53 protein-coding genes and 1 riboswitch (1 of these 54 running past the window's edge) are annotated in these 57,128 nt (G+C 61.1%); of the genes, 34 read left to right on the top strand and 19 right to left on the bottom strand.

What is annotated here, in order from left to right; genetic code table 11:
* Window positions 1-894: the beginning of a transketolase gene (tkt, locus tag F568_RS0116005; RefSeq protein WP_019019767.1), read on the bottom strand. 1,101 nt of this gene lie to the left of the window's left edge; only the first 894 of its 1,995 coding nucleotides appear in the window; its start codon is at window positions 892-894; its stop codon lies off the left edge, out of view.
* Window positions 895-1,351: 457 nt separating this feature from the next.
* Here tkt and metK point away from each other — a divergent pair, with 457 nt between their 5' ends.
* From metK to F568_RS0115895, 21 genes are all read left to right on the top strand, one after another.
* The gene (gene metK, locus F568_RS0116000; RefSeq protein WP_019019766.1) at window positions 1,352-2,572 is read left to right on the top strand and encodes a methionine adenosyltransferase; all 1,221 of its coding nucleotides are present in this window, start codon (window positions 1,352-1,354) and stop codon (window positions 2,570-2,572) included.
* Window positions 2,573-2,712: 140 nt separating this feature from the next.
* On the top strand, window positions 2,713-2,871 hold the full coding sequence (locus F568_RS25000) for a hypothetical protein (protein WP_019019765.1): 159 nt from the start codon (window positions 2,713-2,715) through the stop codon (window positions 2,869-2,871).
* A 154-nt stretch (window positions 2,872-3,025) separates the two neighbouring features.
* Window positions 3,026-3,583 carry a hypothetical protein gene (locus tag F568_RS0115990; protein WP_019019764.1) on the top strand — a complete coding sequence of 186 codons (558 nt, stop codon included), beginning with the start codon at window positions 3,026-3,028 and terminating at the stop codon, window positions 3,581-3,583.
* Between the two features lie 144 nt (window positions 3,584-3,727).
* A riboswitch (S-adenosyl-L-homocysteine riboswitch) is annotated at window positions 3,728-3,811 on the top strand.
* A gap of 17 nt (window positions 3,812-3,828) precedes the next feature.
* A complete protein-coding gene (gene ahcY, locus F568_RS0115985; RefSeq protein ID WP_019019763.1) occupies window positions 3,829-5,241 on the top strand; it encodes an adenosylhomocysteinase in 1,413 nt (470 codons plus the stop codon).
* A gap of 298 nt (window positions 5,242-5,539) precedes the next feature.
* Window positions 5,540-6,001, top strand: a complete 462-nt coding sequence (locus F568_RS0115980; RefSeq protein ID WP_019019762.1) for a hypothetical protein — start codon at window positions 5,540-5,542, stop codon at window positions 5,999-6,001.
* Between the two features lie 275 nt (window positions 6,002-6,276).
* Window positions 6,277-7,839 (top strand): phospholipase D family protein, encoded by a 1,563-nt coding sequence (locus F568_RS0115970; RefSeq protein WP_019019760.1) that lies wholly within the window; start codon window positions 6,277-6,279, stop codon window positions 7,837-7,839.
* Window positions 7,840-7,906: 67 nt separating this feature from the next.
* The gene (locus tag F568_RS0115965; RefSeq protein WP_019019759.1) at window positions 7,907-9,811 is read left to right on the top strand and encodes a copper resistance system multicopper oxidase; all 1,905 of its coding nucleotides are present in this window, start codon (window positions 7,907-7,909) and stop codon (window positions 9,809-9,811) included.
* A gap of 11 nt (window positions 9,812-9,822) precedes the next feature.
* The gene (locus tag F568_RS0115960; protein WP_019019758.1) at window positions 9,823-10,584 is read left to right on the top strand and encodes a copper resistance protein B; all 762 of its coding nucleotides are present in this window, start codon (window positions 9,823-9,825) and stop codon (window positions 10,582-10,584) included.
* 50 nt (window positions 10,585-10,634) lie between these two features.
* Window positions 10,635-11,387, top strand: a complete 753-nt coding sequence (locus F568_RS0115955; protein ID WP_019019757.1) for a c-type cytochrome — start codon at window positions 10,635-10,637, stop codon at window positions 11,385-11,387.
* A gap of 18 nt (window positions 11,388-11,405) precedes the next feature.
* Window positions 11,406-12,074: a response regulator transcription factor gene (locus tag F568_RS0115950; RefSeq protein WP_019019756.1), complete on the top strand. Its 669-nt coding sequence runs from the start codon at window positions 11,406-11,408 to the stop codon at window positions 12,072-12,074.
* The gene (locus tag F568_RS0115945; protein WP_229804317.1) at window positions 12,061-13,374 is read left to right on the top strand and encodes a sensor histidine kinase; all 1,314 of its coding nucleotides are present in this window, start codon (window positions 12,061-12,063) and stop codon (window positions 13,372-13,374) included. Before F568_RS0115950 ends, F568_RS0115945 begins: the two co-directional genes overlap by 14 nt.
* Before the next feature lie 449 nt (window positions 13,375-13,823).
* On the top strand, window positions 13,824-15,074 hold the full coding sequence (locus tag F568_RS0115940) for a PRC-barrel domain-containing protein (protein WP_019019754.1): 1,251 nt from the start codon (window positions 13,824-13,826) through the stop codon (window positions 15,072-15,074).
* Window positions 15,075-15,267: 193 nt separating this feature from the next.
* Window positions 15,268-15,594, top strand: coding sequence for a four-helix bundle copper-binding protein (locus F568_RS0115935; protein ID WP_019019753.1), 327 nt, complete (start codon window positions 15,268-15,270; stop codon window positions 15,592-15,594).
* A 78-nt stretch (window positions 15,595-15,672) separates the two neighbouring features.
* Entirely contained in the window at window positions 15,673-16,020 is a 348-nt protein-coding gene (locus tag F568_RS0115930) for an NADH-quinone oxidoreductase subunit A (RefSeq protein ID WP_019019752.1), read from the top strand.
* On the top strand, window positions 16,011-17,279 hold the full coding sequence (locus tag F568_RS0115925) for an NADH-quinone oxidoreductase subunit D-related protein (protein ID WP_019019751.1): 1,269 nt from the start codon (window positions 16,011-16,013) through the stop codon (window positions 17,277-17,279). The genes F568_RS0115930 and F568_RS0115925 overlap by 10 nt, the downstream gene beginning before the upstream one ends.
* A complete protein-coding gene (locus tag F568_RS0115920) occupies window positions 17,276-18,199 on the top strand; it encodes an NADH-quinone oxidoreductase subunit H (protein WP_019019750.1) in 924 nt (307 codons plus the stop codon). The genes F568_RS0115925 and F568_RS0115920 overlap by 4 nt, the downstream gene beginning before the upstream one ends.
* A gap of 11 nt (window positions 18,200-18,210) precedes the next feature.
* Entirely contained in the window at window positions 18,211-18,834 is a 624-nt protein-coding gene (locus tag F568_RS0115915) for an NADH-quinone oxidoreductase subunit J family protein (protein WP_019019749.1), read from the top strand.
* Between the two features lie 25 nt (window positions 18,835-18,859).
* Window positions 18,860-19,165, top strand: a complete 306-nt coding sequence (gene nuoK, locus F568_RS0115910; RefSeq protein ID WP_019019748.1) for an NADH-quinone oxidoreductase subunit NuoK — start codon at window positions 18,860-18,862, stop codon at window positions 19,163-19,165.
* Window positions 19,162-21,039 carry an NADH-quinone oxidoreductase subunit 5 family protein gene (locus F568_RS0115905; protein WP_019019747.1) on the top strand — a complete coding sequence of 626 codons (1,878 nt, stop codon included), beginning with the start codon at window positions 19,162-19,164 and terminating at the stop codon, window positions 21,037-21,039. The genes nuoK and F568_RS0115905 overlap by 4 nt, the downstream gene beginning before the upstream one ends.
* Window positions 21,036-22,523, top strand: a complete 1,488-nt coding sequence (locus F568_RS0115900) for a complex I subunit 4 family protein (protein WP_019019746.1) — start codon at window positions 21,036-21,038, stop codon at window positions 22,521-22,523. The genes F568_RS0115905 and F568_RS0115900 overlap by 4 nt, the downstream gene beginning before the upstream one ends.
* Window positions 22,523-23,932, top strand: coding sequence for an NADH-quinone oxidoreductase subunit N (locus tag F568_RS0115895; RefSeq protein WP_019019745.1), 1,410 nt, complete (start codon window positions 22,523-22,525; stop codon window positions 23,930-23,932). Before F568_RS0115900 ends, F568_RS0115895 begins: the two co-directional genes overlap by 1 nt.
* 207 nt (window positions 23,933-24,139) lie before the next feature.
* Here the strand turns inward: F568_RS0115895 and F568_RS23020 are convergent, their stop codons facing one another.
* The 6 genes from F568_RS23020 to F568_RS0115865 all read right to left on the bottom strand — a co-directional run bounded on the left by F568_RS23020 (window position 24,140) and on the right by F568_RS0115865 (window position 29,095).
* A complete protein-coding gene (locus F568_RS23020) occupies window positions 24,140-25,876 on the bottom strand; it encodes an ArnT family glycosyltransferase (protein ID WP_019019744.1) in 1,737 nt (578 codons plus the stop codon).
* Window positions 25,869-26,165, bottom strand: coding sequence for a lipid-A-disaccharide synthase N-terminal domain-containing protein (locus F568_RS0115885; RefSeq protein ID WP_019019743.1), 297 nt, complete (start codon window positions 26,163-26,165; stop codon window positions 25,869-25,871). Before F568_RS0115885 ends, F568_RS23020 begins: the two co-directional genes overlap by 8 nt.
* A complete protein-coding gene (locus F568_RS0115880; protein ID WP_019019742.1) occupies window positions 26,162-26,935 on the bottom strand; it encodes a glycosyltransferase family 2 protein in 774 nt (257 codons plus the stop codon). The genes F568_RS0115885 and F568_RS0115880 overlap by 4 nt, the downstream gene beginning before the upstream one ends.
* 41 nt (window positions 26,936-26,976) lie before the next feature.
* Window positions 26,977-27,999: an NAD-dependent epimerase/dehydratase family protein gene (locus F568_RS0115875; RefSeq protein ID WP_019019741.1), complete on the bottom strand. Its 1,023-nt coding sequence runs from the start codon at window positions 27,997-27,999 to the stop codon at window positions 26,977-26,979.
* A gap of 237 nt (window positions 28,000-28,236) precedes the next feature.
* A complete protein-coding gene (locus F568_RS0115870; RefSeq protein WP_229804319.1) occupies window positions 28,237-28,719 on the bottom strand; it encodes a hypothetical protein in 483 nt (160 codons plus the stop codon).
* Window positions 28,712-29,095 carry a DUF6152 family protein gene (locus F568_RS0115865; protein WP_019019739.1) on the bottom strand — a complete coding sequence of 128 codons (384 nt, stop codon included), beginning with the start codon at window positions 29,093-29,095 and terminating at the stop codon, window positions 28,712-28,714. The genes F568_RS0115870 and F568_RS0115865 overlap by 8 nt, the downstream gene beginning before the upstream one ends.
* 113 nt (window positions 29,096-29,208) lie before the next feature.
* Here F568_RS0115865 and F568_RS0115860 point away from each other — a divergent pair, with 113 nt between their 5' ends.
* Window positions 29,209-29,430 carry a glutathione S-transferase family protein gene (locus tag F568_RS0115860; RefSeq protein WP_019019738.1) on the top strand — a complete coding sequence of 74 codons (222 nt, stop codon included), beginning with the start codon at window positions 29,209-29,211 and terminating at the stop codon, window positions 29,428-29,430.
* Window positions 29,431-29,439: 9 nt separating this feature from the next.
* Window positions 29,440-30,189: a helix-turn-helix transcriptional regulator gene (locus F568_RS0115855; protein WP_019019737.1), complete on the top strand. Its 750-nt coding sequence runs from the start codon at window positions 29,440-29,442 to the stop codon at window positions 30,187-30,189.
* On the opposite strand, the gene F568_RS0115850 is transcribed toward F568_RS0115855, so the two are convergent.
* A complete protein-coding gene (locus F568_RS0115850; RefSeq protein WP_019019736.1) occupies window positions 30,150-31,079 on the bottom strand; it encodes an AEC family transporter in 930 nt (309 codons plus the stop codon). The genes F568_RS0115855 and F568_RS0115850 overlap by 40 nt on opposite strands.
* Before the next feature lie 164 nt (window positions 31,080-31,243).
* Between F568_RS0115850 and yddG the strand changes: the two genes are divergently transcribed.
* The 4 genes from yddG (at window position 31,244) to sodC (ending at window position 34,682) form a co-directional block, all read left to right on the top strand.
* Window positions 31,244-32,113, top strand: a complete 870-nt coding sequence (yddG, locus tag F568_RS0115845; protein WP_019019735.1) for an aromatic amino acid exporter YddG — start codon at window positions 31,244-31,246, stop codon at window positions 32,111-32,113.
* A gap of 55 nt (window positions 32,114-32,168) precedes the next feature.
* Window positions 32,169-33,122, top strand: coding sequence for a cation diffusion facilitator family transporter (locus F568_RS0115840; RefSeq protein ID WP_189459651.1), 954 nt, complete (start codon window positions 32,169-32,171; stop codon window positions 33,120-33,122).
* Between the two features lie 103 nt (window positions 33,123-33,225).
* The gene (gene metF / locus F568_RS0115835; RefSeq protein ID WP_019019733.1) at window positions 33,226-34,065 is read left to right on the top strand and encodes a methylenetetrahydrofolate reductase [NAD(P)H]; all 840 of its coding nucleotides are present in this window, start codon (window positions 33,226-33,228) and stop codon (window positions 34,063-34,065) included.
* Between the two features lie 95 nt (window positions 34,066-34,160).
* Window positions 34,161-34,682, top strand: coding sequence for a superoxide dismutase family protein (gene sodC / locus F568_RS0115830; RefSeq protein WP_019019732.1), 522 nt, complete (start codon window positions 34,161-34,163; stop codon window positions 34,680-34,682).
* A gap of 96 nt (window positions 34,683-34,778) precedes the next feature.
* Here the strand turns inward: sodC and F568_RS0115825 are convergent, their stop codons facing one another.
* The 8 genes from F568_RS0115825 to prlC all read right to left on the bottom strand — a co-directional run bounded on the left by F568_RS0115825 (window position 34,779) and on the right by prlC (window position 45,630).
* A complete protein-coding gene (locus F568_RS0115825; RefSeq protein WP_019019731.1) occupies window positions 34,779-35,384 on the bottom strand; it encodes a superoxide dismutase in 606 nt (201 codons plus the stop codon).
* Window positions 35,385-35,577: 193 nt separating this feature from the next.
* Window positions 35,578-36,840 (bottom strand): cytochrome c, encoded by a 1,263-nt coding sequence (locus tag F568_RS0115820; protein ID WP_019019730.1) that lies wholly within the window; start codon window positions 36,838-36,840, stop codon window positions 35,578-35,580.
* Window positions 36,841-36,843: 3 nt separating this feature from the next.
* Window positions 36,844-39,057 (bottom strand): xanthine dehydrogenase family protein molybdopterin-binding subunit, encoded by a 2,214-nt coding sequence (locus tag F568_RS0115815; protein ID WP_019019729.1) that lies wholly within the window; start codon window positions 39,055-39,057, stop codon window positions 36,844-36,846.
* 17 nt (window positions 39,058-39,074) lie between these two features.
* A complete protein-coding gene (locus tag F568_RS0115810; protein ID WP_019019728.1) occupies window positions 39,075-39,527 on the bottom strand; it encodes a (2Fe-2S)-binding protein in 453 nt (150 codons plus the stop codon).
* Between the two features lie 270 nt (window positions 39,528-39,797).
* A complete protein-coding gene (locus tag F568_RS0115805) occupies window positions 39,798-41,981 on the bottom strand; it encodes a TRAP transporter permease (protein WP_019019727.1) in 2,184 nt (727 codons plus the stop codon).
* 87 nt (window positions 41,982-42,068) lie between these two features.
* The gene (locus F568_RS0115800) at window positions 42,069-43,073 is read right to left on the bottom strand and encodes a TAXI family TRAP transporter solute-binding subunit (RefSeq protein ID WP_019019726.1); all 1,005 of its coding nucleotides are present in this window, start codon (window positions 43,071-43,073) and stop codon (window positions 42,069-42,071) included.
* 251 nt (window positions 43,074-43,324) lie between these two features.
* The gene (locus F568_RS0115795; protein ID WP_019019725.1) at window positions 43,325-43,567 is read right to left on the bottom strand and encodes a YheV family putative zinc ribbon protein; all 243 of its coding nucleotides are present in this window, start codon (window positions 43,565-43,567) and stop codon (window positions 43,325-43,327) included.
* A gap of 11 nt (window positions 43,568-43,578) precedes the next feature.
* Window positions 43,579-45,630 (bottom strand): oligopeptidase A, encoded by a 2,052-nt coding sequence (gene prlC, locus F568_RS0115790; RefSeq protein WP_019019724.1) that lies wholly within the window; start codon window positions 45,628-45,630, stop codon window positions 43,579-43,581.
* Window positions 45,631-45,835: 205 nt separating this feature from the next.
* On the opposite strand from prlC, the gene F568_RS0115785 reads away from it, so the two are divergent.
* The 3 genes from F568_RS0115785 (at window position 45,836) to F568_RS0115775 (ending at window position 48,496) form a co-directional block, all read left to right on the top strand.
* A complete protein-coding gene (locus F568_RS0115785) occupies window positions 45,836-47,176 on the top strand; it encodes a sodium-dependent transporter (RefSeq protein ID WP_019019723.1) in 1,341 nt (446 codons plus the stop codon).
* Window positions 47,177-47,202: 26 nt separating this feature from the next.
* Window positions 47,203-47,745: a gamma carbonic anhydrase family protein gene (locus F568_RS0115780; RefSeq protein ID WP_019019722.1), complete on the top strand. Its 543-nt coding sequence runs from the start codon at window positions 47,203-47,205 to the stop codon at window positions 47,743-47,745.
* A 79-nt stretch (window positions 47,746-47,824) separates the two neighbouring features.
* Window positions 47,825-48,496, top strand: a complete 672-nt coding sequence (locus F568_RS0115775) for a metal-dependent hydrolase (RefSeq protein WP_019019721.1) — start codon at window positions 47,825-47,827, stop codon at window positions 48,494-48,496.
* Here F568_RS0115775 and F568_RS0115770 read toward each other — a convergent pair.
* Genes F568_RS0115770 through F568_RS0115760 form a run of 3 tightly spaced genes read right to left on the bottom strand, consistent with a single transcriptional unit; the run spans window position 48,472 to window position 52,938 of the window.
* Window positions 48,472-49,854 (bottom strand): sigma-54-dependent transcriptional regulator, encoded by a 1,383-nt coding sequence (locus F568_RS0115770; RefSeq protein WP_019019720.1) that lies wholly within the window; start codon window positions 49,852-49,854, stop codon window positions 48,472-48,474. The genes F568_RS0115775 and F568_RS0115770 overlap by 25 nt on opposite strands.
* Window positions 49,847-52,141, bottom strand: coding sequence for a sensor histidine kinase (locus F568_RS23015; protein WP_019019719.1), 2,295 nt, complete (start codon window positions 52,139-52,141; stop codon window positions 49,847-49,849). The genes F568_RS0115770 and F568_RS23015 overlap by 8 nt, the downstream gene beginning before the upstream one ends.
* Before the next feature lie 11 nt (window positions 52,142-52,152).
* Window positions 52,153-52,938 (bottom strand): GntR family transcriptional regulator, encoded by a 786-nt coding sequence (locus tag F568_RS0115760; RefSeq protein ID WP_019019718.1) that lies wholly within the window; start codon window positions 52,936-52,938, stop codon window positions 52,153-52,155.
* A gap of 382 nt (window positions 52,939-53,320) precedes the next feature.
* Here F568_RS0115760 and F568_RS0115755 point away from each other — a divergent pair, with 382 nt between their 5' ends.
* Genes F568_RS0115755 through F568_RS0115740 form a run of 4 tightly spaced genes read left to right on the top strand, consistent with a single transcriptional unit; the run spans window position 53,321 to window position 56,815 of the window.
* On the top strand, window positions 53,321-54,091 hold the full coding sequence (locus tag F568_RS0115755; RefSeq protein WP_019019717.1) for a (Fe-S)-binding protein: 771 nt from the start codon (window positions 53,321-53,323) through the stop codon (window positions 54,089-54,091).
* Window positions 54,088-55,524, top strand: a complete 1,437-nt coding sequence (locus tag F568_RS0115750; protein ID WP_019019716.1) for a LutB/LldF family L-lactate oxidation iron-sulfur protein — start codon at window positions 54,088-54,090, stop codon at window positions 55,522-55,524. The genes F568_RS0115755 and F568_RS0115750 overlap by 4 nt, the downstream gene beginning before the upstream one ends.
* Window positions 55,521-56,174, top strand: a complete 654-nt coding sequence (locus F568_RS0115745; RefSeq protein WP_019019715.1) for a LutC/YkgG family protein — start codon at window positions 55,521-55,523, stop codon at window positions 56,172-56,174. The genes F568_RS0115750 and F568_RS0115745 overlap by 4 nt, the downstream gene beginning before the upstream one ends.
* A gap of 14 nt (window positions 56,175-56,188) precedes the next feature.
* Entirely contained in the window at window positions 56,189-56,815 is a 627-nt protein-coding gene (locus F568_RS0115740) for an HAD family hydrolase (protein WP_019019714.1), read from the top strand.
* Window positions 56,816-57,128: the final 313 nt, after the last annotated feature.

The raw sequence follows: 57,128 nt of genomic DNA, 5'->3' as shown, positions 1-57,128 counted from the left end.
GGCGGTGGCGTCCCAGCCCTGGTAGATCTCTTCGGGGACATGGAAGGGAGCATGGGGCCAGCCTAGCTGGCGACGGGCAGCGGCGACCTCATCGTCGCCCAGCGGTGCCCCGTGGCTCTCCTCGGAGCCCTGCTTGTTGGGCGCGCCAAAGCCGATAATGGTCTTGCAGATGATCAGGCTGGGACGATCGTCGTGATTGCGTGCCAGCTCGATGGCGGCCTTGATCTCGTCCGGATTGTGACCATCGACGTTGGGCACCACGTGCCAGCCGTAGGCCTCGAAGCGCTTGGCGGTATCGTCGGTGAACCAGCCCTCGACCTCGCCATCGATGGAAATGCCGTTGTCGTCGTAGAAGGCGGTCAGCTTGCCCAGCCCTTGGGTGCCGGCCAGCGAGCAAGCTTCGTGGGAGATGCCTTCCATCATGCAGCCATCGCCCAGGAACACATAGGTGTTGTGGTCGATGATCTCATGGCCCGGCTGGTTGAACTGCGCCGCCAGGGTACGCTCGGCGATGGCCATGCCTACGGCGTTGGCGAGACCCTGACCCAGTGGGCCGGTAGTGGTTTCGACACCCGGCGTGTAGCCAAGCTCCGGGTGGCCCGGCGTCTTGGAATGCAGTTGACGGAAGTGCTGCAAATCTTCCAGTGTCAGCTCGTAGCCGGTCAGGTGGAGCAGTGAATAGAGCAGCATGGAACCGTGTCCGTTGGACAGCACGAAACGGTCGCGGTCGGCCCAGTGCGGGTTGGCCGGGTTGTGCTTGAGGTAATCGTTCCACACCACCTCGGCGATGTCGGCCATGCCCATGGGGGCGCCGGGGTGACCGGATTTGGCCTTCTGCACGGCATCCATGGACAGCGCGCGGATGGCGTTCGCCAGCTCGAAACGGGACGGCATCGTATAGCTCCTCGCCTACGGCAAATCAGCAATGGCAGCCACCGCGGGTTCGGTCGCTGCCTGTTCAACTACGATTTGCCTGAAAGCCTGCGCTTGTCATCTTTCAGGCAAATCCCAGGATGCGCCCGAAGGGTGCGGGCGCCGGGTCAGGGCGCTATTGTCGCCGAGTTATCCGTATCCATCAAATGACGCGGCGGGCGAGCCACCGCGATTTCTCCTATCGTAGCGGAGGTGGGGAAGCCGCATGCCCATCGAATGACAGCGTCGGGGCGCGCACCGCAGGGAGCATCCATCTCGGCTCGCTAGGCACTGGTAGGGCTTGCGTGTAGACTTTGCCCCCCCGGGCCAGCGTCATTTTCTGCGCCGGTCGTGCGTCGCCCTGGCCTGCGGCGCCGGTTCCCCTTTCGTTTCACTTATCCCGCTCAAGACGGGTAAACGCCAAGAGGGTCAAGGACGCATGAGCGAATATTCCCTGTTTACTTCCGAATCTGTCTCCGAAGGGCATCCGGACAAGATCGCCGACCAGATTTCCGACGCCGTGCTCGACGCGATCATTGCGCGTGACAAGCAGGCTCGCGTGGCCTGCGAGACAATGGTCAAGACTGGCGTGGCAATCGTCGCCGGCGAGATCACCACCAACGCCTGGGTCGATCTGGAGGAGCTGGTGCGCAAGGTGATCCTGGACATCGGCTACGACTCCTCGGATGTCGGCTTCGATGGCGAAACCTGCGGTGTCCTCAACCTGATCGGCAAGCAGAGTGTGGACATTGCCCAGGGTGTCGACCGCAGTAAGCCGGAAGATCAGGGCGCGGGGGATCAGGGGCTCATGTTCGGTTACGCGACCAACGAGACCGAGTCGTACATGCCGGCGCCGATCCACTATTCGCATCGCCTGGTCGAACGCCAGGCCGAGTTGCGAAAGAAGGGCATGCTGCCGTGGCTGCGTCCCGACGCCAAGAGCCAGGTGACTTTCCGCTACGGCGAGGATGGCAAACCCGTGGGGGTCGAGGCGGTCGTCCTGTCGACCCAGCATGACCCCGAGATTGACCAGGAAGACCTGCGCAAGATGGTCAAGCGCGAGATCATCGAACAGGTGTTGCCGGCCGAGTGGCTGACGGACAAGACCCGTTACCATATCAACCCGACCGGCAAGTTCGTGATCGGGGGGCCGGTTGGTGACTGCGGTCTGACCGGGCGCAAGATCATCGTCGATACCTATGGCGGCATGGCACGCCATGGGGGAGGCGCGTTCTCCGGCAAGGACCCGTCCAAGGTCGACCGCAGCGCTGCCTATGCCGGTCGTTATGTGGCCAAGAACATCGTTGCCGCCGGCCTGGCCGACAGGTGCGAGATCCAGATCTCCTACGCGATCGGTGTCGCCGAGCCGACCTCTGTGTCGATCAACACTTTCGGTACCGGCAGGATCGCCGACGACAAGATCGTTGATTTGGTACGCGAACACTTCGACCTGCGTCCGTACGCGATTACCCATATGCTCGATCTTCAGCATCCCATGTACCAGTTGACGGCCGCCTACGGCCACTTCGGGCGCGAGCCATTCGAGCACAGCTATACTTGGACCGATGTCAGCGGTGAAATGCATACCGAAACCTTTACGGCTTTTCCTTGGGAGAAGACCGACAAGGCCGAGTCGCTCAAGGCTGCTGCCGGTATCTAAGTTTGCATGACATCTGCTGCCTATCGACGCCCCGCTTCGCGGGGCGTCGGCGTTTCTGGACCAATACGGACTGTTGCGAGTGGATCAGGCGAGCTACGTTGAAAGTGGACACCGTTCGCCAGCATGAAAAGGAGTGACACATGGACATGAGCAAGATGACGCTATTCGCAGCGCTCCTGCTGACCGGGGCGTTGCTGACAGGGTGCGGAGACAACGGCCAGAGCAACGAAACCGATACCGACATCCCTGGAGAGGACACGATGGATCGTGAGCCGGGAACCAGCATCGAAGATGAGTAACATGCTTGGCCATGCTTGGGCCGGGCCAGCTGTGACTCCGAGGTACGTTGCATTGCGAACATGGCGGCCTGTGGGCTGCATTCGTGGCGGAGTCGAACTACGCTGGTGTGTGCAATGATGCCTGCCAGATCAATGGATATGAGGATGTTCAGCCATGGAAAAGCGCACGATCCTGATTGCCGCATTCGCCCTGACGGGGGCGCTACTGACCGGTTGCGGAGAGGAGGAGGCCCCCGAGGAGGCAACGACCACCAACGAAGCAGAGGTGACCGAGACCCAGCCGGCGAACAACACTTCTCAAGAGGATCAAGAGGAAGCCGCTGAGCCTGTCTCAGGGGCTGGGACGGGGGATCAGGCCCAACCCGATGAACCCGTTGCCGATACGGAGCAGGACGCCAGTGCGTCTAATTCGACTGATACCCCCGCAAACAAGGGCGGCGAGGACGAGGCGAACGTTGTCACCCAGGACGGCAACGGCACACAAGGCAATGCCCCTGCCAACGAAGAGAGTGACGCGAACGTCATTATCAAGGAAGGCAACGGTTCACAAGGCAATGCCTCAGCCAACGGGGAGAGCGACGCGAACGTCATCATCAAGGACGGCAACGGTGGTACGGAAGACAATGTCACCGTAGTCGATGGTGACGAAACCGGCGGAACTGCAGAAGGAAGCGAGGCCTCGGCGACAGAAGAAGAGCAGCCTACCCAATAACGCACGCACAGCGATATTAGCGGGTGGCTGGCTCCTGCCGGCTGCTTCTAGCAATCCCGACCGTCGAGAGGACGGCCGGGATTGAAAAAATGTCCCGTTAATGTGAGCTTTCCTACTGTGATTTGAAAATCGACCTTCCTATTGCTACCCGAGGGGCGCTGCAGCGCATGGCTTATCGTGTGCGAGGCTCGGGTAGACGTTTGCAAGTCGCAACGGCGCCCATTCCCTTGGAATGGAGTAAGACGATGACAGCAATGGCCAATGCCCAACCCACTACTCAGAATGACTACAAGGTTGCCGACATCGGTCTGGCCGACTGGGGGCGTCGCGAGATTCGCATTGCCGAGACCGAAATGCCGGCACTGATGAAGATTCGCGCCAAATACCGTGATCAACAGCCGCTTGCCGGTGCCCGCATTGCCGGCTGTATCCACATGACCATCCAGACGGCAGTGCTGATCGAGACCCTGATCGAGCTAGGTGCCTCGGTGCGTTGGTCCTCGTGCAACATATTCTCGACCCAGGATCATGCCGCTGCAGCAATCGCCGCTGCCGGCATCCCGGTATTCGCCTGGAAGGGCGAAACGGAGGAGGAGTTCTGGTGGTGTATCGAGCAGACCGTGGAGGGCCCCGATGGCTGGACACCGAACATGGTACTCGATGATGGCGGCGACCTGACGGCGTTACTGCATGACAAACGTCCCGAGTTGCTGGCTAACATTCACGGCATCTCCGAGGAAACTACCACTGGTGTACACCGCCTGCAGGAGATGCTGCGCGACAGCAAGCTCAAGGTGCCGGCCATCAACGTCAACGATGCCGTCACCAAATCCAAGAACGACAACAAGTACGGCTGCCGCCATAGTCTCAACGACGCTATCAAGCGTGGCTTGGACCATCTGATGGCCGGCAAGCAGGCGCTGGTGGTTGGGTATGGGGATGTAGGCAAGGGCTCGGCCGCCTCGCTACGCCAGGAAGGCATGATCGTCAAGGTCAGCGAGATCGATCCCATCTGCGCCATGCAGGCCTGCATGGACGGCTACGAGGTGGTGTCACCCTATGTCGGTGGCGTCAACAAGGGAGTCGACAGCATCGATCGAGACCTGCTCGGAAAGATCGACCTGGTCGTGACCTGCACCGGCAACATCAACGCCTGCGATGCGCCGATGCTCAGGGCGCTCAAGAAGGGGGCCGTGGTGTGCAACATCGGCCATTTCGACAGCGAGATTGACACTGCCTACATGCGTCGTCAGTGGCACTGGGAGGAGGTCAAGCCGCAGGTCCACAAGATCTACCGCGACAGCGATCCGGGCGAGTTTGATCCGACCAGTGATGATTACCTGATTCTGCTCTCCGAGGGTCGTCTGGTAAACCTGGGCAATGCCACCGGTCATCCATCGCGGATCATGGACGGCTCGTTCGCCAACCAGGTTCTTGCCCAGATCCACCTCTATGAGCGGCGTTTCGCCGATCTCACTGACGACGAGAAAACCAGTGGCCTGAGCGTGACCGTGTTGCCCAAGCAACTCGATGAGGAAGTGGCCCGCTACATGGTGGAAGGGTTCGGTGGAGTAGTCACCCGCCTGACCGAGGACCAGGCCACGTACACCGGCGTCCCGGTGGATGGCCCCTTTAAGCCGGATGAGTACCGCTACTGAGCCGTTCCGGTTTCTCGTCATGCCACGCCGCCTTCGGGCGGCGTTTCCATGGTAGGGCTTTTGGGTCTGGATTGGCTTGGGCGGCAGAAGGGGAGCGAATCGCGGCAAGGCACAGACGCCTCGGCTAGGGCAACGTTATGCCCAGGTGGTTATGCCTTTTCTTATAAGTTTCTTATACTTTAGCTGATTGCAGGCCAAGGAGCGTGAGTGTAACGGCCTCTCGTTCAGTACGTTCCGCCAAGGAAAGCTACGCTGGGTGAAGTAAGACGTAACAACCCAAGGAGACAAGGAGAGCATCATGGAACGCGGCAAACTATCGCTGTTGGCAACGCTGTTACTATCCGGGGCGCTCTTGGCCGGATGTGGTGATGATGAGGAAGCGACCAGCACGGATACGACCAACCCGGCCTCGGAGAATGCCGGTGAATCGGGCGGGGAAACAGCGAACAGGGAAATGGACGTCGGCGAAGGGTCCGCCGAAACCCAGGTTGATGTCGGTAACGATGCCGATGTGGCGACTGGTCTGACGGGAACGACCAGCGGTATTACGGGCTCGGACATGGTGGAACCAGACGAGACCATCGGCGAAGGACAATCCTCGCGAGACCAGATGCCCGTAAGCGATCCGGCTGCTCAGCAGATGCAGCCCAACGAGTCGACCCCGGAAGAGCCGGCGCAGGGTAACTCGTCCAGCGGCGGCGGTCAGAATGGCGTATCCCAGGCGAGTTCGAGCAGCACTTCCCAGGACGCCCAAGAGTAGTCAGTTGCGGGCGCTTTCATGCGGCGTCTAACTGCCTCGTTAGTATTGCGATGGCCGTCATGGGGCGGCCGTCGCCTAACGGCTGGCTGACAGGTACGTTGGTCGGCCCGGTCGAAACCGCAAGGGAAGTACCGCTTATTTCCTACTCGGTGTACTTGGCCTACCGGTACCTTGGATGTACTGCCTGGTATTCGGTGCGCTGATTACCGGGCGGGTGGTCACCTGGCTGCTGAGCAACTCTCGCCACGCCAATGCGGGGCAATGACCGGACAACAATGACGCTCCATCTATCGAAGCCAGGTAGTTGCGGCAGGCGCTGGTTATGGGCCCTGGCCAGCCTCTTATGGTTGGTTGGCTGCACTTCGGTCGATGTGGCCAGAGTGCCATCCCAGGCGCTGTCGCTGGACACCGCCCGCGACACTTACCTGGGGGCCTGGGCTCGTCAGGCAGACGGCGCTCACGATGGGGTCAGTGGCATGAGGCTGTTGTCGGATGGGCCGACGGCCTTCGCCTTGCGGGCCTCGTTGGCCGCACATGCCCAGAAGACACTCGACGTTCAAACCTACATCTTCGAGGACGATCGCACTGGTCGAGCCTTGCTGCGGCAGATGTTGCACGCCGCGCAGCGGGGCGTGCGTGTACGCCTGCTGCTTGAAGATCCAACCAGCCGCAACAAGCAAGCCATACTGGCCGCCTTCGACAGTCACCCGAATGCCGAAGTACGCGTCTTCAACCCGGTGGCTACGGGGCGTGGCACACGCCTGACCTACTATCTGACGCTGTTGGCCCAGTTCGATCGCAAGCATCGGCGCATGCACAACAAGCTGTGGGTGACGGACAATGCCGTAGCGATCACTGGCGGGCGCAATCTGGGTGACGAGTACTTCGAGGTCGATGCCGAACTCAACTTCAACGATCTCGACGTGATGGCTGTTGGCCCGGTGGTCGCCACGCTCTCGGGCAGTTTCGATAGCTTCTGGAATCATCCGCTGGCCGTACCGCTGCGTCAGTTCGAGTCCGCGCAGGATGATGCCTGGCATGACCTGCTATTCGAACTCGCCGAAGATGCTGCGCAAGGCAATGCGCTGTCGACACAACCCGCCTTTCGGCGCTTGGCCGGCGAGCCTGGACGAAGCCTCTTCGATTCTTTGGTCTGGGCGCCGGCCATTGCGTTGTGGGACTCGCCGGAAAAGCTTGCAGTGACCGGCTATCCACCGTTCGAACTGACCCTGATGAACCAGCTCGAAGGCGCGTTTGGCCGCCTCGAAGATGAGATGCTGATCATCTCGCCCTATGTGATACCGACCCGGGCGGGTGTCGATATTCTAAAAGGGCTGGCGCAGCGCGGTATTACGTTGAGCGTGCTGACCAATTCATTGGAAGCCACCGATGTGCCGTCATTGCATGGTGCCTATGCACCGTGGCGCCCTGCCATGTTGAAGCAGGGCGCACGCCTTTACGAATTGCGGGGAGATTTGTCACGGCAACCCACTCGGGCCGTGGGCGAAATCTCCAGCCTGCATACCAAGGCCATGGCCTTCGACCGGGATCGCGTGTTCATCGGCTCGCTCAATGCCGATCCGCGTTCGCTGTGGTGGAACAGCGAGCTGGGGTTGTTGATCGACAGCCGTGAGCTGGGGCAGCAGCTCTGGGATCTGGCTCGGCAGGGCATGCACCCGTCGCGCAGTTATCAGGTCACACTGGCCGAGAATGGCAGCCTGCGCTGGGAAACCCGCCGCGACGGGCGGAAGGTCGTACTGGACGAGGAGCCCGGCGGATTCTGGCGGCACGTGAAAGCCGCGGCGCTGCGCCTATTGCCGATCGAGCACTTGCTTTGAGCTTTTCAGCTTGCTTTCAGGTTGCTGGGTCAGAATGAGGCAATCCCTGATTGCGCAGGACTCTTCCATGGCAAGTGCACCCGTTCTGTCCCGGCGGCAGCTTCTTCAAGCCGCTTCTCTGCTCGGCCTGTCCACCGCTGCTTTGGGAGTACGTCCAGCTTGGGCGGCTCCCGCCGGCCTGGCCAATATCTATCCTCAGGGGCTCGAAGACGGCCCTCGGGTTTCCCTGGCAGTACGACGCGAGACCCGGCAGATCGCCGGCAAAGAGGCTTACCCGATTACGCTCAACGGCTCCAGCCCCGGGCCACTGATCCGGTTGCGCGAAGGGCAGGATGCTTCGCTCAAGATCACCAATCTGCTCGACGAGACGACGTCCGTTCACTGGCACGGCATCATTCTGCCATCGAACATGGATGGCGTACCTGGGCTTAGCTATGCCGGCGTCGCTCCCGGCGAGGTCTTTACGGCTCGCTTTCCCGTCAACCAGAACGGAACCTACTGGTATCACAGCCACTCGGGGCTGCAGGAGCAACTGGGCCATGCCGGGCCGATGATCATCGAGCCGGCTGAACCTGAGCCGTTCGACTATGATCGCGAGCATGTTCTGCTGTTGACCGACTGGACCTTCGAGGATCCGCGTGACGTCTTTCGCCACCTCAAGGTCGCTGAGGGCTACTACAACCGCCAGGAGCGAACCCTCGTCGATTTCTTTGACGATGTCGCCAAGCATGGTCTGGCGGAGACATGGAAACAACGCGCCATGTGGCAGCAGATGCGCATGAGCTCGCGCGATATCGCCGATGTCACCGGCAGCACCTACACCTACCTCGTCAATGGCCATACCGCGCAGGATAACTGGACGGCGCTGTTTCGGCCGGGCGAGAAGGTTCGTCTGCGGGTCATCAATGGCTCGGCCATGAGCTACTTCGATGTGCGCATCCCCGGTATAAGGATGACGGTTGTCGCCGCCGACGGGCAGCCGGTTCAGCCGGTCAGTGTCGATGAATTCCGTATCGCCGTCGCCGAGACCTACGACGTCATCATCGAGCCGGAGGCGGACCAGGCTTACACGATATTTGCCGAGACCATGGACCGTAGCGGGTATGTGCGTGCGACGCTGGCGCCTCGCTTGGGCATGGCGGCCCCGGTGCCCGAACGTCGACGCATTGCCGATCGAGGCATGGAAGCCATGGCTGCCCATGGCGGCGGCATGGATCACGCGATGATGGAAAGCGGGCAAGCCGCATCGGACAAGGATCATTCTTCCCATGCCGGCATGGCAGGTATGGACCACAAGGCGATGAGTGCGACGGACCATGCAGCGATGGCCGGGATGGATCGTACTCCGGCGCATGACATGGATCACTCCACAATGCATGGCAAGGACCATTCCGCAATGCACGGCGTGGACCATTCCTCGATGCCTGGAATGAACCATGCCTCCCCCGTGGAAGAGACGCCTCCAGCCCAGCATGGCAATACGCTCCTGGCAGCGGGAGCCGCACAGCCGGGGGCCCGTTATGATCAGCCAGGCATCGGCATCGATCCTGGCGAACGGCGTGTCCTGGTCTATAGCGATCTCAAGGCCTATGCGCCCTGGCCGGATCGTCGACCGCCGGGGCGCGAGCTCGAACTGCACCTGACCGGCAACATGGCGCGCTACATGTGGTCTTTCGACGGCAAGAAATTCAGCGAGGTCGATGGCCCGATTCACTTCGAGCACGGTGAGCGGCTACGCCTGATCTTCGTCAATACGACCATGATGGAGCATCCCATTCACCTGCATGGCATGTGGATGGAATTGGAAAACGGTGCCGGTGAGCTGATTCCGCGCAAGCATACCTTGAACGTCAAGCCGGGCGAGCGGGTCTCCGCGCTCGTTACCGCTGATGCCCCGGGGCATTGGGCGTTTCATTGCCACCTGCTTTATCACATGGATGCCGGCATGTTCCGGGTCGTCAAGGTCGCCTGAAGGAAACTACGATGAACGTTTGTGTACGCGCAGTCGCCGGTATCGGCGCGTTTTCCCTGGCCTCGGCGGCGTTGGCCCAGGTGGAGGACATCCCGCCGGGTTGGGGGGTGGCCATGGAGGAGCATCATTTCGGGACGCTGCTTGTCGACCGCTTCGAATATGCCTGGAGCGATGACAACGAGGAGGCCTTGATATGGGATTTTCAAGGCTGGTACGGCGGTGACCGCCAGCGGCTTTACCTCAAGGGCGAGGGTGAAAACACCCAAGGCGACGGTGAGAAGGCCGAGTTCGAGTCGCTGGACCTGCTCTATAGTCACCTGATCGCGGACTTCTGGGAACTGCAGGGTGGCGTGGGCTACCAGGGCGGCTTGGGAAGCAATGATCATCCCGAGCGTTTCTTTGCGGTCATCGGCCTGATGGGTACTCTACCCTACGGCATCGAGGTTGATACGTCTTTTCGGGTCAGTGAGGATGGCGATGTCTCCGCAGCGTTGGAAGGCGAATACGACCTGCATGTTACCCAGCGCCTCATCCTGCAGCCACGGGCCGAAATCGAGCTGGCGGGGAGCGATGTCGAAGCGTTCGGGGTAGGCGAGGGGCTGAATTCCACGCGCTTGGGACTGCGTCTACGCTACGAGATTACACCTAAGGTTGCTCCGTATATCGGCGGTTATTGGGAAAAGCAGTACGGTCAGACCGCGGACTTCACGCGGGATGAATTCGGTGAGGTCGAGGGGAGCGGTGCTGTCGTTGGGATTCGCATGTGGTTCTAGACCTATCATGCATGGCAGCTGGGTAACGAAACACAATAATGGAGAAGTGAATGAGGATCTTGTTGGGAGCAATGCTGGCGTTGCTTTTGTTGGCACTCAGTGGCGTTGCTTACATTTATAGCGGAGCCTATAACGTGGCTGCCAGCGATGCCCACACACCCTGGGTGGAGTGGGCTTTTCATGAAACGATGCACAATTCCGTCGAGGAACACGCCGAGGGTATCAATGTGCCCGACCTCGACGATGACCAGTTAATCGCCAAGGGCGCCCGCGCCTACCAGCAGATGTGTGTGAGCTGTCATCTTCGCCCAGGACTCGAGAACACGATACTGCGCCAGGGTCTCAACCCCAAGCCGCCGGTGCTGGCCGAAGAAGGGCACTGGGCGCCTGCGGAGCAGTTCTGGATCGTCAAGCACGGCATCAAGATGTCGAGCATGCCGGCCTGGGGGGAGACGCATGACGATCAGGCGCTCTGGGAAATAGTGGCGTTTCTTCAGCGCCTGCCTGGGCTTTCCGAACCGCAGTACTTGGCGCTCATATCGTCTGGCGATGGCAGTACGGCGCAGGACGATGGTCACGATCATAGCCATGGCGACATGAGCGCCATGATGGAGGAGCCTTCACAGGGGCATCATGCCCAGGGTGAGGGGGCGCACGGCGATGGTGCCCAGCCAGGCCATCATGAGGGAACTGACGAGCCAGAAACGGCATCGCCCCCCTCTGGGGCGCAGCCTTCGACCCAACAGGAGCCGACGTCTTCGGCGCAGGAAGATGACCATTATGCCGATGGGCATACCCATTGATCGTGCTGTTGGGTCCCGATGCGCCTATTGCTCGTTGAAGACGATGATCTGTTGGCGGAAAGCCTGGCCGAAGCGCTGGAGGACGAGGGCTATCGGGTCGATGTGGCATGCCGGGCACGTGAGGCTGATGCCCTGATAGCCAGCGAAGCCTATGCCTTGGCGATCCTCGATCTCGGCTTGCCCGACGGGTCGGGACTCGAGCTTGTGCAGCGCTGGCGGCAAGCGGGTCATCGCTTGCCGATTCTCGTCCTGACTGCCCGGGACAGCTGGGAGGACAAGGTCGTCGGTCTGCGACGGGGGGCGGATGATTATTTGACCAAGCCTTATCACGAGGCCGAGTTGCTGGCACGACTACATGCGCTGCTACGGCGAGGCACAGGCAGCCTGGCCACGGTACTTAGCATCGGCGATGTCGTCCTCGATGAGCATACCCGTCAGGTGAGGCGTGGCGATGACGGTGCATGGCAATCGTTGACGGCAACTGAGTTCTGCCTGCTGCGCTACCTAATGCGTCATCCCGACCGGGTCCTATCCAAGGCCCAACTGCTGGAGCAGCTCTATACGCTCGACCAGGATGCGGCGGCGCCCAATCTGGTTGAAGTTTATGTCGGGAGATTGCGTCGTCTGGTCGGCAAGGCGCGCATCCAGACACGTCGTGGGCAAGGGTACCTCTTTGCTTCGCATTGATCAGCGTAGCCTGCGGGTGCGATTGTTGACACGGCTGGGCCTGGTGGCGCTGGTTTGTGTAGGCGTGACCTGGTTGCTGCATGGTGTCCTGCTGGGCAGTCTGGCTCGGGAATTTCTGGGCGACCGGCTTCGCCAGGAAGCGCATTACACCATCGACAGGCTACAGCAGTCCGATGGCCTGTCAGCTCAGTGGCTTGAGCCGGGAGAGCTGACCTCCGATGTCTTTCACCATCTCTATGTTCTGCGCATCGGTGAAGAGGTTTTTGCCTCCAGCCAGAAATGGCTGGCATCACTCACGCCCTTGCTGAAGACACCGGAAGCTGGGGTCTTCGAGGTGCACTCGCAAGGCCGGCATCTGCTCGTCTACCGGGAAACGCTGACATTAGAGGGGCGCCCCGGGGTTCTGCTGATCGGCGAAGACTTCGCTCAGGTCGAAGCCGGCCTGCATACCCTGCATTGGTGGGTTGGTGGCATTGCCGGTCTCGTATTGTTGTTGTTGATTCTCCTGAATCTGGTCGCCGTCAACCGTAGCCTGCGGCCGCTGTCGCGACTGCGTCATCAACTGGCCGAGCTTCAGGCAGGGCAGCGCGAGCGGCTCGATCTCGATGCTCCGTCCGAACTGGATGATTTGCTTGCCCAGCTCAATCATTTTCTGGAGGAGGTGCAGCGGCGACTGCAGCGCTCACGCGATGCGGTGGCCAACCTCTCGCATACCCTGCAGACGCCCCTGGCTGCAGTCACTCAAGTGCTGCGCGGTCGTCGGCCGATCGATGATCAGCGTCGCCAGCGCATGCTGGAACGCCTGGAATTCATGCAGGCCCAGTTGGTCTCGGAGTTACGACGGGCACGCTTCGCCGGGCCGACAGGTGGGCAATATTCGGACGTGCTTCAGGAAGCGCAAACTTTGCGGGAGCTGGTTCAGACGCTATATCCCGACAAGCGGTTCACGCTGACGTCATCCCTGAATGAGGGCGCACGTATAGGAGTGGAGCGACAAGACTTTAACGAGATGCTGGGGATCGTTCTCGATAACGCCGGGAAATGGGCGCGTTCCCAAGTGAACTGCCACATCTCGGATGATTCGGGATTGGTAGTCGATGTCAGCGATGATGGGCCGGGAGTGGATGAGGAAGTTTTGCCTCTGCTGGGGCAGCGTGGACGTCGCCTTGACGAGAGCACTCCGGGACATGGCCTGGGACTGGCCATTTTGAAGCAGGTGGTTGAACAGTATCGCGGCACAATCATCTTTTCCCGGGCGGCAGAGGGCGGGCTTCGTGTCCAGATTCGTTTGCCTCGCTAGGTTGCTTGAAGAGCCATCTTTCAGTGAGGGTGCCTAACCCTTCGAATTCATATTGAAGGATGTCCATAGTATTACTTGGCGTGCTGAAGATACCTGTCAGTTACCTCATTATGCGTTAAGACACCTTTTTACGAGTATATATACAAAACTCGCGTGATTACCCTCGTAGGGCAGACTACTCTCAGCACAGAGCCTTGGTTTTAAAAGTCGGTTAATTGAATAACGGGATTGCTGTTGGAGAACTCGCTCCGGGCCGGTATTAAACGAGGATGGCTGGGTTCGTTTTTTGCTCTTTTAATCAAACTTTTAAATTCTTAATTCTGAATAACATATTGCCTTTTTACTGTAAGGGCAAACATGGTTTCTAAGGATGGTGAAGCCATGAACTCTTCGCGACCCTCACTAAAAGCGAGGACTGTAAGACGCTATTCGTAAAAAAGGAGATTTATATGCACATGGAACAGAAGCCGAAACTGCACAAGCTAGGCCTTCAGATCGCTGCAGTGAGTGCCGCTGGTGTCTCGCTGGCAATGTCGCCTGCTTTTGCTCAACAGGCAAGTGGTCAGGTTGAACAAAGGGTGAGTGCCGAATTCAACCAGCTGGACCAGAACGGGGATCAGTCGCTGCAATGGGATGAGGTTCAGCAGCGCCTTAACGAAGCCAACATGCAGCAGAACCGCGAACAGGTAATGAGCGAGTATGATCGCAATAATGACCAGGCGCTCAACCTTCAGGAATTCCAGCCTCTTTTGGTCGCCATTACTGAACGGGGCCAGAACGTAGATGCACCGGAAGAAGTCGTCGTCCAATCCCAGCAGCCCAAGGTCGTCGTCGACACCGATCCGCCCGAGGTGCAGGTCGATCCCGCCGAGCCGGAAGTGGCGGTAGACCAGAAGGCGCCGAAGGTGAAAGTGGATCCTGCGGATCCGCAAGTGACAGTCGACCAGCAGAAGCCCAAGGTTATCGTCACACAGCCCAAGCCTACGGTAGAGGTCACTGTCCCTGATCCTGAAGTCAAGGTAGTCATGCGTGACCCGAATGTTCAGGTCGACACGAATAAGCCCGAAGTCGAGGTAATTCAGCAGAAGCCTGAAGTTACGGTCAACCAGGGCAAGCCTGATGTGTCTGTTAACCAGCCCGAGCCCGAAGTCGCGGTACAACCGTCCAAGCCGCGTGTCGCCGTGGACGGGGATGAGCAGGCCAATGTCGCGGTACGCGACGATAGTGGCCAGGCTCAGGTACAGGTCGAGTCGTCCGATCCCAATGTAAATGTTGCCGGGGCCGAACCTGAGGTGACGGTAGAAGAGGCCAACAATGCCGATGTTCAAGTGGTCGAAGGCGAGCAACAGCAACAACAGAACTCAGGGTCCCAGCAGAACGCCCTTTATAGCCTGATGGTGACGGATATCGAAGGGCAGCGCGTTTTTGACACGTCGGGCAATGAGCTTGGCGAAGTCGATCATGTGGTTACTGCCAACAATAGTAATCAGGTCGGTGTAGTGGTTACTCGTGGCGGTGTGCTCGGCGCCGGTCAGGAAGAACTCCTTGTCCCTCTGAACGAGCTGCAGATGAACAACGATCGGCTGGTATGGCAAACCAACCAGAGCGTGGAAGAAATAAAGCAGTCTGAGTACAACGCAAGCAATTACACAGAAGTGTCCAACCAGAATCAGGCCCTGGGCGAAGTCGCTTCTCAGTAAGCCACGTTCTGGGTTGCTTAACTTAGCTCTCGAAGAGGATGGCCAGCCGGCTGTCCTCTTCGTTTCGTCATGCCCATATAGGTCACAGCTTGCTCTTGCCGGGCATCGTGACTACACCTTTATAGGGCGTTGGTCGCGACGCAATGGCGCGTGGCCATACGCGAATTTGTAGTAACACAAACAGGAGAACGAGATGGATCTCGAGAAGTTGAAGTCATGTATCGATGCCTGTAATGAATGCGCGACCTACTGCGATTACTGTGCGGTGTCCTGCCTGCAGGAAGATGACGTCAAGATGATGGCCGAGTGCATTCGGCTCGACATGCAGTGTGCCCAAATCTGCCGGCTGGCGGCCTCGTTCATGGCCCAGGACAGCGAGTACATGAAGGAAATCTGCCGGCTGTGTGCGGATATCTGTCGCAAGTGCGGCGAAGAGTGCGCCAAGCACGAGATGGATCACTGCCAGCAGTGCGCGAAAGCTTGCATGCGGTGTGCCGAAGAGTGCCAGGCCATGGCCTGATAGCATCGGCAGGCCGGCGGCCGGCAGGTCATTCTTCCTGCCGGCCTTTCTTTGTCGAGTTAGCACACGAGACGCACGATGGAACTGCTGACGCTCGTAATCATCCTGGCGCTGACACTGTCTGCCGGGCTATTCATTCAAGCGTGGCCCTTGCGCCATCAGCCGCAGCCCTCCTACTCCCAACGCATTCCGTTCCTGGGCGGCGGAACTCCCGATACCCATGCCTGGAACCGCTATCACATTCGTTACTATCCGATGACCCTGCTGCTCATCGCTTTCGAGATGGAGATGATGTTCATGTATCCATGGGCGGTTGTCTTCGTCGAAAAGGGCATGATGGCCGTGATGGAAATGGGCATGTTTCTGGCCATCCTGTCGGTGGGCATTGTCTATGCCTGGCGAGAAGGAGTGTTCCGGTGGCAGTGAGCTGGCTGCGGCAACTGGCGGCGCGCTCGTGTGTGCCGGTGTATCCCGTCTGGGGAGAGCACGACGAAGCGTTGCTGGCGACGCTCGTCCTGTCGACGCAAATCGAACTGGTCGACTCGCCCCGACATGCCAGTGTCCTACTGGTAGTCGGTGAGATCCCGGCAACCCTTCGTGACGGCCTGAAGCATGTACATGATCAACTGCCATCGCCGTTTGCCGTTGTGTGGTTTCGCGGAGCGCCCCTGATAGCGCTGAACGCACCGATTCATGTCGATGAGGCTGACCGGCTAGTTGATACGCTGATCCGGACCCATCGTGAGCTGATGCTGGGGCAGCGCGATAGCGCCTCACGACTGCTGCCGGATGAGCCACCCAACCCCTGGGAAGGGCTGGGCGATGACGGCCATGGCGGTGAGGGCATGATGGGAGGTACCCCCTATGGCCGGCCCATGGCAATGAACATGCAGGATGATCTGCGCGACGGGCTGACACTGGATTCTCTGACCTTCCGGCTCGGACCGTTCTATCCCGCCCTGCCCAGCGGGCTCTGCGCAGAGATTACCCTGCAGGGAGACGTGATTCAGTCATGGGAAACCCGGCATGGCGCTTTGCCGCAGAGGCTCGCCCCGGTCTTTTATGCCGCGCGGGAGCGCCCCGTGCCGATCGCCGAGCTCGAGCTGGCACGTGCCAGATACCATCTGGTGCAGCTTTATCGTGGACTGCACCTGGCGGGGCTCGAGCGGATAGCCCGCCATGCCCTGAGCCTGGCCCGGCAGCTATCGACGGCATCTCGGCTCGACGGATTGCGCCGTCAGCTGGTGCGTAGCGGTATCTTTCACTTGGCAGCGATGGATGGCGGGCAGCTCGACACCGAGATGGCTGCTCGTCTAGGTGGGCCTGCGGCGCGTGCCGCTGGCCTGGACGCGGACTTGCGCATGGACGATGCCAGCTACCAGCGGCTGGGCTTCAGGCCGCAATGCCGTACTGACGGCACGGTGCGTGCACGCTGGGAGCAGCGGCTGGCGGAAATCGATCAGTCACTGCAGCTGGCCCGGCAGGCTGAACCCGATGGGCTGCATACTGCCAATACCGAGGCTGTCGAGACGCCCCGTGGCCCGTGGTCCGCTAAGCCCCCTCAGGATGCTAGTGCCCTTCTCGACCAGTTGCTGCCCGGGCTGGAGTGGGACGAAGCCATGACCTTGATAGCCAGCCTGGATAGTCGCGAGGTGGCTGAAACCTCGGGAAGGGCGAACATATGATCGAATCGCTTGCTTCGCTGCTCATGGTACTGGTTGTGCTGGCACTGGGTCCGTATGTGGTCGCCGTGATGGACCGTCTCGTGGCGACGGCTCCGAGAGGCGCACTGGCGAGCGACGTCTGGCTGGGCCCGCTGTCGCGGGCCGCCTGGCTATTGACGCAACATGCCAACGCCACCGAGGCACCCGATTGGCAGGCTTGGAGACTGGCGCCGGCGCTCTATCTGGCTCTGGCGGCGGTTGGCCTGGCGCTGGTGCCCTGGTCGCCAACGCTGATTGCGACCGATCTGGTTACCAGCGTGGTGTTGTGGGGCAGCGTAGAAGCGCTAGCCACGGTGGTCATCTTCCTGCATGGCTGGTCGGCCAATGCCGTGCTGCCCTTGATCGGGGCTTATCGCTACGTGGCGCTGGGCCTGTCCTACATTCTGATCAGCATGTTTGTACTGATCGGTGCCGCCCTGCCTGCCGAGTCGCTGCAGTTGACTCAGGTCGTTGCATCGCAGGAGTCGCTATGGAACGTGGTGCGCCAGCCACTGGGCCTGCCGCTGTTTCTGGTCGTGGGCTTGGGCCTGACCTTTTGGGGACCGCTCAATCTGGCCGATTCGACGGACCTGGCTGGGGGCACCGCTGCTGAGGTGTCGGGGCCGTCGCGACTGGTCTGGGAGTGTGCCCGCGCCGTCATGCTGGTAGCGTTCAGCGGGATTGCCGCCACGGCGTTCCTTGGTGGCTGGCTGGGGCCGTGGCTGCCCGGGCCGGTCTGGGTGTTACTCAAGACGCTGTTCGTGCTGGCGCTGCTGCTGTGGCTGGGACAATGGCTGCCCCGGGTGGCGCCGGAGCGCTGCGTCACGCTGATGTGGATAGTGCTGCTACCGCTGTCGTTCGTCGATCTGGTCTGGGCCGGGGTACTGGCCCTATGGGCATGAAGGAGACGAGCATGGAACATTCGATTTTCGTGGATATCGCCTTCCTGCTGCTCGCGGTGCTGGCGGTCGTGGCCGGGTGGCGGGTGTTCCGCACCGATTCTATGGTGCGCGCCTCGTTCTTTCTGCTGGTATCGTTCATTGCCGTCGGCGCGATCATGATGCTGTTGGCTGCGGAATACCTGGGCGTGGCGATGTTTTTCATGATGGCCGTGGAAATGATGGTCATGGCGCTATTCATGGTCATGTTCATGATGAACCCGGCGGGGCTCAACCCAATGATGATGGTGCATCAGCATCGCCTGTCGATCATCGCCGGAGCCGTGGCTTTCTTCATTCTCGCCGCGATGGCGCTATTCTCGAGTTTTCCTGCGGACCCGCTGCCGGCCGGCCTCGATCCGGTGCGCTCGCTGGGTCATGAAATGCTTGGCGACTCGATGTTGATCTTCGAGTCAGCGGGAATCGTGCTGCTTGCCACCATGATCGGTGTGGTCGTGCTCTCCAGCCATCGTGGTCGTTACGGCGCGGCCGAGGAGGGCTCGGTACCACCAGGGCTGGAGCCCGGAGGTGACCCAGCCGGCCAGCCCGAGAAGGGCGAGTCAGAGGGTGGGCACGAGCACCACCACCATCATCACTGAACGTGCTGCCAGCAAGGAGGCTGGAATGTCACTGGTCACGCTATTGTTACTCGCCGCCGCACTGATCGGCATTGGCCTGTACGGCGCGCTATCGCAGCAATCCTTCGTCATGCTGATGATGGGGCTCGAACTGATGCTCAATGGCGCCATGCTCGCCGCAGTGGCCTTCTGGGCTTATAGCGGCGCCGGCGCGCCGCAGGGCCAACTGTTGACGATCATTGTCATGGCGGTCATGGCTATCGAGATGGCGATGGGCTTTGCCCTGGTGGTAGCCGTGTTCCGCGGCAAGCAGGCCGATACCACGGAAGCACTGAGTGAGCTCAAGCAATGACGTTGTGGGCTGTATCTCTCGTTCCGCTGCTGCTGGCGGCCGTGGTGTACCTGCTTGGCCGGCGACTCGGCCGGGCCGGGCTGGTATTGCTGGCTGTATCGGGGCTAATGATGGTGCTGGTCATGGTTGGCCTGGCAGAGGCTCTCGGTGTGTCGAGTCACTATGTATGGAGCGAGGCTATGACGCTCGGCCTGGCGATGTCGCCGGCCGGTCGCGTTGCTGCGGTACTGGTGCCACTGGTTGCCTTGCCCATCGTCATCTATGCCAGTTATCACGATCTGACGCGCCACGGCGACTCGGTGAGGGTGGGCAGCGGGGCGAGGCTACTAGCGATGCTGGTGGCTTTTGTCGGGGCCATGGAACTGCTGGTCCTTGCCAATGACCTGCTGACCTTGCTGATCGCCTGGGAGCTGATCGGGGCGTGTTCCTGGGCGCTGATCTCGCATCGTTGGGGCGAACCTCACGTGCCACGGGATGCGACCACGGCCTTTCTGGTGACACGCTTCGGTGACCTCGGCCTGTACATCGCTGCTGGCGCAGTGTTTGCCGGTAGTGGCGGCTTCGGTTATGACGATCTGGCCCAGCTACAAGGTGGCCTGAAGCACGTCGCAGTGGCCGGAATACTGCTGGCAGCGGCGGCCAAGTCCGCCCAGCTACCGTTCTCTGCCTGGCTGTTTGCAGCGATGTCGGGGCCGGTGCCGGTGTCCGCTCTTCTCCATGCGGCGACTCTGGTGAGTGCCGGCCTGTACCTGCTCGTACGCCTGGAGCCGACCCTATCGGCGGTGGCCTGGTTCGCACCCGTCACCATCGCCATCGGGTTAGTAACGGCTTTCGCAGGCAGCATCGCCGCAGCGTGCCAATGGCATGCCAAGAAACTGCTGGCCGCCTCGACCTCGGCCCAGTATGGGCTGATGTGGATCGCAGTGGGCGCCGGCTACCCCGGTGCAGCGATGATGTATTTCATCGCCCATGCCTTCATGAAAGCCGGGCTATTCCTATCGGCGGGCGAGGCCGAGCGCCAGGTCGGCACCTTCGACCTGGCACGCATGCGACTTGGGCGTTTGCTGCCGGGCGTGGCAGTGATGGCCCTGCTCTCGAGTCTGGCCCTGGCCGGCATCGACCCACTGGGCGCAGCCTGGGCCAAGGAGCAGATCATTGCCGCTGCAAGCGATGTTGGTACCTGGCTGGCCCTGCTGATCATACCGGTCGGCGGGCTGAGTGCATTTTATGCCACGCGTTTCCAGCGTCTGTCTTATGGGCGTCCGCCGCGGGGGGATCGGCATGGGTTACCGAAGGGCCCGGGGCCGTCCCGGCCCGAGGATTGGGCATTGCGTGCCCTGGTAGCGGGAACCGTCCTGCTGTCGCTGCTATGGTTCCCCGCCGTGCATCAGCCGCTCATGGCCATGCTCGAGATGCGGGCTCCCTCCAGTCATGTGTGGATGCATCTCGTGTCCCTGGCTTTTATCGCTGCAGGGGTAGTTGCTGGACTTTGGCTGACGCGCCCCGAGCGGCGAGTGCCGCCGACGACACAGTGGCAGCGGCTCGCTGCGCAGTGGTATGGATTGCCCGTGGCGACCCAGGCCATTGCCTCCGCAGCGTTGGCGTGCAGCCGAGGGCTGGCGCGCATTGACGACGAGGTGGTCGATGCCGGCCTGCGGGCGACGGCTCGTGTCGGGACCTGGTTGGCCCGGTTCAACGCGACACGCGGTGAGTTTATCGGAGATTCTCTGCCCGGGGCGCTGGCCCGACTGAGCGAGCGGGGAGGCCACTGGGCCCGTCAGGCCCAGAGTGGTCAGACCCACCACTATTACACCGGCATTGCAGCCGGTTGCGTATTGATCCTACTGTTGCTGTGGATAGGAGCCTTGCTGTGATTCTGACATTGGCGTTGGTCATTCCCTGGCTCGGCGCGCTGGCACTGGCCTTACTGCCTGGTTGGACGCAGAGCCAGGCGCGCTGGGTCGCGGTGGGCAGTGCCGGCCTGTCGCTGTTGGCGCTGGTCTTCGCCTGGACCGGCTTCAATCCAGCCGGGCCGTTGTTCCAGCACATTGACGAGGTGCGCTGGGTACCATCGCTGGGGGTCGCTTACCGTGTAGGGGCCGATGGCATTGCGCTGGCGGTGGCGACCATGAGCGCCGTGCTATTCGTGGCCGCTATCCTCTATCCGGTGGATACCCGTGGTCAGCCACGCCAGTACTACGCTTGGCTAGTGTTCCTGCAGGGAGCCTCGCTGGGAGTATTCCTGACCCTGGATCTACTGTTGTTCTATGTATTCTTCGATCTGACACTGGTCGGCATGTTTTTCCTGATCGGGCGCTGGGGGCATGGCGAGGCGCAGACGGCGGCGCTCAAGTTCTTTCTTTATACCTTTGCCGGCTCGTTGTTGATGCTGTTGGGCATCATCGGCCTCTACCTGTCATTGGAAACGCCGACTTTCGACATGCGCGTACTGATTGCCGAGCAACCGCTGGCAGGCACGGGAGCCTACGCTGGCCTGGTGTTCCTGGCGCTCATGCTGGGACTGGCGATCAAGACGCCTCTGGTACCGCTGCATACCTGGTTGCCACAGGCGCACGTCGATGCACCGGGACCGGCCTCGGCGGTTCTGGCCGGGGTGCTACTCAAGCTGGGTACCTTCGGCATGATTCGTCTGCCATTCGCGATGATGGCGGAGACCTTCGCCCGCTACGCGCTGCCGGTGGCCATCATTGCGTTGGTCGCGATCCTGTATGGCGCGCTGGTGGCGCTGGGCCAATCCAACCTCAAGCGGCGCATCGCCTATACCTCGATCAATCATATGGGCTACACGGTCCTGGGTATCGCCGTGGCAGCCGCCTTGGTCACCGATAACCCGATGGTGCGCCAACTGGCACTGACCGGGGCAACGGTGGAAATGGTGGCACATGGCTTGATTACCGGGGCGCTGTTCCTGATCTCGGGCTCGTTCTGGCAACGTACAGGCGATTACGCCCTGGATAACTACGGTGGCCTGGCCTATCAGGCGCCGCTGCTGACCGGCTTCACGGTGCTGGCGTCCTTCGCCAGCCTGGGCATGCCGGGGCTGGCCGGGTTCGTCGCCGAGTTCCAGATATTTACCGGGACGTTTGCCGTCTATCCATGGCTTGCTGTGCTGGGGGTAGTGGGAATCCTGATCACTGCCGCGCTGTTTCTCGACATGCTGCGCAGGTTGTTCTTCGGTCACCTGCCGACGCACCTGGGCCAATTCTCCGAGCTGTCCCGGACTGAATGGAGCGTGCTTGGCGGACTGTCGCTGGGCATCGTGATCATCGGTGTCTATCCCCGCTTCTTGCTCACGCTGATCGATGCCTCGTCGGCCATCCTGGTGGGAGGCCGCTGATGCCCGTTGGTGACTTGCTGCCCGAGATCGTCCTGCTGGTCGGTGCCGTGGCCATTGTCCTGTTGGCGGCCTTCACGCCCCACGAGCGCCAGCACTGGGGGGCCTGGCTGGCACTGTTTGTCCTGGCAGTCTCGTTCGGCCTGACATGGAGCCAGTGGTCATCGCTCCCTCGCACGACCTTCTCCGGTGTCTGGGCCATGGATGGACCGGCCATCGCCGCCAAGGGGCTGATACTGGTCGGCGGCGCCATTGCCGTACTGCTGTCGCCGGCGTGGATGCTCACGGACCGGCGCCATGGTGAATACTATGCATTGGTCCTGTTCGCCCTGCTCGGCGCCATCATGATGGCCTCGGCCAACGATGCCATGGAGCTGATCGTCGGCGTACTGCTCTCCTCGGTGGCCAGCTATCCACTGGTAGCCTATCACCGCGGCTGGTCGCCGGGGCTGGAAGCGGCAATGAAGTACTTTTTGATCGGGGCGCTGACCAACACGTTGCTGGCCACTGGCGTTGTGATCCTGTTCGGGCTGGCGGGGGATACCGACTATGCCCACCTGGACGAGCGGCTCGCGACGCAGGGTGGCGATCAGTTCGCGCTGAGCATCGCCACGATGGGGATCGTGATCGGGCTAAGCTTCAAGCTGGCGGCCTTTCCGGGACATGCCTGGATGCCGGATGTCGCCCAGGGCGCCCCGGCCCCGGTGGCCGCGCTGCTGAGCGTGGTGCCCAAGGTTGGTGCAGCCGTGGCGTTGGCACGCTTCGTGTCGATTCTGCCGGAGAGTGTGGCCTGGGCCCCTATCGTGGCGTTGATCGCCGTAGTCACCATGACACTGGGCAACCTCGCGGCGCTGCGCCAGACCGATGTGCGTCGCCTGCTGGGCTGGTCGTCGGTGTCGCAGTCAGGTTATGCACTGATGGCAGTGGTGGTGATCGGTACAGCACAGGCCATGACGGCGTTGCTGGGCTTTATGCTGGCCTACCTTCTTGCCAACCTGGCGGCGTTTGGTGTGGTCACGCATCTGCGTGGGCGCACCTGCCTGGCTGACTATCATGGTCTGGCAAGGACTCAGCCATTGATTGCAACGGTGCTGATTCTGGCATTGCTGTCGCTGGTAGGGATTCCGCCGCTGGTGGGCTTTTTCGGCAAGTTTCTTCTGTTCGAAGCGACCATGGCTGCCGGCTACGCCTGGCTGGCCGTGGTCGCTGTCATTAACACTGTGCTATCGCTGTTCTACTACCTGCGCGTCATCGCGGCGATGGCGTTCCAGCCCGGCCAGGCCGAGATTCCGACCCTTGGCCGTTCCTCAGCGCTTGCGATGCTGATCAGCGCGATATTGCTGCTGGTGACGAGCCTGGGGGTACAGGGCGGGATGGCCATGTCGCCAATGTTGCACCTTGTCACTCCATGACAGATTACCAAGATAGCGAATCCCCTTCTGTGGGAGTTCGCTACCAAGCACTACCAGAGCCTCGTAGCAAAGCAGAAGCGTTCTTCTCATGACTAGCGGTCCTGTTCGAGAATTCCATGGCCATTCCATAGGGAATGGCATTTGGTGCACTCAGTGTGACCGCTGAATCTTAAGAATTGCTTACAGCTTCTCTTCAACGCACGCGTTTTACTCCACGGTGGTCGGCGCCACGAAGAGGAGCGCAGCGTTGGCATTGCCTTCGCAGTCGGCTACCGCCTGGCCTGGCACCAGCCACCACTCGTCGCTGTTCTGTGGTCCCATGTCCTTGGCCTGGGTCATGTCGACACAGGCATAGGCTTCGAGGTGGCTTGCTTCGGCGAGCATCCAGCGCGACTCGGGCGCCTGTTGCATCCAGTGGAAGGCGCGCGCGAACTGCTCGGGCAGTGGCGTGTTGTCCCCGAAATGTACGCTGGGCTGACGTGCCTGTAGCAGGAACTCTTCATCGAAACTGGGCAAGGCCAGCCAAGCCTCGTCACCGGTGAGCTGGGCGACTTGGGTCATCATGTCGCGTGGCGAGCGCACCGGATCCTGAAGCAGGTAGCCCCAGGTCGACCACGAAGCCCAGAAGGCGACCAGCCACAACGCCAGTGCAGCGACACCACGCCGGGGGCGAAGCCAGGCAAGCAGACCGGCAGCGACCAGGCCGAGCAGGACCCACCAGGCCCATGGCGTGATGCCGTAACGTATCGATAGCTCGGACAGCGCCGGCAGGCCCAGCCAGCCACTCAGGCCGGCGACCAGAAACAGGCCGCCGAGGAGGGTCAGTACCGCTGTCGCCAGCCAGTTCAGGCCGCGCCGAGGCAGCAGGCCCGGAAGAAGCGGAGCCAAGGCCAGCACCAGCAGGGGGACCGTCGGCAGCATATAAACGCCACGCTTGCCGGCGGAAAGCGAAAAGAACAGCACGATCAGCACCACGCCACTCAGCGGCAGCAGAACACGCGCATCGCCTCGCCGCGCGCGTCGCCACCAGGCGGGCGCTGCCCAAGGCAGAGTCAGTACCAGTGGTAACCAGGCCCAGGGTAAAACCTCAAGAAGGTAGTAGTACCACGGCTCGTGATGGTGCCAGGCATCGGCGTAGCGCTCACCGGTCTGCTTGAAGAGGATGTTGTCGCGGTATGCCGCCAGCAACGGGTCGCCGCTGAACGTTGCGATCATGATCATCGGCAGGCCCCAAAGGGCAATGACGCCGGTAAGCACTGCAAGCCCCAGACCGAGTTCCTTCCAGGTCAGCGGCATTGCCTCTCCTCGCCGGGCCAGCCATACCCAGGCGGGCAGCAGCGACAGGGGCAGAAAGCCGACACCCTTGGTAATGATGCCCAGCCCCATCGCCGCCCAGGCAATCAGCCACCAGCGGCGCGCTGGCCCCAGCAGCGCATGGCGCAACAGCCCATAGGCCCCCAGCGTGGTGAAGAAGGTCAGCACCATGTCGATCTGGGCGGTCTTGGCCTGCAGCACGAACTGCAGTGTCGATAGCAGTGCCACGCCACTGAGCAGGGCGATGCGCGGCCCGTGCAGGCGGCGTGTCAGATCGACGACCAGCGCCAGGACACCCAGTGAAGCCAACAGCGTAGGCAGGAGAAAGCCCATGCGCACCGAGCCGGTAATGGCGATGGACAAGGCAGTCAGCCACATGAATACGGGCGGCTTGTCGGGATAAAGCTCGCCGCCGCGGTGCGGAAACCAGAACTGGCCGGTATCCAGCATTTCCAGGGCGTTCAGGGCAAAGCGAGGCTCATCCGCTGGCCATGGATCGCGCAAGCCAATGCCTAGTCCCAGCAGGACCAGGGCGAACAGCATGAGCAGTGACCACAGCAAGCGATAATCGTGTTCCGGCGACGGCAAATAGGCAGGGCGATGTGCCGGGACTCTCGTCTGGTCAAGCATTGCCATCCTCGTCATTGACCTGGTGCTGGCGGTGTTCCTTGCGGATCAGGATCAGGTTCCGGAGATAGATGAGCAATCCGGCCGCTTGACCCACCACGAACACCGGGTCCTGGCGGTACAGGGCATAGGCAAGCAGGGTCGCGCCGCCGCCCAGGCTAAGGAACCAGAACGCAACCGGCATGACACTGCGTTTGGCGCGCTCGCTGGCCAGCCATTGCACAATAAAGCGCGCCGAGAATAGCGCCTGCCCGAGAAAACCGATGCCTAACCACAGCCACTCTGCACTCATCCGCGCTCCTTGGCATGCTGGGAAGGAGACAGATCCGGGGAGGCCTGGTTGTTGCGCTGGGCGGAGAGTGTAGCGGGCAGGCGTGAGCGACGACGTAGCCACATGACGCCGACCATGTCGATGAGACCTGCCCATAGCCGATTGTTCAGCCCGTAATGGGACCGTCCGGCCTGCCGGGGACGATGGTTGACGGGAACCGAGACGCAGCGCCCACCCTGCGACTGGATCAGGGCGGGCAGGAATCGATGCATGTGATCGAAATAGGGCAGCGTGACAAAGGCATCGCGGCGAATCACCTTGAGGCCGCAGCCGGTATCGGGCGTGTCATCCTTGAGCAGGGCCGAACGGATGCGGTTGGCGACGCGCGACGATACCCGCTTTAGCCAGTCGTCGCGGCGCGAGACCCGGTGGCCGGCAACCATGGCGACATCCTCGTGTCGGGCCTTGTCGAGTAGGCGGGGCAGGTCGGCGGGGTCGTTCTGCCCATCGCCATCCAGCGTCGCCAGCCAGGTACCGCGGGCCTGGTGCGCGGCCTGCCAAATCGACGTGCTCTGGCCGACACTACGGGCATGGTGTAGCGGGCGCAGACGGTGGTCGCGTGCTGCACGCTGGGTCAGCAGCGTCCATGTCGTGTCTGTCGAGCCGTCATCCACTACCAGTACTTCATGCTCGACATCGGCCAGGGAAGCGGCAATTTCGTCCAGTAGATGGGGCAGGTTGTCTGCTTCGTCCTTGGCCGGAATGATCACCGACACGAGTGGCTGCTGCATGGAGTTCCGATTCCTGAATGATCTTTTTGTCTAAGGCTCGCCTAGGCGAGGCCGGCCTGTGAGGAGCCCGCGCATATCGGCGGCGAGGCCGCATGATAATAAGTGCGATACCAGGACACGAAGCGTTCCACCCCATCGGCGACGTCTGTGCACGGCTGAAAGCCAGTGGCGGCAAAAAGTGGTTCCGTATCCGCCCAAGTGTGCTGGATGTCCCCGGGCTGCATGGGCAGGTAATCGCGAATGGCTGTTTTGCCGGTAGCGCGTTCGATGGCATCGACGAACTCACTCAGGCTGACCGGCCTACCGTAGCCGATATTGTATAGACGGTAGGGCGTATCCGAGGTCCCGCCGCGCTCGGGAGCGAGCGAGACCAGGCGCGTGATGCCTTCGACAACATCGTCGATATAGGTGAAGTCTCGTGACATGTCGCCTTGGTTATACAGTTCGACGGGACGTCCTTCGAGAATGTTGCGCGTGAAACGGAACAGGGCCATGTCGGGCCGTCCCCACGGCCCGTAGACGGTAAAAAAGCGCAAGCCGGTGGTGGGCAGGCCGTATAGATGTGAATAGGAGTGCGCCATCAACTCGTTCGACTTCTTGGTGGCGGCGTACAGACTGGCCGGCTGATCGACATTGTCTTTGACTGAAAAGGGAATCTTGTTGTTCAGCCCGTACACGGAACTGGACGAGGCATAGATCAGGTGAGCGATCTCGTGGCGCCGACAGGCTTCCAGCATGTTCAGATGGCCGATCAGGTTAGCTTGGCCGTAGACCTCAGGGTGGCTCAGCGAGTGGCGGACCCCGGCCTGGGCTGCCATATGGATGACGCAATCGAAACGCGACTCGGCGAATAGGCGCTGCATGCCCTCTGCATCGGTCAGGTCCAGCAGATGAAAGCGCACGTTGGGCAAGCCGGCCAAATCACTCAGACGGGCCTGCTTTAGAGTTACGTCATAGTAGCTGTTGAGATTGTCGATCCCGACGATAGTGTGTGCGTCGACAGCCAAACGACGTGCCAGGGCATGGCCGATGAAACCGGCCACGCCGGTAATGAGGATGCGCATTAGCCACTCCAGACCTAGAACGGACAAGCCTGCCTTGGCTTGTTTAACGACAGCTAAATAAGTGAATCGCGAAAATATAATATGCCAAAGCCAAGGCCTAGTATTGTGGCGCCGTTAAGCAAATTGTACGGGAATGTAGCCAGATAAGGGAAACTGGCCCAACGTCAGCACGCCACGCTCTCTTTGGACAATCGCCAACCGCATGGACTGGAAGTTAGTTTGGTCTGGGAGGGCTTTTTAATCGGCGACAAACCCCAAAAAGCGTCCCGAGACGAGAACGGTGGGCCACAGAACCAATGACGTGCCTGCCGCAAAACGCGAAAGGATGGGGTGACGGGTAGGGCTGAAGGCGATCTTGAAGACCAATGCATTGAACAGCGCCAGTGCGACCAGAGACAGTTTTACCAGGAACAGCGGCTGACTGGTGTATTCCGTGGCACGTATCGCGAACAACAGCATGCCGCTGGGTAGGGCGAGCAACAGGCCGACAAGAGCCACATGCTGCAGAAGCGAGGCCAAGGGTTTGAGCGGCAGGCTGGCCCAGCCACCCAATAGGCGCAGATCGAGAGGAACGATGGCGCCGACCAGTAGGGCAACACCCAGCACGTGCAGCGTATTGACACTGGCATATCCCCAGCGCGAGAAACGTAGCCACTGTGCGGGGAACGATTGCTCGACGATCGTCAGCCACTCCAAGGGAATATCAGCGTGGCTAGACACGGTCCGGATAGAGCGTGTATTCGCGGTCGCCAATCCACAACCTGACGGCTTTCAATAGCTTTTCGTCCGGATTAGCCGAAGGGGCTCCCAACACGCGAATCTCGACGCCTTCCGCCAGGTCGCTTTCCTGAAGACCGGCGCGCTGGTTGCGCCAGGGCTGACCGACCTCCACGGTCCAGGCCGTCCCCTCCACATCCAGTGTCAGTTCGCCGTGCGGATTGCCCAGGCGCACGTCGGTAATGGTGCCGGTGAGTTCGGTCTGCTCATTGCTGGCCCAGCTCCAGCCATGATGAGCCCAGGCGGCCGACGAAGCATGACCGATCAGCAGCAGTATCAGCAGGACAAATAACCTGCGCGTACGGAAGTTAATGGCCATGATGGCAAGCTCCTGAGCTCGTGAACTTCTTAAGCCTAGTCCCCCCTCGAGCCAATGCAATGAAGTTGGGTTACGCTGTGCGGATACCCAGCCACCGCCCTCAGGAGCCGGCCATGAGCGATAGTGTGCATATCTTCGGTCCGCAGTTCAGCACCTTCGTACGCAGCGTGCAGTTGTGCTGTGAGGAGAAGGGCATCTCCTATACGGTCGGGGCGCATATCGATGGTCAGCGTGTCGAATTTCATGGCCCCGAGCATCAAGCGCCGCATCCGTTTGGCAAGGTGCCGGTGCTGTTGCATGGCGAGCGCAGGCTGATCGATATCCACCATGGCTGAGAGCGGACGATGACTGCGTTAGACTGCCCTATCAGCGAGGCGCGCTCCTACCCCTCGCGGGTACTCACGGATCGCCACTCCTACCATCAGGTACTGGTAGGGCTGGAGGGTACCGTCGAGCTGGAAGCCGGGCGCGGCGGGGTACACGTGATGGCAGGCGTTTTGGCCCCTATTGTCGAAGGCGACGTGCATCATTACCTGGCTGCAGGCAGCAATCGGTGTCTGGTGCTCGACCTGCCGGTGGCCTGGTGTGAAACGCTGGGGATAGACGCACTGGTCGAGCGCCGGGCCTATCGCCTGTCGTCGGCGCTGCGGGAGCGGGCGTGGCACTTGGCGGAAGCCGGGACCCTGGCACTGGCGCAGTGGCTGGAGGCGGTCCAGGCGAGTGGCGGACGCCAGGTCGCCACGCCACGGCTGCGCCTGATGCGGTTGTTACCGGAAGTCCTGTCGACTCTCGACCGGCCCTGGCGTGTCGGCGAAATGGCGGCGCGCTGTCACCTCGCCGAGGCCGCCTTCGCCCGCCAGTTCCGCGCATTGGTCGGTCAGGCCCCGCACGCTTGGCTGACCGATCAGCGGCTTGAGCGAGCCTGTCGGCTGATGGCGGAGCCACAGGCCTCGCTGACAGAGATTGCCGTGGCCTGTGGGTTCGCCGATGCAGCCCACTTCTCGCGAGCCTTTCGTGCCCAGCACGGCCTGTCGCCCCGCCAGTGGCGTCGGGATCATGCCTGCCCCACCAGGGCCAGTAGCCCACTTAGATAAAGTGGAATCAGCAGCGGGGCAGCGAGGGTCGTCAGCAATACGGCGATGGCGCCCTTTTCGGGACGGATGTTGAGCTCCATGGCCACCACCACGACATTGGCGGCCATCGGCACCACGCCGAGTAAGAGCAGTACCAGGGTGAGCTGGTCGCTGATACCAATACTGGCCTGCAGGGCGAGGACCGCGACCAGGCTGACCAGCGGCCACAGCACGAAGCGTGCGGTAATGCAGGCAGTAATGAAGCGTACATCCATTTCACGCAGGCCCACCCGGCCGAGCGTCATGCCAATGATCATCATGCCCAGCACCGTATAGCAGTACTTGAAGTAATCGAGTCCCTCCATTACCGCGCCGGGCACCGGGAAATCAATCGCGTTGACCAGCAGGGCAGCGGCGAAGGCGTAGATCAACGGCAGGCGGACGATGCGCTGCAGGCTCTCGCGCACCGTGAATTGGCCGCGCGCACTGATGTAAAAGCCGACAGTGAATTCGAACAGCGTAATGCCCAGCAGACAGAACAGGTACTGGGTGACGCCCTCGGGCGGCAGCAACACCATTGCGATGGGCAAGCCGAAATAGCCGGTATTGCCGGTGCCCGACGAAAAAGCCAGTAGAGCGGCCTCCTGCGGGGCGAAGAAAGGGCGCGCCAGGCGACTGACCAACAGGCACAGGCCGCTGGCGAGAAGGAACATGACTGTGGTTAGCCCCAGGTCGGCCAGCGTGGGGCCGCCCAGCGTCAGGCCACGAAAGAAGGTCAACGGGGCGATGATGTAGATCAACAGCGTGGCGATAGGCCGTGGATCGATGGCCAGGCGACGGGCGCACAGCCAGCCCAGTCCGACAAAGGCCAGTAACATCCATAACGGTTGGGTCAGGTCGACGTCGGACATGGTCGCGATGACTCGTTGTTTTTTGAAACCGCCATCATGCCGCCTCGTCGGTCCGAATGACAGAGGGGCGGAGAGAGGGCCGAGCCCGTAACCGGTCAGGATTCGACAAGTTCCGTGCACGACGTTACGGCATACTCGGCGCATTTCTGTGCAGGGAGCCTGACATGGCGGATTCATCCGTTCAGCGCGCCACAGCGATTGGCGCGACGACAATTCTTAATTGGGCGCTACTAGCGGCACTGACCCAACTCGCCGGTCCGGTACCACCGTTTCTGCTCACGGCGCTGGCCTTCGCCATCGCCTTTGTCTGCTTCGCCGTGTGGCTGGGCGTACGTGGTGAGTCGCTACTGGCGCCGCTGTACCAGCCTCCGCGGGTCTGGCTGATGGGGGTCGGTGGGCTGTTTGGCTATCACGCGCTCTATTTTGTCGCCCAGCAGAACGCCCCGCCGGCCAACGCGGGGCTGATCAGTTACCTGTGGCCGCTGCTCATCGTGATCTTTGTCGCCCTGCTGCCGGGCGAGCGGCTACGTGCCATTCATGTGATCGGTGGGTTGCTCGGCTTTGCCGGGGCGGCCTTGCTGGTAGGCGGGGATGCCAGCCGTGGTGGCAGCGCGCTGGGCTATGGTGCAGCCTTTGCCTGTGCCTTCGTGTGGAGCGGCTATTCGGTGCTCTCCCGCGCTGCCAAGGGCGTACCCACCGCTGCGGTCGGCGGCTTCTGCCTGGCGACGGCAATCCTGGCGGCGATCTGCCACATTCTGTTCGAGCCGACGCGGCTGCCCCAAGACATCGGCTGGTTGGGGGTGATCGGCCTGGGGCTGGGCCCGGTAGGCAGCGCTTTCTTCACCTGGGATATTGGCGTCAAGCATGGCGACCTGCGCCTGCTCGGGCTGCTCGCTTACTTCACGCCCTTGCTTTCGACCCTGGTGCTGATTGCCAGCGGCTATGCCGAGCCCACCCCGCTGCTGGCGCTGGCGGCCTTGCTCATCACCGCGGGAATGCTGGTCGGCAGTGGACGGTTGCAGCGCGGCGCTTGACCCTAAAGTGACTATAGGCAATACAAGTAGAGGCAAATCGTTGGTGGGAGAACGGATGCCTCGGTCAGATACGTCGCACATGCATGACCATGGGCACAGCCATGATCATGGTCACGTCCCCCCCGTGAGTGCCGACAGCGAAAAGCGGGTGCGCTGGGCCATGATCCTGACCGGTAGCTTCATGCTGGCCGAGGTGATTGGCGGCTGGCTATCGGGATCGCTGGCGCTGCTCGCCGATGCCGGGCACATGCTTAGTGATAGCGCTTCACTGGCCCTGGCCTGGTTTGCCTTTCGGCTGGGCGCGAAGGCCCCGGACAAACGCCGGACCTATGGCTATCAGCGCTTCCAGGTGCTGGCAGCCTTCGTTAATGGCCTGACGCTGATGGTCATCGGGGTGGGCATCGTCATCGCCGCCATCCAGCGGCTCTCTTCGCCGGTCGACGTCATGGCCGGACCGATGCTGGTCATTGCCGTGCTGGGGCTGGTCGTCAATCTTGTCGTGTTCGCCATTCTGCATCGGGGTGATCAGGGCAACCTCAATCTCCATGGCGCGTTGCTGCATGTGCTGGGCGATCTGCTTGGTTCGGTGGCAGCCATCGCCGCCTCGTTGATCATCATGACTACCGGCTGGGACGCCGCTGACCCGATCTTGTCCATGCTTGCTGCCGTGTTGATCCTGCGTGGCGCCTGGAAGATCCTGAAGCGCTCGGGACATACCCTGCTCGAGGGCACGCCCGAGGGGATCGAGTCGCATGAGATCCGCCGCGAACTGGAGGCCCTGGAGGGCGTCGAAAGCCTGCATGACCTGCATCTATGGGGCCTGACGCCACAGGATCCGCTGCTCAGCCTGCATCTGGTAGTCCACGACGACGTCGATCACGAGCATGTGCTGCGCCGGGCATCGGCCCTGCTGCGTGAACGTTTCGGCATCACCCATGCCACGCTGCAAGTGGAAAGCGAGTCGTGCCTGACCGGGGGTGGCTGCGAGACCGAGGCGTCGCGTCTATGACTGAAATCGAAGATCAGGCGCGAAACTTTCATTGGTCCCTCGTCGTGGGGGCGGGCAAAATGACAGCCCTTCAACCATCAAGTCTTCACGAGGACCGACACCGATGAGCGCACAAGAGCATCCGCTGGGCATCAGCTTCGAATTCTTTCCGCCGAACACCGACGCCGGACGGGAAAAGCTGCTGCGCACCCGGGATGCCCTGGCCGAACGCAAGCCGCGTTTCTTTTCGGTGACCTATGGGGCCGGTGGGTCTACCCAAGCCCGAACGTTCAATACAGTGAAGTCGGTACGTGAGTGCGGCATTGCCACCGCGCCGCACTTGTCCTGTATCGGCAGCGACAAGGGTGAGTTGCGAGATTTGCTGGCTGAATACCGTGAATGTGGCATCGACAGTCTGGTGGCGCTGCGCGGCGACTTGCCGTCTGGCATGGGCGGCATCGGCGAGCTGCGCTACGCGAATGAGCTGGTCGAGTTCATTCGAGCCGAAACCGGGGACCATTTCGAGATCGCCGTGGCGGCCTATCCTGAGGCACATCCCCAGGCGCCGAGCTTCGAGCATGATCTGCAGAACTTCGCGCGCAAGATGCAGGCGGGCGCTAACCTGGCGATCACGCAATACTTCTTCAGTGCCGAAGCGTACTTCCATTTCGTCGAGCGGGCGCGTGCCCTGGGGGTCGAAGCACCGATCATTCCGGGGATCATGCCGATCACCAACTACACCAAGCTGGCACGCTTCTCGGATGCCTGCGGCGCCGATATTCCGCGCTGGATCCGCAAGCAGCTCGAGGCCTATGGTGACGACAGCGAGAGTATCCAGGCTTTCGGTGAGGAAGTTATATCAAAGCTCTGTCAGCGCCTGCTCGATGGCGGGGCGCCGGGCCTGCATTTCTATACCCTGAACCAGGCCGCACCGGCCCTGAAGATCCTGGATAACCTCAAGTAACCGAATGACTGCCAGGCCGGGCAAGAAGGCTTGGCGGCTCATGGAATGGTTGGCTAGCCTGAAGGTGCATGACTCACCATGGACAGGAGAACGACATGGCACGTTTAGGCATGGTCGCGTTGGGGCTTGGCGCTTCGTTGATGGCAGGTACGGCCCTGGCCGCTCAGGATATCGAAATTCATAAGGTCAGTGCCGAAGGCGTCGGCGACAGCATCGGTACAGTGACTGTCGAAGAGTCCGACTATGGCCTGATGCTGACCCCGGATCTGTCTGGGCTGTCACCGGGTATGCACGGTTTCCACGTGCATCAAAATCCGAGCTGCGAGCCAGCGGAGAAGGACGGAAAAATGACCGCGGCCGCCGCGGCGGGTGGCCATTTCAATCCGGATGACGGTGAGCACCATGGCCCCTATCAGGAAGGGCACCTTGGCGACCTACCGGTACTGATGGTCGATCAGGAAGGTAACGCCACGACGCCGGTAGTGGCTCCGCGCCTGGAGCTATCCGACCTGCAAGGACACGCGCTGATGATCCATCAGGGGGGGGATACCTATGCTCCCGAGCCCGAATTGGGCGGTGGCGGAGCGCGCGTTGCCTGTGGCGTGATCGAGAAATAACGACTCGCTTCGCACTACCGCGGTTTGACACGCAAAGTCCCACGCCAAGGCGTGGGACTTTTTATTTGCTGCGATTGCCACGAGATCAAGCGACGTTTACTTGGCCGCTTCGTAAAGCTCGTTGACGTAATCCCAGTTCACGACCTTCCACCAATTGTCGAGATACTCGGGACGGCGGTTCTGGTAGCTGATGTAGTAGGCGTGTTCCCACACATCGCAACCCAGGATCGGCGTGCCGCGCACACTGGCGACATCCATCAGCGGGTTGTCCTGGTTGGCGGTGGAGGTGATTTCCAGCTCGCCGCCTTGAGTGACAACCAGCCAGGCCCAGCCTGAGCCGAACTGGCCGATGCCCGCCTTGGTGAAGGCGTCCTTGAACTCATCGACGGAGCCGAACTTCGCCTTGATGGCATCGACAGCCGGGCCTTCGGGCTCCTTGGCGTTCGGTGTCATGCAGTTCCAGTAGAGGGTGTGATTCCAGAGGCCGCCACCGTTATTGCGAACCACGGCCGGCTGCTGGGAGATGCTGGCGAAGATTTCTTCCAGCGACTTGTTCTCCATGTCGGTGCCGGAAATGGCATCGACGAACTTGTCGAAGTAGGTCTTGTGGTGCTTGGTGTGGTGAAGGCGCATCGTGGTTTCGTCGATGACCGGCTCCAGCGCATCGTATGCGTACGGCAGTTCCGGGAACTCATGTTTCATGGTGACTCCTCCTATGTCGTTACAGTTAATCGCAATGCGCCGATGCAGCTCGACGTTTGCCTTCATGCAGGGTTGATTGTTGTGGCTAACGTTTGGTTTTTCAAACCCGAGAATGTGAAAGCTTACTTAAAGCGCAAGTGGAATCCTTCTCCCTCTGCCCATAGACGGCGGAGGGAGAGGTGCAATCCGGGCTCTACTCACCGAGTCGCTCGTCGATCGTTTCGGCTTCCAGCTGACCTTCCACGTGCCCAAAGTGCGACAGCACGAAGTTGCTTACCGATGCGATTTCCTCGTTCGAGTAGCCTTCGATGAAGCTCGGCATGGAGGCTGCACTATCGCCGGTATTACCGGTATTGCCGGTATGCAGCTTTCCTCCTTCGATGAGAATTCGCACCAGGTTCAGCCCTTCGGGATCATTGACTGTGCGTAAGCCGCTCAAGGCAGCATGGGGTGTTTGCCGCCCGTCTCCGTCCCAACGGTGGCAACTGACACAAGCATCGGCAAACACCTTGAGTCCCAGGGGGTGAGGGTTATCGGTGGGCACCTCATCAGCCAAGGTCTTCTCTGGTGGGCGGGTTACGTCAGAGTCCTGTGGTGGGACGTCCTTGAGGTAGGTAACGATGGCCTGGATGTCCTCATCCGTCAAATAGCGCAAACTGTGGTTTACGGCTTCGGCCATCGGACCGCCGGCCAGGCCATAGCCCTTGGCATGCCCCTTGGAAAGGTAGGACGCCAGTGCTTCGTCCGGCCAGGCGCCGATACCGCTCTCTTCATCGGAGGTAATGTTCCAGGCGCGCCAGCCTTGAATGGTCGTGCCGGCCAATTCCTTGGAGGCGTCCTTGGCCTGGAACAGGTTGCGTGGCGTGTGGCACTCACCGCAGTGACCCGGACCCTGCACCAGGTAGGCTCCACGGTTCCATTCCTCCGAGCGCTCCGGATTCGGTTGGAAACGCTCGTCGTCAAGAAAGAGCCAGTTCCAGAAAGTCATGCCCCAGCGCTGGTTAAAGGGGAAGCTGATATCGTTTTCCCGGTTCGGCTGGTGGACCGGTTCGAGACTAAACAGGTAGGCCTTGATGGCGAGTATTTCCTCTCGCGACATGAGCGTATAAGAGGTATAGGGGAAGGCCGGATAGTAATGCTTGCCTCCCTTGCCGACCCCTTTCTGCATGGCGTTGACGAAATCCTCGTCACTCCAGGTTCCGATGCCGGTTTCCTCGTCGGGGGTAATGTTCGGCGAGTAGAGCGACCCGAACGGCAACTTGAACTCGACACCGCCCGCATAGGGCTCCCCATCCTCGGTAACGTGGCAGGCAAGACAGTCGGCAGCCTTGGCCAGGTATTCTCCGCGCTCGATCTGTGCCTGTTGGTCTGTCTGGGTCTCTTGAGCCGCTAGCATGAAAGGCGCGAAACAGCCCAATAGACCGGTGACCAGCGAAAAACGGCGTGCTGTGCTCATTGGTCAGGCCTCCCTTGCCAAGACATGATAACCGGCGCGTGACAATGGCAAGCGACGGATACGCTTGCCGGTAGCAGCGTACAAAGCATTGACCAATGCCGGTGCGATGAGGGCAGTTCCTGCCTCGCCAATGCCGCCAGGTGTTTCCTGGCTATCGATCAGGTGAACTTCGACGGGGGGAGCATCGCTGATACGAATCTGCCGGTAGTCGTGGAAGTTACTTTGCTGCACGTGCCCGTCCTTGACGGTCACTTCGTTGAAGAGTGCGGCAGAGAGGCCAAATAACGTGCCGCCTTCGATCTGGGATCTGACCGACGTCGGATTGAGCGCCAGGCCACAATCGACAGCACAGATCAGCCGGTTGATACGCAAGCCGCCCTGAGGTGTCGTGGCGAGTTCCACCACAGTCGCCAAGTAGCTGCCGAACACCTGATGCACGGCCACGCCACGGCCATGACCGTCGGGTAGCGTTTGGCCCCAGCCGGCTTTTTCGGCAGCCAGCCTGAGCACGGCCTGCGCGCGAGGCTGATCCTGTAGCAACCTCAAACGGTAGTCCACTGGGTCCTGCTCGGCGGCGATAGCCAGCTCGTCGATAAACCCTTCCACGACATAGGCCCCGTGTAGCTGGCCAACGCCACGCCACCAGGAAACTCGCAGCGCTACGGGATCTTCGGGAACATAACGAACGCGCAGGTTGGGCAGATGGTAGATCGGCTTGGCCGAGATCTCGATGGCATCGGGATCCAGACCGTTCTCACCCAGTGCCTGGGGGCTAAAGCGAGCCATTACCGAGCCGCCAACAATGGTGTGTGACCAGCCGACCGGTAACCCATTGCCGTCCAGGCCGGCCCTGAACCGGTCGAGGTAATGCGGACGGTACAGGTCGTGGGTCGTGTCCTCCTCGCGAGTCCAGATCAGCTTGACGGGATAGAAAACATTCCTGGCAATATCCACGGCCTGAGCAATGAAATCCACCTCCAAGCGTCTACCGAAGGCACCGCCGATCAACTGGTTGTTGACGATAACCTTTTCGGGCGGCAAGCCCGACACCTTGGCCGCTGCCTGTTGTGCCATTACCGGCACCTGGGTGCCGACCCATAGCTCGCATGCATCCACGCGGACCTGAGCGACGCAACTCATTGGCTCCAGGGCGGCGTGAGCCAGAAACGGCATCTCATATTCTGCCTCGATCTGGGTGTCTACACCGTCGAGTGCCGCATCGATATCGCCTTCATCGGTCGCTAGTGCGCCGTCACGATCTGCGGCATCTCGTAACGCCTGTTCGATCTGCTCGGAGCTAAGACGGGCATTGTCACCAAAATTCCACTCTACCTTCAGGGCTCGGGCACCTTGGATCGCCGCCCAAGTATGGTCGCCGATCACAGCCACGGCATCCTTGAGGGGAATGATTTCCCGAACGCCTGGGATACGGCGTGCCTCACGATCATCCACCGAAGCCAGCGTGCCTCCAAGAACGGGACAGGTCCGCGTCGTGGCGATCTTCATATCAGTCAGCTGCAGATCGGTTGTGAACTTCGCTGACCCGTTGACCTTGGGGGGCGTATCCAGGCGTTGTAGCGGTTTTCCTATTAGACGGAACTGGTCCGGGCTTTTCAGCGGAATTTGTTCAGGCACGGGTAATTCGGCTGCTGCCTCAACCAGTTCGCCATACCCTAGCTGCTGTCCGTCGGGACCATGAACGGCGCCATTGCGAGCCTCACACACCTCAGACGATATCCCCCACTCGTCTGCCGCCGCCTGGACCAGCAGAATGCGTCCGGTGGCGCCGGCTTCACGTAGCGGCCTCCAGAAACTGCGGGCTGAAGTGGAGCCTCCGGTAGCCTGAAAGTTGAGGATGGGATCAACATATAATTCTTCGTTGGGCGGCGCTTCCTGCAGCGTCACCTGTGACAGGTCTACCTCGAGTTCTTCGGCAAGCATCGCGGCTAGCGAGGATTGCACTCCTTGGCCCATTTCGATCTTGGGCATGATCAGGGTGACGCCACCCGTCGGATCGATACGGATAAAAGCGCCCAGTTCGGCTGGTCCGGCCGGGCTGTCACCGCTCGCCCCCTCTTCAACGATCTGTGTTGCGGCACTCTTGTGGATCACCGGGGGGAGGCAGGTGGCGATCAACAGACCGCCCAAGGCCAGGCCGCTCACTTTGATCAGCTCGCGGCGTTCAGGGGATTCCAGCTTGGAGTCATCCTTGCTCATGGCTCTCTTCCTTATCATTACGCCTTGGCTACGCTCTTGATGGCGCCTCGGATGCGCGTATAAGTACAGCAACGACAGAGGTTGCCTGACATGCCCAGGTCAATCTCCTTGTCGTCAGGCTGGGGGGTCTTGCTGAGCAATGCCACGGCCGACATGATCTGCCCTGACTGGCAGTAACCGCACTGCACCACCTCGTGTTCGAGCCAGGCCGATTGAACGCTTCTGCCCAGCTCCGAGTTCTCCATAGCCTCGATCGTCTCGATTCGCTTGCCTTCCACCCCCCCTACCGGCAGGACGCAGGAACGCACGGCGTTGCCATCGAGATGTACGGTGCAGGCACCGCATTGGGCGATACCGCAGCCATACTTGGTGCCAGTCATTCCCAATACATCACGCAGGACCCACAAGAGGGGCATATCCTCGGGCACATCGACCTGGTGAGTATCGCCATTGATAGTCAGCGTTGGCATAAGGCTTCCTTTCTATTGCTTATGGCGGCAGCACTATCGTCCGTAGGCGAACGATAGCTGATGGTCATCTGGATACGTAAAGAAACCTTGGACAGGGTAGCGTGTCCTGTCCTTAGCGGACAGAAGAGCCGCTCGACTTTGCCATGCCGACGTGGGTTAAACGGAGGAAAACAACGTGATAAGGAACATTGGAATCAGGCCAATGAAGGGTCCCTCAAAAAAACGCCGGCCCTGAGGCCGGCGCACTTGGCTCCACAAACCGTGTTGCGCTTAGGAAACCACTTTCCTGCTGATGGCGGGCATGCGCCGTTGCGTCAGGTATAGCGCCACGCCAATGGCAAGTCCGATCAGGTCGGTATAGATTCCGCCGTAGATCATGCAGACGGCGCCAACAAGCAGCGCCAGGCGCGCCCAGGCCTTGACCGGACCGAAGAACCAGGCCTGCACGGCGGCGGCCAGCATCACGATGCCGATCGTTGCGGTGATCCCGACACGCAGGATCTGCATTGTACTGCCTTCCATCAGCATCGCCGGGCTGTAGAAGAACATGAACGGCACGATGAAGGCGGCCAGGCCGATCTTGAACGAGGTCACCGAGGTTTGCATGGCGTTGGCGCCGGAAATCCCCGCTGCGGCGTAGGAGGCTAGCGCCACTGGTGGCGTGATCGCTGAAACTACCGCGAAGTAGAACACGAAGAAGTGTGCCACCAACGGCTGGATGCCGATGCCGATCAGGCCTGGAGCGACCACCGATGCCGCGACGGCATAGGCCGCCGTGGTGGGCATGCCCATCCCCAGCAGGATACTGATGCACATGGCGAAGAACAGTGCCAGTAGCTGGCTGAAGCCGGCCAGGCCCAGTAGCAGGGAAGAGAAGCGGGCACCGACCCCAGTGAGCGAGATGACACCGACGATAATCCCGGCACAGGCACAGACCGCGATAATCTGGATTGCCATGGTCCCGGCCAGCTCGAGCGCCTTGAGGATCGAGCGGATGCCCATCTTGTGGGGGGATAACCAGCTCACCACGGCGGCCGAGGCAGTGGCCAGGGTGCCGGCGCGAATGACCGAGTATCCCATGAACAGAGCGGCAACCAGGATAATGATCGGCGCAAACAGGTAGGCCTGCTTGGCGAGACGTGAAAAGCGCGGGATCTCGTCGCTGCGCATCCCCCGCATGCCTTTATAGGCTGCCTCGAAATCGACCATGAAGTAGACCGAGGCAAAGTACAGGATGGAGGGAATGATGGCGGCAATGGCGATCTCGGTATACGGAATACCGGTGATCTCGGCCATGATGAAGGCGCCAGCGCCCATGATCGGTGGCATGATCTGGCCACCGGTTGAGGCGGCGGCTTCAATGGCACCGGCGCTACGGCTCGGATAGCCCACCTTCTTCATTAACGGAATGGTCAGCGAACCGGTGGAAACCACGTTGCCGGCACTGGTGCCATTGATCATGCCCATCAGGCCCGAGGCGAAGATAGCCACCTTGGCGGGACCACCGCGCGCGCGGCCGGCGGCAGCGAACGCAAAATTGACGAAGTAATCACCGACCTTCGAGGCCTGCAGAAAGGCAGCGAAGATGATGAACAGGATGATATAGGTCGACGACACGGCAGTCGTTGGCCCGAGGATACCGGCATCGGTGTAGACCTGGCTGAAGAAGCGGTTCACCGATAGCCCAGGGTAGCCGAGGAAGCCTGGCAGATAGGGGCCGGCGAACACATAGGCCAAAAAGACTAGCGAGATGATGACCAAGGCCAGGCCGGCCACACGACGGGTCAGCTCGAGAATCAGCAAGGAACCTGCAATGGCCGCGTAGGAAATGCCTATCGGCGCGAACGATGTCCCCGTCGACATGCGCAGCGGCGTGTTATAGATCACCAGGAAGTAGCCGGCACTGGCCAGGGCGCAGACCATCAGTACCAGGTCGGCGACGCTCAGGTGCTCGCGCGCTTGGCGATAGAACCACGAAAGAACAATGGCTGCCGTGGAAGCAAAGACCAGCGGTGCCCCGAAATGCCAGGTTTCGACGGCGGGGTCGATGCGCATGGCGCCAGCCTGGATCGTTTGCCACATCAGGCCGACCTGGACCAGCGAATACAGTGCCGGGATCAGTAGGGCTGCGGCCAGCCAGGTCATTCCCTTGCGTGCACCTGTTGACTCGCGCGATCCCAGGAACTGCGCACCGGCATAGAAACCATAGCCGAGGATCAGCGCCCCGCAGATGTGAATGATGCGAAACGACCATGTTTCCAGCGGGTAGACGTTGAGTGAAAACAGGTGGAAAGACGAATAGCCGACGGCGAAAGCAGCGAACAGCCACCATTGCCAGCCGACGAGCAGGCGGCGGTTATCCTCGACGACTTCTTCGTCGACCCCCTGGGCTATGGTCGGCACCTCGGGGGTATCGCCGATTCGCTCCTCGGGACGGTGGGGGGTATTGCTCATGGAACGTTACCTGGAGATATAGCGGTGAAAGCCACAAGGACCGGCACTTGTACGCCAAGTGCCGGTCCCGTTCAGGACAGTGTTGGCTTACTTGATCAGCGACTCATCGATCTCATAGCCGTTTTCCTTGTACCAGCGAGCAGCGCCCGGGTGGAAAGGAATGACTTGGTTCTTGTCCACGTTCTCGGGAACTGAGGCCGCTGCGCTGCGGTGGATCTCACGCATACGGTCGTTGTTCTCCATAGTGAGGCGCGTGGCTTCGTAGACCATGTCTTCCGGCAGGTCGCAACCGGCGATCGCGAAGTTCCACATGGACACCGCGCGAGCGTCGTCCTGGAGTGTGGTGTAGGTGTTGGCCGGGATGCTGAAAGCGGAGACCGGGAAGGCCTCGACAATCTTTTGCTGCTCTTCCTCGGTAAACTCGAGGATATTGACGTCCGTCTGCACCTCGAGCTGGCTGACGGCCGGGATCGGGATCCCCGCAGCAAAGGCGATGACGTCGATCAGACCATCCTGAAGCTGACCACCCAGGTCTCCCCAGCCCCCGTTGCGGCGCTCGAAGTTGACACCCAGCTCCTCGAGGATGGCGGGGAAGTAGGTGTCAGAGGTGGATCCGGCCGGACCGAAGCCGATGCTGGCACCATCGGGAATTTCCGAGATCGACGTGATACCCGAATCGCTCAGCGCGGTGATGGAGAAGGGAGTCTCGTACATGGGGAACATGGCGCAGACGTTGTCCATCACCACCCCCGGTGCCAGTGGGCTTTCGCCGTTCATGGCATCTTTCGCCGGCCCCATGGTGGTCAGGCCGAAGGCGACATCGCCGCTATGGACCAGGGCCAGGTTCTGGGTCGGTCCGCCGGTGACCTCACCGCCACCGGAAATCCCCAGCTCATCGGCGACCATGTTGGCCCAGCCAGAGCCGTACACGAAGTAGGTGCCGCCTTGGCTTGCTGTGCCGACGGTGAAGCTTTCGGGCCACTCCGAGCGGTCGGCCTGCGCAGCGGTTGCCACCAGTAGGCCGCCGAGACAGGCGCCGGAGGCCAGGGTCGTGGCGATACGCGACAGTGGGAGACGAGTATTGGCTGACATGCGATTCCCTCTTGGTTCGTTATCATTGGGTGAATGAAGGTTGGTCCATAAGTCAGCGCAAGTCGCGTTCCTCTTTTTATATTACCCATGCGTTTCAACTATTTAGCGTTGCCTCTATGCGACAAAGGTCGAAAAGGGCGCGAAGGTGAATGTCTGGATGTCCGCACAATTTCCCAGGCATGGCGTGCGGAAATCCGCACATAAAAACGCCCCGCTATGCGGGGCGTCGTGTACTGATAGCCAATCGTCGCTTATTTCTTGGGATCAAGGATGCGCACGGTCTGGACTTCGTTGTCGCGTTGTGACTCGCGGGGCTGGTTGACCCGAGTGGTCAGCTCGGGGGCGGCCTCTTCATCGATCGGCAGTTGCTCGAAAAAGTCGCAGGCCACGCAGTCGCGATAGCGAATCCCGTTCTGCTCCCAGGCACGCAGCCTGTCCATGGCAGCGCAGCGCGGGCACACGGCGCCGGCAATGAAACGTTTGGGTATAGACATCGGTTCTCCTGTCAGGCGGCACGAATGCCGCTGTGGCGGAGCAGGGGCTCGACGCTCGGGTCGCGGCCACGGAACGCACGGAACAGTTCTGCCGCGTCACGTGCACCGCCCTGCTCGAGAATTTCTCGGCGGAAGCGAATACCGGTATCGGCATCGAACACGCCGGCCTCCTCGAAGGCGCTATAGGCGTCGGCAGATAACACCTCCGCCCACTTGTAGCTGTAGTAACCCGCTGCGTAGCCGCCGGCGAAGATATGGCTGAAGCTGTTCTGGAAGCGGTTGAAATCCACCCGTGGCACCACGGACCATTGGTCGCGAACCTCGTCGAGCAGGGACTGGACATCGCTGGTCTTGGGCGCGACGAGCTCGTGATGCAAGCGGAAATCGAACAGCGAGAACTCGATCTGGCGCAGCATGCCCATGGCCGATTGGAAGTTCTTGGCAGCCTGCAGTTTATCGAGCATCTCGTCGGGCAGGCGCTCGCCGGTCTCGACATGGGCGGCAATCAGGTCGAGGCCTTCGCGCTCCCAGCAGAAGTTTTCCATGAACTGGCTGGGCAGCTCCACGGCATCCCAGGCGACACCGTTGATGCCAGAGATATCGGCCACGCTCTGTTGGGTCAGCATGTGGTGCAGGCCATGCCCGAACTCATGGAACAGCGTAGTGACCTCATCGTGGGTCAGCAGAGCCGGTTTGCCGCCTACCGGACGGGTGAAATTGCAGGTCAGGTAGGCGACCGGCAGCTGCAGGCTGCCATCCGCACGCTGGCGGCGCACACGGCACTCATCCATCCAGGCCCCGCCACGCTTGCCCTCGCGGGCATACAGGTCGAGATAGAAGCCGGCGATGGGAATGTCGCTTTCGCGGATTTCGTAGTAACGAACATCGGGGTGATAGCGTGGCGCCTCCTCGTCCTCGACGAATTTCACGCCGTAGAGGCGCTGCGTGACGCTGAACAACCCGTCGATGACGCGCGGCGCCGGGAAGTAGGGACGTAGCTGCTCCTGGGAGATCGCATAACGCGACTCGCGCAGTTTCTCGCTGGCGTAGCCCATGTCCCAGGGCTTGAGATCCTCGAGCCCCAGCGTCTCCTTGGCGAAGGCTTCAAGTTCGTTGAATTCCTCCTGCGCCTGCGGATGGGCACGCTTGGCCAGGTCGGTAAGGAAGTCGAGTACCTGGCTGGGCGATTCGGCCATCTTGGTGGCCAGAGAAAAGTCCGCGTAGGTCGCGAAGCCCAGCATCTGAGCCAGCTCGTGGCGCAGGGCGAGGATCTCCTCGATATTGGTGGCGTTGTCGAACTCGCCGCCGTTGGGGCCCTGGTCCGAGGCACGAGTGACGAAGGCGGTATAAACCTCGCGACGCAGTTCACGGTCGTGCGCGAAGGTTACCACCGGGTAGAAGCTGGGGAAGTCCAGTGTGATGCGGTAGCCTTCGACATCCTTGGCCTCGGCATTGGCCTTGAGTGTCTCCATGGCACTCTCGGGCAGGCCATCGAGAGCGGCAGCATCCGTGACATCCTTGTGCCAGGCCTGAGTCGCATCGAGCACGTTGTTGGAGAAACTGTTGGACAGTGATGACAGGCGGGCCTGGATCTCGCCATAGCGGCGCTTCTTGTCTTCGGGCAGGTCGACACCGGCCAGCCGGAAGTCGCGCAGGGTATTGTCGACGCTGCGGCGCTGCGCCTGGTCGAGGGCATTATAGGCCGGTGAATCCTTGAGTGTCTGATAGGCACGGAACAGCCCTTCGTGCTGGCCCAACCAGGTACCGTATTCGGACAGCTTGGCCAGACAGGTCTGATACGCCTCGCGCAAGGCCGGCGTGTTCATGGTGCCGTTGAGGTGCGAGACCGGCGACCATGCCTGTGACAAGCGGTCGTTGAGTTCTTCCAGTGGGGCCGCCAGGCTCTCCCAGGTAGGGGGCTCCTGGGCGGCCTTCTCGGCCAGCTTGTCGATAGCCGCGCGGTTCTCGTCGAGAATCTGCTCGATGGCCGGCACCACGTGATCGGGCTGGATGGCACCGAACGGCGGTAACGTATGACGCTCAAGCAGCGGGTTGTTGGACATGACGGTGGATTTCCTTGTCGTGTGCGTGAGGACTGTTGCATTAGATGCGGGCGCGGCAGATGGGTTTCAATGTCGTCAGTATGGCGTCAGCGTGAACGTCGCCGCCAGCGTTGGCGCCGCTGCTATTGTGTCGGGCGGCTCGCCTGATAGTCTTGCGCCTTCGGCACGCGGCGGCGTGCCGCCCATCACCGAAAAAGGCAGGGCAATGAGCGAGACATTGGAGCGCTGGAGTTCCCGGCGCGCATTCATACTGGCGGTAACTGGCGCCGCCGTGGGGCTGGGGAACATCTGGCGCTTCCCCTACATGACCGGAGAGAACGGCGGTTCGGCGTTCTTGCTGTTGTATGTCGCTTTCGTGCTGCTGCTGGGCCTGCCGGTAATGATGGCCGAGATCCTGATCGGTCGGGCTGGGCGCCGCAGCCCGATGCTGGCGCTGACTCATCTGGCCCGCCAGGCCGGGGCGACACCGCACTGGCGTTGGCTGGGGCTGTTTGGTGTCATGACGGTCTTTCTGATCCTGTCGTTCTATTCCGTGGTGTCGGGCTGGTCGATCGAGTACCTCATCGAATCGGTCAACGGCAACTTTGTGGGTCTCACGCCTGACGAGATCGGTGCCAGCTTCAATGCCTTTCTGGCCGACCCCTTGCGTATGACCTTCAATCATACGCTGTTTCTGCTGCTGACTCTGTCGGTCGTGGCGGCGGGCGTGTCCAGTGGTCTCGAGAAGCTCAACAATTTTCTGATGCCGCTGCTTTACCTGTTGCTGCTGGTACTGGCCGGCTATGCGGTTACCACCGATGGCTTCGGGGCCGCTGCGGCCTGGCTGTTCACGCCCAACCCGTCGGCCATTAGCGTATCGGTAGTGCTCAATGCCATGGGCCATGCTTTCTTCACACTGGCAGTCGGTGCCTGCGCATTGATGGCCTATGGCGCGTACATGCCGGATCACCAGAGCCTTCCCAAGGCCGTCGCGGCGGTAGCTGTGCTCGATGTCACTGTGGCGCTGCTGGCCGGCATCGCGATCTTTTCAGTGGTCTTCTCCCAAGGCATGGATCCGGGCGAGGGGCCGGGACTGATGTTCGTCACGTTGCCCATTGCCTTTGCCGAGCTGCCGGGTGGGGCCTGGTGGCTGGCGATCTTCTTCCTGCTATTGTTGCTGGCGACCTGGACATCCTCGATCAACCTGGCCGAGCCGATCGTGGCTACGCTACAGGGTGCCGGCCTGCGCCGTGGTCGGGCCACGGCGCTGGTCGGGGTCGCCGTTTGGGCGGTGGGCATGCTATCGGTGTTGTCGTTCTCGGCCATGGCCGATGTTCACTGGCTCGGCGAGATGACCTTCTTCGACCTGGTGACTACCGTGCCTACCGATGTCTTTCTGCCGGTGGGTGGATTACTGATCGCCATTTTTGCCGCCTGGGTCATGCCTCGCGATACAGTGGTGCGCGCTCTGGATGCCGGTCCGCGCGGCTTTCGTGTCTGGCAGGCCACTGTACGTTTCGTTTCGATCCCGCTGGTCGTGATCGTGCTGGTATCCGGGCTGTGGTAGTAGTGGCAGATAATGAGGAGAGAAGCATGACGATCCGGACCTTCCAAGGGTTGACACCACGGCTGGGGGAGCGGGCCTTCGTCGATCCGAGCAGCGTGGTACTTGGTGATGTAGTGATGGGTGCCGATTGTTCGGTGTGGCCGATGGCGGTCATCCGGGGCGACATGCATCGGATCCGCATCGGTGACCGGGTCAGTGTTCAGGATGGCAGCGTGCTGCATATCACCCACGCCAGCGACTTCAATCCTGGCGGCCATCCGCTCACCATCGGAAACGACGTGACCATCGGTCACAAGGCCCTGTTGCATGGCTGTACCATCGGCAACCGGGTGCTGGTCGGCATGGGCGCGACCGTGATGGATGGCGTGGTGGTCGAGGACGAGGTGATCATCGCTGCGGGTGCCGTGGTCACGCCGGGCAAGACTCTGGAGAGCGGCCACGTCTACGCCGGCAACCCGGCCAAGCCGCTGCGCGCGCTCAAGGATAATGAGCGCGCCTTCTTCACTTATACGGCGGGTAATTACGTCAAGCTCAAGGATCAATATCTGGCTGACAGCCAGGATAAGTGATTCTTCACTTCAAGCGTTTGTTTTCTGGGGCGATGCTGCGCGATAATCTGGATTTGCATACAGTAACCGTGAGCGCAGCATGGCCAATTTCCAGACTCACCTCAGCGTCGCCGTGGCGGGTGGCGCGCTGCTTGCCGTCAGTGGCTGGCATGCTGCCCTTTGGCCGGCGGCCGATGCCGGGCCATTGGCCGCACTGACGGCCTTCGGCGGCATTCTTCCCGACATCGACTCCGATCATTCCCGATCCATTCGCCTGATCTTCACGCTGTTCGCCGTACTTGCCGTGGTTGGCGGCGCCCTGATGCTGCAGGATCGCCTGAGCCCCGGGGCGCTGGTCGTTGCCTGCGGTGGGCTCTACGTGGGTGTGCGCTACGTTTTCGGTTCGGTCTTCAAGCGATTTACCGTACATCGCGGAATCTGGCACTCGTTGCTCGCCGCGATGCTGTGTGGGCTGGCGACGTCTGCCGTAAGCTACCAGCTCTTGCAGCAGAACGCCTGGATGGCCTGGGCGCATGGCATTGCCCTGATCATCGGCACGCTGATTCACCTGCTGCTCGACGAGATGTACAGCGTCGATCTGGTCGGCTCGCGGCTGAAACGTTCCTTCGGCACGGCGTTCAAGCTGTTCGATTATCGCGAGCCAGGCAACTCGGTCGTCATGCTGATGCTGGCTGCCGGGCTGGCCCCCTGGCTGCCACCCTGGCAGGTGCTGATCGACCTGCTGGCTCAGGGCTCTCGGTTGTGGCGATAATCCTCGGCCTTGAGGCCATACTTGCGGAGCTTGTCGTAGAGCGTCTTGCGCGGCAGGCCGAGATGCTCACAGACGGCAGTGATGCGCCCATGATGGTTGGCCAGCGACTGGCTGATCAGGCTTTTCTCGAACAGCTCCACCTGTTGAGGTAGGGCCATGTCGTTGGTACCGATATCGACACCCTCGAGCAGCTGGTCGAGACGGTAATCGTAGGCGGCGCCGAGGAGCACGAAGCGCTCGGCGAGATTACGTAGTTCACGCACGTTTCCGGGCCAGTCGTGGGCCATCAGCACCGATACGTCGGCGGCATTGAGCGGTGGGGCCTCGAGACTGCTGCGGTTGGCGGCGACCACGGCGAAGTGCTGGAACAACAGCGGAATATCTTCGCGACGTTCACGCAGTGGCGGGATCGGCAAGGTCACCACATTGAGCCGGTAATAAAGGTCCTCGCGGAACTTACCGTTCTCGGCAGCCGCCTTGAGGTCGGTCTTGGTGGCAGCGATCACACGGATATCGAGCGGGATCGGCTCGTTGGCTCCCAGGCGCTCGACGGTGCGTTCCTGCAATACACGCAGCAGCTTGACCTGAAGCGCCAGCGGCATCGACTCGATTTCGTCGAGGAACACGCTGCCGCCGTTGGCGTGCTCGAACTTGCCGATGCGGCGTTCTACGGCACCGGTGAAAGCCCCTTTCTCGTGCCCGAACAGTTCCGACTCGATGATGCTCTCAGGTACGGCACCGCAATTGATGGCCACGAACGGCTGGCCACTACGCGAGCTGCGCTCATGCAACGAGCGTGCGACCAGGTCCTTTCCCACGCCGGTTTCGCCGAACAACAGCACGTCGGCTTCGACCTGGCTGATCCGCTGGAGCATGTCGCTGAGGTGTTGTATCGCCGATGTACGGCCGACGATGCGAGGCCCCGGCGCGGCGCGCTGGGCGTCGAGCTCGGCTTTCAGGTGCCGGTTCTCCAGGCTCAGATGTCGCTTCTCGGTGGCTCGGCGCACCACGTCGGTTAATTGCTCGCCAGCAAACGGTTTCTCGAGAAAATCCCAGGCCCCCTCGCGCATGGCCGCGACGGCAGTGGAAATATCACCGTGTCCGGTGATCAGGATCACCGGCAGGTCGGGATCGCGGCGGTGGACCTCGCGCAGCAGGGCCATGCCGTCCATGCCCGGCATGCGGATGTCGGTGATCAGCACGCCGGGGTAATCGGGACTCAGGGCGTCGAGTGCCGCTTCGGCGCTGCTCAGCGCCTCCGGTCGATACCCGGCCAGTTCCAGGGTCTGGCTGGCGGTGATGCGCAGGTGTTCCTCGTCATCAACGATAAGGACTGGGGTATCGGCCGGTTCATGCATGGCGATTCTCCTCGCGCAGTGATAAGGCGTCGGCGGAAGGCAGGCTGGTTTCGGCAGCGGGGGAGGCCGGAGTACTGGCGCGTAACGTCACGCTGAACAGTGCGCCACCATCAGCAGCGTTGGTCGCTTCGAGATGCCCGCCGAGATCATCGACGATACGGGCCGAGATGGACAGGCCGAGTCCCAATCCCTTTCCGGTGGCCTTGGTGGTGAAGAAGGGTTCGAAGACCCGCCCAAGGTGCTCCTCGGCGATGCCGGGGCCGTGATCGCGAACGCCGAGCCGTACCCAGCCATTTTCCTGAACGATCGATAGGTCGAGGCGTGGCGATGATGTCTCGCTCATGGCCTGCAGGGCATTGCCGATCAGGTTGACGAGGACTTGCTCCAGGCGCACCAGATCGGCATGCACCCAGATATCTTCCATGGGCCAATCCTGGGTTACCGCTACGCAGGCATCGGTCAGGCGCGAGCGGTACAGGCGAAGGGCGTAACCGAAGCTGGCCTGGGCCGATACGGCAGTCAGGCTGTCGCCGCTTTTGCGCGAAAATTGTTTCAACTGCGCACTGATCTCGGCCATGCGGGCGGTCAGTTCGACGATCTGGGCAAGGTTGCCGCTGGCGGCCTCGGTGCGCCCGCGATCGAGAAAGACACGGGCGTTTTCGGCGTAGGCGCGTATGGCCGCCAATGGCTGGTTGAGCTCGTGGTTGATGCCGGCGGCCATCTGCCCTAGAACGGCGAGCTTGGCGGCCTGGATCAGTTCGTCCTGGGCCTGGCGCAACTCGGCCTCGGCACGGCGGCGCTCATCGATCTCGCCTGACAGTCGCCGGTTGGAGTCGAGCAGGTCGCGGGTACGTTCCTCGACGCGCTGCTCCAGTTGGTCACGCGCACGGGCCAGCGCCTGTTCCTGCGTCTTGCGTTCGCTGATGTCGAAGACCGTCGCCAGCCAGCGCTCGCCATGTGGGCTGATCAGTGGACTGATGGTCAGCTCGAGAGGCACGAGGCCGCCGCCGGGGCGTACTGCCAGGACTTCAACGGCTGAGGAGGGTTGAGGCTGGCGCAGGGCCAGGACGCGCCGGGCATCGGCTGGGGATAACAGCTCGGTCAGCAGGCGGCCTTCCACATTGGCGGGGGTGTGGCCGAAGATCGCTTGCGCAGTAGGGTTGAGGTAGGCCAGAGATGCTCGATCGTCGAGGACCAGCAGACCGGCCCGAGTCCGGTCGATAATCCCGCGGACACGGGCCTGACCTTCTGCCAAGGTCTGGCGCTCCCGCTCCGTGAACAGCTCGCGTTCACGGCGCAATCGCCAGCGTTGCCAGCCGATGCCGCCAGCCAGCACTACCACGCCATACAGGCCGGCGGCGAGCATGCCGGCTTGCCACTGGGCACTCTCCAGGGAGGTTAACGGCTTGAGCATGTGTACCGTCCATCTCAATGAGGGCAACTCGCGAGACCGGGCGAGATATGCCGCGTTGCTGAGTGGGCCCTGTTCGAAGCGGACGAGGCGGGAGCCGTCGGCCCGATGATCGAAGGGTACAAGCGAGACTGTATCCAGAGGAACGCCGTCATAGCGACGTGTTTGCTGAAGCCGGCGTCGTACGGCGCTGTCCAGTGGGGCCAGGCTGGACAGACGTAAATCGGGTTGGCTGGCCATGAAGATAATACCGTTTTCATCACTGACCAGCAGTTCGCCGCTCTGGCTGCTCCAGTTGCCTTCCAGTGGGGCTATGCGCACCTTGACGACCACCACGCCATCGACACGTTGGCTGTTGGCGTCGAGCTGGACCGGGGCGGAAAAATAGTAGCCGCGCTCGCCGGACTGCGTGCCCAGGCCGTAGAAGCGCCCTCTCTGGCCCTGCATGGCATCCTGAAAGTAGGGGCGATAGCTGTAATTCTGCCCCACGAAGCTGTGCGGGAGATGCCAATTGCTGGCTGCCAGGGTGGTGCCGCTTCGGTCGAGTAGATAGATATCCGAGACGTCGGTTATCGCCCGAAACTCATCGAGTATGTGATTTAGGCGCCTGACTGCCAGCGGGTTGTCAGGGCTGGCCAGGGCGCGCTTGACCGTTTCTCGGCTGGCCAGCAGGCGCGGCAGGTAATCATGACGGGACAGATAAGAGGATATACCGGCAGCGGCCAGGCGAAGTTCGTTGGTGGCTTCGGTATGCAGTGATTCCAGCGCTTTCTCGCGTGCCAGCAAGGCCGCCTGCCAAGCGCTCAACAGCAGGCCCAGCAAGATGAGCAGCAGGAGCAAGTGGCGCCAGCGGCGTGGAAGGCGAGTCGTTTGCATGACGAACCCCGCTACTCGGGACGCTCGGGCAGCGCCTGGGCGCGGCGCAGCGCGCGTTGTGCCCGGGTCTCGGCGCGCTCCAGTTCGAGAAGACCTTCTTCTACGAAAACCAGATGTTCATGGGCACGCGAGCGGGCGTCCTCGGCCCGCCCTTCGAGGATGGCGTCGAGCAGGGCCCGGTGCTGGATCATTAGCTGCTCACGGGCACCGGGGCGTTCGAAGAGGTGCGCCAGGCTGGAGACGATGCTTTTTTCCAGCAAGTGAAAGATGCCGCGAATCGTATGTAGCAACAGCACGTTATGTCCGGCCTCGGCGATCGCAAGATGAAAGGCGGCATCGGCCTTGGCTTCACGGTGCGGGTCATCCTGCAGGGAGGGTTCGGCATAGGAAGCGGCCAATTCTTCGTAGCGTCGAATTAACAGTTCCTTGTCCGCCGGGGACGAACGCAGCGCGGCATAGTAGGCAGAAATGCCTTCAAGGGCATCGCGGAACTCCAGCAGGTCCAGATGAAATTCGCCATGTCGGGACAACATTTCCAACAAGGGGTCGCTATAGCCGCTCTTGAGTTCCTCGCTGACGAATGTGCCACCGCCCTGACGGCTGGTCAGCAGGCCTCGGGCCGATAATTTCTGGATCGCCTCGCGTAGCGAAGGGCGCGATACGCCGAAGCGCTCGGCCAGTTCCCGTTCCGGCGGCAAGCGCTGTCCCGGAGCCAGGCTGCCTTCAAGGATCATGGCCTCGAGACGATCGGTGATGACATCTGCAATGCGCGGCTGGCGAACCGGCTGATAGACCATGCGCTGTTCTCGTGGTACTAGGGGTGAAATGGTGGGAATAACTATGGCTCACCGATTGTGACAAAGTCGCGTCAGGGCTGCTAACGCCAAATTGGTATTACCAATACTAACCGCTTTTACCGTACCTGACGAATCCTCGGGCTGAGTGTTTTTTGTTGATGTTATAAATATATACTTACGTGTCACTGGTTGCTTATACCAAAGTTCATGTAATTTTCTAGCACGAACAGGGCGTTTGAGTTTGACGGCTATTATTGTCTGCCTCTAAGGTGCCTTCATAGTTTTGGTAAATTGGTAAAACCAATTCGCCGCAGCGATCACAACTAATAGAATGCTGCGCCCGGTTGGCAGTCCCTCTGCTACCGGTTCGAGGAGATCCGATATGACGCCAATCAAGCTGTACCCTCCGAAACCGGACAAGGTGTATTTCTTCGGCACCTGTCTGATCGACATGTTTTATCCCCAGGCGGGGCTCGACGGGATTCGCCTGCTCGAGCGAGAAGGCATCGAAGTACTGTTTCCTGACGATCAGACCTGCTGTGGCCAGCCTGCCTACACGTCGGGTTACCATGACGAGGCGCGAGCCGTGGCCGAGGCCCAGCTCGACCTGTTTCCCGAGCCTTGGCCGATCATTGTTCCCTCGGGGTCGTGTGGCGGCATGATGCGGACCCATTATCCGCAACTCTTCGCAGGCTCCAGTCGGTCGAGTCAGGCCGAGGAGGTGGCGGGGCGGATCTTCGAACTCACCGAATTTCTCGTACACGTCTGCCATGTGCGCCTGGAAGACAAGGGGCAGCCGCAGCGGGTGGCGATGCATACCTCGTGCAGCGCACGCCGCGAGATGGGGTTGGCTGAGACGGGGCCGGGGCTGCTGAGTCAGCTCACCAATGTCACCTTGGTCGAACAGGTACGGGCGAGTGAATGTTGCGGTTTCGGGGGGACCTTTGCTGTGCGCCACCCGGAAGTTTCCGCCGCTATGGTCGAAGACAAGACCCAAGCCATTGAGTCTGCCGGCGCGGAGCACTTCGTGACCTCGGATTGCGGTTGCCTGATGAATATCGGCGGCCGGTTCGAGCGCAAGCGGCAGGATGGTCAGGAAGGACAGGTTGGTGGCGAGCACATCGCCAGCTACCTCTGGAGGCGGACTTCATGAACGTACAGACATTCACGCCGCAGGCCTTTCATCGCCAGGCGCATGATGCGCTGGGCAACCCCCAGATCCGAAGTAATTTCCGGCGGGCCATGGACGGCCTGATGGCCAAGCGTCGTGACGCTTTCGGTGACTGGGATATCGAAACCCTTCGCGACCTGGGGGCCAATATCCGGCTGCGCGCGCTGGCTAAGCTGCCGGACCTTCTCGAGCAGTTGGAGGCCAATTGCCAAGCCAACGGCATTCGTGTGCACTGGGCTGAAGATGGTGAACAGGCATGCCGGATTATTCGTGAGCTGTGCGAGGCGCGTGGAGCCCGGCATGTCATCAAGGGCAAGTCGATGGTTTCCGAGGAAATGCACCTCAATGACCATCTGGAAGCTGCCGGTATCGAGGCGCTGGAGTCGGACCTCGGCGAATACCTGGTGCAGCTCAACGAGCAGACACCGTCGCATATCATCATGCCGGCGATTCACCTCAATACCGAGGAGATTTCCGATGTCATGCATGATCGGACGGGAACCGAGCGCACCATCGATGTCGACTATCTTACTGCGGCAGCGCGGGCGCAATTGCGTGAACGCTTCATGGCTGCCGATGTGGGGATCTCCGGCGTCAATTTCGCCGTGGCCGAGACCGGTACGCTCTGCCTGGTCGAGAACGAGGGCAACGGTCGCATGACCACGACGGTGCCGCCGGTACATATTGCCGTGACCGGCATCGAGAAGGTGGTCGAACACCTGCGTGATGTACCGCCGCTCTATGCGTTGCTGACCCGTTCGGCGACAGGGCAGCATGTCACCACTTACTTCAATATGATTTCCGGGCCGCGCAAGCCCGGCGAGCGCGACGGCCCCGAAGAGGTCCATCTGGTGCTGGTCGACAACGGTCGTTCCAGCATCTATCAGGACAACGAGCTGCTCGATACGCTGCGCTGTATCCGCTGCGGTGCGTGCATGAACCATTGCCCGGTCTATACCCGTGTCGGTGGTCACACCTATGGCACGACGTATCCCGGGCCGATCGGCAGCATTCTCATGCCGCACCTGATGGGGCTGGAAGCGACCAAGGACCTGCCTAGTGCCTCCAGCTTGTGCGGCGCCTGTGGCGAGGTTTGTCCGGTCAAGATTCCCATTCCCGACCTGCTGGTACGTCTGCGCAAGGAAGCTGTTGGTGAAGGTCGTGGCAATGTGGAAGGTGCCGGCGTCAAACGCGACCGTAAGGAAGTGTTGGCCTGGAAAGGCTGGCAGTGGCTGGCAACGCACCCCGGCGCCTGGCGGGCGGGTGCCGGGGTGGCCGGCAAGTTTCGTTTCCTGTCGCCGTCTCGCTTGGGGCCGTGGACCGATTACCGTACAGCTCCCAAGCCGGCCGCCACTTCACTGCATGCGATGGTTAAGCAGCATCGTCGCAAGCTGGAGCGGGAGGATGAAAAGTGAGTGCTCGTGAATCTATTTTGCGCCGCTTGCGTGAGCGAGCCGACGGGACCCTGCCGATACCAGAAGCCGATTTTTCCGTCGTGACCGGAAGAGGCTGGTCGCAGGAGGAACGGCTACAGCGTTTCGAGGCCAGGATCAGCTCCGTGCATGGAGAAGTAATTCATGCCTCTACAGATGAATGGGTCGTCGCGCTGCGCGAAATGCTGCAGACCAAGGGCGTGACGCGACTGGGGCTGGGGCGTGATCATCCTGTGGCCAGCGAGGCGCGTGCCGCGCTGCAGGCGACAGGAATCGAGCTTGTCGATGCCGGTCGCGATATCGAAACATGGTCACGTGAGCAATTCGAGTCTCTGGATGCCGGGCTGACTTCGACCCGGGGCGGTATTGCCGAAACCGGTAGTCTATGGCTCTGGCCTACGCCGGATGAGCCGCGTCGGCTAAGCCTGGTGCCGCCACTACATATCGCCGTGCTCGATGCCGAAGCAATAGAGGACACCTTTTTTGATGTCGTTGAGCGTCACGGCTGGGCGGGGCAGATGCCGACCAATGCCTTGTTGATCTCAGGGCCTAGCAAGACTGCAGACATCGAACAGACCTTGGCCTACGGTGTCCACGGACCGCGGGAGTTGGTCGTACTGATTCGTCACTGAGCCGGGAAGGGAATATGCCACGCAATAAAGTATTGCTCTTTGATGCTGGTGGTGTGCTGGTCGACTGGGTGGGGACTGCTGGGCTTGTCGAGCTGACCGAGGGGCGACTCAGCGAAGAGCAGTCGAGACGATTCTGGATGGAGTTCGAGCTTCTCAAGCCATTCGAGACCGGTCGGGCTGATGGGCGGGAATTTGCATGCGCAGCCATTGACGAGCTCGGGCTGGACATGACGCCGCAAGCCTTCCTGGATACGTTCAACAGTTGGATGCGAGGGCCGTATCCAGGGGCGCTGGATATGATCGGGAGGATACGTCCCGAGTATCGGCGTGCCGTGTTGAGTAACAGCAATCCCCTTCATTGGCAGCGCCTGATTGATGACTATGGGCTGGCCCGCCCCTTTGAAGCGTTATTCGTGTCGCATGAGTTAGGGCAGCGCAAGCCTGATGCCGCTGCGTACCAGACCGTATCCAAGCACCTGGATCAACCCATCGAGGACTTCATCTTTTTTGATGACAATCCCGAGTGTGTAGAGGCTGCTCGCGAGCTGGGCATGCAAGCGCGACAGGTGCGAGGGCTGACACAATTGTCCTTGGCATTAAAGCAACTTGGTGCACTTCCCGACGATGGTTCCGGGCATTAATCGAGACGCGAAAAAGTGCTTGCATGCTGTGCCCGAGATCCGTAAAGTACGCATCCGCTGCCAACGACGGGCATACGTGGTTGGCGGTGAAGGTGGCGCAAGGCGCTGTTTCTGTTGGGGTTTTTCTCGGCTCGCTGAGAAAGGACAATTGACAGACACGCCGCATTCGGTAGAATGCACCGCCACGGATCGGGGTTCGCCCGACAGGGTCGAAGACACGGATTCAGGTGCTTCGGTTCGGCCAGAATCTTTCGAGATGCCGGCCAGCGGCGAAAACAGCGGCTTGACAGCGCGGCCCGGATCGGTAGAATAC

Origin of the sequence: Modicisalibacter luteus DSM 23508, from assembly GCF_000378505.1 — a bacterium.
GTDB lineage: Bacteria > Pseudomonadota > Gammaproteobacteria > Pseudomonadales > Halomonadaceae > Modicisalibacter > Modicisalibacter luteus.
This window is presented reverse-complemented; position numbering and strand designations above follow the sequence as displayed.

Excerpts from the sequence above, each read along its gene's own strand:
- metK (WP_019019766.1), top strand. The coding sequence starts at position 1,352 with ATGAGCGAATATTCCCTGTTTACTTCCGAATCTGTCTCCGAAGGGCAT.
- F568_RS25000 (WP_019019765.1), top strand. The coding sequence starts at position 2,713 with ATGGACATGAGCAAGATGACGCTATTCGCAGCGCTCCTGCTGACCGGG.
- F568_RS0115990 (WP_019019764.1), top strand. The coding sequence starts at position 3,026 with ATGGAAAAGCGCACGATCCTGATTGCCGCATTCGCCCTGACGGGGGCG.
- ahcY (WP_019019763.1), top strand. The coding sequence starts at position 3,829 with ATGACAGCAATGGCCAATGCCCAACCCACTACTCAGAATGACTACAAG.
- F568_RS0115980 (WP_019019762.1), top strand. The coding sequence starts at position 5,540 with ATGGAACGCGGCAAACTATCGCTGTTGGCAACGCTGTTACTATCCGGG.
- F568_RS0115970 (WP_019019760.1), top strand. The coding sequence starts at position 6,277 with ATGACGCTCCATCTATCGAAGCCAGGTAGTTGCGGCAGGCGCTGGTTA.
- F568_RS0115965 (WP_019019759.1), top strand. The coding sequence starts at position 7,907 with ATGGCAAGTGCACCCGTTCTGTCCCGGCGGCAGCTTCTTCAAGCCGCT.
- F568_RS0115960 (WP_019019758.1), top strand. The coding sequence starts at position 9,823 with ATGAACGTTTGTGTACGCGCAGTCGCCGGTATCGGCGCGTTTTCCCTG.
- F568_RS0115955 (WP_019019757.1), top strand. The coding sequence starts at position 10,635 with ATGAGGATCTTGTTGGGAGCAATGCTGGCGTTGCTTTTGTTGGCACTC.
- F568_RS0115950 (WP_019019756.1), top strand. The coding sequence starts at position 11,406 with ATGCGCCTATTGCTCGTTGAAGACGATGATCTGTTGGCGGAAAGCCTG.
- F568_RS0115940 (WP_019019754.1), top strand. The coding sequence starts at position 13,824 with ATGCACATGGAACAGAAGCCGAAACTGCACAAGCTAGGCCTTCAGATC.
- F568_RS0115935 (WP_019019753.1), top strand. The coding sequence starts at position 15,268 with ATGGATCTCGAGAAGTTGAAGTCATGTATCGATGCCTGTAATGAATGC.
- F568_RS0115930 (WP_019019752.1), top strand. The coding sequence starts at position 15,673 with ATGGAACTGCTGACGCTCGTAATCATCCTGGCGCTGACACTGTCTGCC.
- F568_RS0115920 (WP_019019750.1), top strand. The coding sequence starts at position 17,276 with ATGATCGAATCGCTTGCTTCGCTGCTCATGGTACTGGTTGTGCTGGCA.
- F568_RS0115915 (WP_019019749.1), top strand. The coding sequence starts at position 18,211 with ATGGAACATTCGATTTTCGTGGATATCGCCTTCCTGCTGCTCGCGGTG.
- nuoK (WP_019019748.1), top strand. The coding sequence starts at position 18,860 with ATGTCACTGGTCACGCTATTGTTACTCGCCGCCGCACTGATCGGCATT.
- F568_RS0115905 (WP_019019747.1), top strand. The coding sequence starts at position 19,162 with ATGACGTTGTGGGCTGTATCTCTCGTTCCGCTGCTGCTGGCGGCCGTG.
- F568_RS0115895 (WP_019019745.1), top strand. The coding sequence starts at position 22,523 with ATGCCCGTTGGTGACTTGCTGCCCGAGATCGTCCTGCTGGTCGGTGCC.
- F568_RS23020 (WP_019019744.1), bottom strand. The coding sequence starts at position 25,876 with ATGCTTGACCAGACGAGAGTCCCGGCACATCGCCCTGCCTATTTGCCG.
- F568_RS0115885 (WP_019019743.1), bottom strand. The coding sequence starts at position 26,165 with ATGAGTGCAGAGTGGCTGTGGTTAGGCATCGGTTTTCTCGGGCAGGCG.
- F568_RS0115880 (WP_019019742.1), bottom strand. The coding sequence starts at position 26,935 with ATGCAGCAGCCACTCGTGTCGGTGATCATTCCGGCCAAGGACGAAGCA.
- F568_RS0115875 (WP_019019741.1), bottom strand. The coding sequence starts at position 27,999 with ATGCGCATCCTCATTACCGGCGTGGCCGGTTTCATCGGCCATGCCCTG.
- F568_RS0115865 (WP_019019739.1), bottom strand. The coding sequence starts at position 29,095 with ATGGCCATTAACTTCCGTACGCGCAGGTTATTTGTCCTGCTGATACTG.
- F568_RS0115860 (WP_019019738.1), top strand. The coding sequence starts at position 29,209 with ATGAGCGATAGTGTGCATATCTTCGGTCCGCAGTTCAGCACCTTCGTA.
- F568_RS0115855 (WP_019019737.1), top strand. The coding sequence starts at position 29,440 with ATGACTGCGTTAGACTGCCCTATCAGCGAGGCGCGCTCCTACCCCTCG.
- F568_RS0115850 (WP_019019736.1), bottom strand. The coding sequence starts at position 31,079 with ATGTCCGACGTCGACCTGACCCAACCGTTATGGATGTTACTGGCCTTT.
- yddG (WP_019019735.1), top strand. The coding sequence starts at position 31,244 with ATGGCGGATTCATCCGTTCAGCGCGCCACAGCGATTGGCGCGACGACA.
- F568_RS0115840 (WP_189459651.1), top strand. The coding sequence starts at position 32,169 with ATGCCTCGGTCAGATACGTCGCACATGCATGACCATGGGCACAGCCAT.
- metF (WP_019019733.1), top strand. The coding sequence starts at position 33,226 with ATGAGCGCACAAGAGCATCCGCTGGGCATCAGCTTCGAATTCTTTCCG.
- sodC (WP_019019732.1), top strand. The coding sequence starts at position 34,161 with ATGGCACGTTTAGGCATGGTCGCGTTGGGGCTTGGCGCTTCGTTGATG.
- F568_RS0115825 (WP_019019731.1), bottom strand. The coding sequence starts at position 35,384 with ATGAAACATGAGTTCCCGGAACTGCCGTACGCATACGATGCGCTGGAG.
- F568_RS0115820 (WP_019019730.1), bottom strand. The coding sequence starts at position 36,840 with ATGAGCACAGCACGCCGTTTTTCGCTGGTCACCGGTCTATTGGGCTGT.
- F568_RS0115815 (WP_019019729.1), bottom strand. The coding sequence starts at position 39,057 with ATGAGCAAGGATGACTCCAAGCTGGAATCCCCTGAACGCCGCGAGCTG.
- F568_RS0115810 (WP_019019728.1), bottom strand. The coding sequence starts at position 39,527 with ATGCCAACGCTGACTATCAATGGCGATACTCACCAGGTCGATGTGCCC.
- F568_RS0115805 (WP_019019727.1), bottom strand. The coding sequence starts at position 41,981 with ATGAGCAATACCCCCCACCGTCCCGAGGAGCGAATCGGCGATACCCCC.
- F568_RS0115800 (WP_019019726.1), bottom strand. The coding sequence starts at position 43,073 with ATGTCAGCCAATACTCGTCTCCCACTGTCGCGTATCGCCACGACCCTG.
- F568_RS0115795 (WP_019019725.1), bottom strand. The coding sequence starts at position 43,567 with ATGTCTATACCCAAACGTTTCATTGCCGGCGCCGTGTGCCCGCGCTGC.
- prlC (WP_019019724.1), bottom strand. The coding sequence starts at position 45,630 with ATGTCCAACAACCCGCTGCTTGAGCGTCATACGTTACCGCCGTTCGGT.
- F568_RS0115785 (WP_019019723.1), top strand. The coding sequence starts at position 45,836 with ATGAGCGAGACATTGGAGCGCTGGAGTTCCCGGCGCGCATTCATACTG.
- F568_RS0115780 (WP_019019722.1), top strand. The coding sequence starts at position 47,203 with ATGACGATCCGGACCTTCCAAGGGTTGACACCACGGCTGGGGGAGCGG.
- F568_RS0115775 (WP_019019721.1), top strand. The coding sequence starts at position 47,825 with ATGGCCAATTTCCAGACTCACCTCAGCGTCGCCGTGGCGGGTGGCGCG.
- F568_RS0115770 (WP_019019720.1), bottom strand. The coding sequence starts at position 49,854 with ATGCATGAACCGGCCGATACCCCAGTCCTTATCGTTGATGACGAGGAA.
- F568_RS23015 (WP_019019719.1), bottom strand. The coding sequence starts at position 52,141 with ATGCAAACGACTCGCCTTCCACGCCGCTGGCGCCACTTGCTCCTGCTG.
- F568_RS0115760 (WP_019019718.1), bottom strand. The coding sequence starts at position 52,938 with ATGGTCTATCAGCCGGTTCGCCAGCCGCGCATTGCAGATGTCATCACC.
- F568_RS0115755 (WP_019019717.1), top strand. The coding sequence starts at position 53,321 with ATGACGCCAATCAAGCTGTACCCTCCGAAACCGGACAAGGTGTATTTC.
- F568_RS0115750 (WP_019019716.1), top strand. The coding sequence starts at position 54,088 with ATGAACGTACAGACATTCACGCCGCAGGCCTTTCATCGCCAGGCGCAT.
- F568_RS0115740 (WP_019019714.1), top strand. The coding sequence starts at position 56,189 with ATGCCACGCAATAAAGTATTGCTCTTTGATGCTGGTGGTGTGCTGGTC.